Origin of the sequence: Brenneria sp. hezel4-2-4 (assembly GCF_013155275.1) — a bacterium.
Classification (GTDB): Bacteria; Pseudomonadota; Gammaproteobacteria; order Enterobacterales; family Enterobacteriaceae; genus Brenneria.
In genome coordinates, this window is record NZ_JABJXS010000008.1 from 57672 (window position 1) to 115342 (window position 57671).

Below are 57671 nucleotides of genomic sequence, written 5' to 3' on the forward strand. Positions count from 1 at the left end.
ACAAATGATGAAGCAGATGGTGATGTTTCGATGGCGAGATTGCTCTCACATAAAATATCAGTTTCTATTTTTTTCATTATATTCACCCTACCGGATAGTTGGTACAGAAACAGTCTGTATTTATCTTCAGAAAGTAAGAAAATTAGTTTTTTTGTTTTTTATCAACAAGTAACAAAAAAATAAAAATAGTGAAGTGTATTTAACCCTGTCTCAGGTTGGAGGGTAATTTAGCATGAGTAAATGTTAAAAATAATACGTCCTCCCGCAATTTATGGCATATTTGTGAACTTATCAGCAACTCCTTTTTAAATAACTTATCTTCTTTTTTTGTAATTAAAATAATTTATATGGCGGAGGTTGACGTATTTTGAGGTGGAATGTGAGTATGCGATAGAAAATATCACGTTATAGAAATAAGTAAATAGCAAGGATTGATGTTAATAAAAATATTTCCATAACTATAATTTTAATTTGTTTTTAGCGTAAATTAAAGGGATCGGCAGGTCATTTTTGTGTTTTATCGCCGGAAGCTATTTGTATGTTGCTTCTTGTTTTCCATGTTACCTAACCATGCCTTAACCCGGCATTCCTTTGCTCTGTCATCTTTACACACAAAACACATCCTGCATTGGTTCGAACCCGTTTGTCGTCAAGCGTCGGTATGCATCTATGCGAGTCATACTCCGGTTATAAAGTTTTTTTATGCAGCGTAGATAGTCAGTTGATGGCTTATGAAGTAGGTGGATATATCACTTTTACTTATTATCTGGCAGGATTTTCACCTGTTGTTAACGTCTTTTGCAAAAAATAGTGCTCATATTGTAGGCATGCCGCAGATCATTATTATAGTTTTTTTAACGGTGGTAATTTCTTTGATTGCACCACTTAATGGAGTATATAACTGGTTTTTATTATTTTAGTGAACAATAAAACTTAGTTTTTTTCTTATTGTTATATTTTAAACCTATGAGGAGGGCGGCGCGGGTTTGTAAATCCTTACAGCTTGTATTGACGTTAGGATGATCTGTTGACAGATTTAAGCTGTCATTGAGAAAGAAAACAGCGGATGCCTGAAGATTCCAGGTATTCATAGGGTGTTTCTTGCACTCTGTTACAGGGCTTCCTCCGTTATTTTAATTTCGCGCCTTCGGGCAAGGTACGGGCCATTGCAGTTAAAAATACCGGTCTGGCCGAATGAATACACAACATCATCCATAGTGGAGCACAAATAATGGGAAATTCCTTGGCTAAATCAAGGGTACTGACGCTGGGGCTTGGTCTGCTGGCCATGTCTGTCGCGGCCGGATTACAGGCTAAAACGCTCGTCTATTGTTCAGAAGGTTCCCCGGAAGGGTTTAACCCGCAGCTGTTTACTTCCGGCACCACCTTTGATGCCAGCTCTATTCCGATTTATAACCGCTTAATCGAGTTTAAAAGCGGGACAACGGATATCGAGCCGGGTCTGGCGGAGAAATGGGACATCAGTGAAGATGGCAAAACCTACACTTTTCACCTGCGTAAAGGGGTGAAGTGGCAGGACAGTAAAGACTTTAAACCGTCACGTGATTTCAATGCCGATGACGTGCTGTTCTCATTCCTGCGTCAGCAGGATGTGAACCACCCTTACCATAAAGTTTCCGGCGGCAGCTATGAGTACTATCAGGGCATGGGGATGCCGGATCTGATTAGCAAGATTGAAAAAGTGGACGATTACACCGTTCGCTTCGAACTGACCCGTTCGGAAGCCCCATTCCTGGCCGACCTGGCGATGGACTTCGCGTCCATTATGTCGGCGGAGTACGGCGACAACATGCTGAAAGCCGGTTCGCCGGAGAAAATCGACCTGAATCCGATCGGCACCGGGCCGTTCAAATTGCAGCAATACCAGAAAGATTCCCGCATTCTGTACACCGCGTTTGACGGCTTCTGGGGCAAAAAACCGGGCATCGACCGCCTGGTGTTCTCCATCACCCCGGATGCTTCCGTACGTTATGCCAAACTCCAGAAAAATGAATGTCAGATTATGCCGTACCCCAATCCGGCCGATCTGGCGCGTATGAAGCAGGATAAAAATATTACGCTGCTGGAAAAACCGGGGCTTAACGTCGGTTATCTGGCGTTCAATGTGCAGAAAAAGCCGCTGGATAATGTGAAAGTCCGTCAGGCGCTGACCTATGCGGTGAATAAGAGCGCGATTATTGATGCGGTCTATCAGGGCGCGGGGCAAGCGGCTAAAAACCTGATCCCGCCGACCATGTGGGGCTATAACGATGACGTTCAGGACTACAGCTACGATCCGGAAAAAGCCAAAGCGTTGCTGAAAGAAGCGGGGGGGGCGGACGGTTTCACGATTGACCTGTGGGCGATGCCGGTACAGCGTCCTTATAACCCGAATGCGCGCCGGATGGCCGAAATGATTCAGTCGGATTGGGCTAAAGTCGGGGTGCAGGCCAAGATTGTCACCTATGAATGGGGCGAGTATCTCAAACGCGCCAAAGACGGCGAGCATCAGACGGTGCTGATGGGATGGACCGGCGACAACGGCGATCCGGATAACTTCTTCGCCACGCTGTTCAGCTGCGACGCATCGGAAAAAGGTTCGAACTACTCCAAATGGTGCTATAAGCCGTTTGAAGATCTGATCCAGCCGGCGCGTACCACCTCCGATCATGAAAAACGTATCGAACTGTACAAACAGTCGCAGGTGGTGATGCACGATCAGGCGCCGGCATTGATTGTGGCGCACTCCACCGTGTATGAGCCGATCCGCAACAACGTGAAAGGCTATGTTATCGAGCCGCGCGGCGTACACAGTTTCAACAACGTGTCGCTGGATTAATTCAACCCGTTATTTTATGGGTAAACGCTAAGCCCTGCCTCCGTCGCGTCGTCGCCGATGCGGTGGAGGCAGGGCTTTAAGCCTATCCATTTTATCACGGGTGTCCTTGCCCGTTACCCTACGGGCCGTCGCACGCGACGTTTAAGATCGCTCCCGGCGATTTTTTGTTGTGAGCATACATAAGTCCGGTCGCCGATGAGCGCTCGGACAGGTAAATTTAAGAGAATTCGGGATATGTTGCAGTTCATACTCCGGCGTTTGGGGCTGGTTATCCCAACGTTTATTGGCATTACGCTACTGACTTTTGCTTTCGTGCATATGATCCCTGGCGACCCGGTGATGATCATGGCCGGGGAACGCGGAATTTCCGCCGAGCGCCACGCGCAGCTGATGGCTGAAATGGGGTTGGATAAGCCGCTGTGGCAGCAATACGTCAACTACATTGGCGGCGTATTACATGGCGATTTGGGCATTTCCCTTAAGAGCCGCATCCCCGTCTGGGACGAATTCGTTCCGCGTTTTAAGGCCACGCTGGAATTAGGCGTCTGCGCGATGATATTCGCCATCAGCGTAGGTATTCCCGTCGGCGTACTGGCCGCGGTAAAACGCGGTTCCATCTTCGATCACGCTTCCATCAGCCTGGCGTTAACGGGTTACTCCATGCCCATTTTCTGGTGGGGCATGATGCTGATCATGCTGGTGTCGGTTCACCTTAACCTGACGCCGGTATCCGGCCGCATCGGCGATACGGTTTTTCTCGATGAAAGCTTGCCGCTTACCGGGTTTATGCTGATCGATACCTTTTTCTGGGGCGAGTCCGGCGACTTCATCGATGCGGTGGAGCACATGATCTTGCCCGCCGTGGTGCTGGGCACCATCCCGCTGGCGGTGATTGTGCGTATGACGCGCTCCGCCATGCTGGAAGTATTGGGCGAGGACTATATCCGCACCGCCCGCGCCAAAGGATTGAGCCGGCTGCGGGTGATTGTGGTGCATGCGTTGCGCAACGCCATGCTGCCGGTGGTGACGGTTATCGGGTTGCAGGTCGGGACGATGCTGGCCGGCGCCATCCTGACGGAAACCATCTTCTCCTGGCCGGGGCTGGGACGCTGGCTGATCGACGCCTTGCAGCGCCGTGATTATCCGGTGGTGCAGGGGGGCGTTCTGCTGGTGGCGACCATGATTATTCTGGTTAACCTGCTGGTGGATGTGCTCTACGGCGTCGTCAATCCACGCATCCGACATAAGAAATAAGGGGGAGGCTGAGATGACACAAATTATTGAGCCTGTTGTAAACAGCGCGCCTAAGCCGATGACCCCGCTACAGGAATTCTGGCATTACTTCAAACGTAATAAAGGGGCTGTGGTCGGCATGATCTATGTCGTGCTGATGCTGCTTATTGCGGTCGGCGCTAACATACTGGCCCCTCATGCGCCGGCCGAGCAGTTTCGCGATGCGCTGCTTCATCCGCCGGTCTGGCAGGAGGGGGGAAGCTGGAAGTTTATTCTGGGCACCGACGATGTCGGCCGCGACGTGCTGTCCCGGCTGATGTATGGTGCGCGTTTGTCGCTGCTGGTGGGATGTCTGGTGGTGGCGCTGTCGCTGGTTCTGGGGGTGATTTTCGGCCTGCTGGCGGGCTACTTCGGCGGCGTGGCGGATGCCATTATCATGCGTGTCGTCGACATTATGCTGGCGTTGCCCAGTCTGCTATTGGCGCTGGTGCTGGTGGCGGTCTTCGGGCCGTCGATTGTCAACGCCTCGCTGGCGCTGACGTTCGTGGCGCTGCCGCACTATGTCCGTTTAACCCGCGCCGCCGTGCTGGTGGAAGTGAACCGTGACTATGTGACGGCTTCGCGGGTGGCGGGCGCGGGCGCGCTGCGCCAAATGTTCGTCAATATTTTGCCCAACTGTCTGGCGCCGTTGATCGTGCAGGCTTCGCTGGGTTTTTCTAACGCCATTCTTGATATGGCTGCTTTGGGTTTCCTCGGTATGGGCGCTCAGCCGCCAACGCCGGAGTGGGGCACCATGCTTTCCGACGTTTTGCAGTTTGCGCAGAGCGCCTGGTGGGTGGTGACGTTCCCCGGCGTGGCGATTTTACTGACGGTGTTGGCATTTAACCTGATGGGGGACGGCTTGCGTGATGCTCTCGACCCCAAACTCAAGCAGTAACCGAGGTAGAGAGATGGCGTTACTTAATATAGATAAACTGTCGGTTCACTTTGGCGATGAGGACGTACCGTTTCGCGCGGTCGACCGTATCAGTTACCGGGTGGAACAAGGGCAGGTCGTGGGGATCGTGGGTGAGTCCGGTTCCGGCAAATCGGTCAGTTCGTTGGCGATCATGGGATTGATTGATTATCCCGGTAAAGTGATGGCCGACAAGCTGGAGTTCGACCAGCGTGATTTGACGCGTATCTCGGAGAAAGAACGGCGTCAGTTGGTCGGGGCGGAAGTGGCGATGATTTTTCAGGATCCGATGACCAGCCTCAACCCCTGCTATACCGTGGGGTTCCAGATTATGGAAGCCATTAAGGTGCATCAAGGCGGCAACCGCAGAACCCGCCGCCAGCGGGCGGTTGATTTGCTGACGCTGGTGGGCATTCCCGATCCGGATTCACGGCTGGATGTGTATCCGCATCAGCTTTCGGGCGGGATGAGCCAGCGCGTGATGATCGCCATGGCTATCGCCTGTCGGCCGAAGCTGCTGATTGCCGATGAGCCGACGACCGCGCTGGATGTGACGATTCAGGCGCAGATTATCGAACTGCTGCTTGAATTACAGCAGCGCGAGAACATGGCATTGATTCTGATCACCCACGATCTGGCGCTGGTGGCGGAAGCGGCGCATCAGATCATCGTGATGTACGCCGGGCAGGTGGTGGAGTCGGGCAAGGCGACGGATATTTTTCGTGCGCCCCGCCATCCCTATACGCAGGCGCTGCTGCGCGCCCTGCCGGAATTTGCGGCGGATAAGGCGCGTCTGGCGTCGCTGCCGGGCGTGGTGCCGGGTAAATATGACCGTCCTGACGGTTGCCTGCTGAATCCGCGCTGTCCCTATGCGCATGACCGTTGCCGCCGGGAAGAGCCGGCACTGCGGGAGATACCCGGTCGTCAGGTTAAATGTCACACGCCGCTGGATGACGCGGGGAGGCCGACCCTATGAACCAAACTAACCTTACATCGCCGGCGCATTTGCTGCATGCGATTGATTTGAAAAAGCATTATCCGGTAAAAACCGGCTTCTTCGCGCCGGAGAGAATGGTCAAGGCGCTGGACGGCGTCTCTTTCACCCTGGAACGGGGAAAAACGCTGGCGGTGGTCGGCGAGTCCGGCTGCGGCAAGTCGACGCTCGGCCGCCTGCTGACGATGATCGAAATCCCCTCCGGCGGCGAACTTTACTATCAGGGACAGGATCTGCTGAAGCCGGATCAAACGGCGGAGAAGCTGCGTCGTCAGAAGATCCAGATCGTGTTTCAGAATCCTTACGGATCGCTCAACCCGCGTAAAAAGGTCGGCCAGATCCTAGAAGAGCCGCTGCTGATCAATACTCAACTGTCAAAAGCCGAGCGTCGTGAAAAGGCGTTGGCGATGATGGCGAAGGTGGGGCTGAAGACTGAGCATTACGACCGCTATCCGCATATGTTTTCCGGGGGGCAGCGTCAGCGTATCGCCATTGCCCGCGGTCTGATGCTGGATCCGGACGTGGTGATTGCCGATGAGCCGGTGTCTGCGCTGGATGTTTCGGTGCGGGCGCAGGTGCTGAACCTGATGATGGACTTACAGCAGGATATGGGGCTGTCCTACGTGTTCATCTCCCATGACCTGTCGGTGGTCGAGCATATCGCCGACGAGGTGATGGTGATGTATCTGGGGCGCTGCGTGGAGAAAGGCAGCAAAGAGGCCATCTTCAATAATCCGCGTCATCCGTACACGCAGGCGCTGTTGTCGGCGACGCCCCGGCTTAACCCGGATTTACGCCGTGAGCGCATTAAACTGGTCGGCGAACTGCCCAGCCCGTTGAATCCGCCGCCGGGCTGCGCGTTCAACGCCCGCTGCCAGCGCTGTTTCAGCACCTGTACTCAGCTTCAGCCGCAGTTGAAAACCTACGGCGATCAAAGGGTGGCGTGCTTTGCCGTCGATCAGGACGAAGCGGGGGACAAGCCGCTCCACCTTGATTGATTCGCTTCCTCTCACGCACGTCTCGCTTTTGCCGGAGAGGCGTGCGCTTGTCGGCAAAATCGCCGATCGCTACCGACCGAACGGGCTTGTCATTTGATACCGTCTTAACCAGACGGTATCGTTTTCAGATTGATTGGGCCGACACGCCGGCATCAAGGCAGGGCTTCCAGGCGGCTCAAGCCATAGGCGATCGCGAACATGGCGATGGCCACAACGAAATCAAGCCCTCTTACCATAAGCGGATTGGCGAAAAAGCGTGAAACGCGGTAGGCCGCGTATCCCGTCGCGTAAAACCAGATATAAGAGGCGGCGCTGGCGCCGATAATAAAGCTCAGCCTGGCATCATCAGGTTGCCGGGAGCCGATATTGCCGAGAATAAAAAAGGTGTCGAGATAAACGTGCGGGTTTAAAAGCGAAAACGCCAGCGCCGGGATCACCACGCTGCGTTGTTTCAGATAGCGCGCTTTCTCTGAGTTGTTGACATCGGACAGCACGGCTTCCCAACCTTTGGGATGCCGGGAGAAAGCATTCATCAAAGAGAGTAAACCGTAATAGACCAAAAACAAGACGCCAATCCATTTTGCGATAATGATCAGGCCAGGCACGATGGTCATCAGCGCCGACATGGAAAAGGTTCCCAAAATAATGAGTGCGCAGTCACAGCTTGCCGCTATCGTCGCGGCAAGAAAAACATTTTTATTTTGCAAACCCGTTTTAATGATGTAGATATTTTGCGCGCCAATCGCGACGATCAAACTGAGTCCGAGCGCAAACGCCCTGGCAATATGTAGTAGGTCTATCACTTAACTGTCCTTGGCCGGTATCGTATAGACGGTGAACTCGCCGCCGCAATTTCTCACAATACGCTGACACAATGCGTTAAGCGCATGAGTGCGGTACGCGATGGATGTTGCCGCGTTTCCCTGAACCACGATGAGAACACTTTTCGTGGCCGGAGAAACTTTTGCCAGATCGCTGTCTCTTGAATCAAGCCAGGCCAGCACCTTTTCGGTATCGGCATATACGTAATCATCTTTCGCCGTCGCCTTGTTTCCGCCGCCGATCGGGATAAACGCTTCCCCGCCGGCGGAGAAGCGAAACCAGATATCACCTTTGATCAAATCTCTGTCATGTACGCCGAAAGAGAGAAAGTGCTCCAGTGCGGCAAGGTTGTAGATATCGACAAGCGTATTGATAGAGGGAAATTTCCCTTTTCGTTTGACGATGCCGATCAGGGCTTCCGCGCTGGGAGGGAATTTTTTATTGCTTCTCCCTCGCCTGTGGATCATGTCCCGGTAGCCTTGAAGAATCGTATTGTCCCGGATAACGTCATCCGGCATGTTGCAGACGCTGCGCGCCGCGGCTTCGCAACTTAGTGCGATATCGGGGAGCAGCGGCTGCGTATTGTCAATGTCATACAGTTCGGCGACCACCACCGCGTCGATGCCAATGGCACCGAACGCGGTAGGAAGGTGGATGTCGTTGCGCCGATCTGCCGATGGGGTTGTTTTAGACGTCGGCATATTTTCGGGCATGGTTCAATGTTTCCTGTTCCGCCTGTTTAATTTGTTCCTCTGTTTTCGCCAGGGCTTGTTCATGCGTAATAAGCTCGGTACGCAGGTGGTCGATCATCTGACGCACTTTGTTCGGCCCGGTTGAGCCGTCGCTGCGCTGCCGCCTGATAACATGCGCGGGTGAGACGTATTCAAGAATTTCTTGCTTATCGACCCGGATGCCTTGCGTTTCGAAGAAATGGCAGACCATTTCCGTGTTGCGTAGGTCGGTTTGCGCGTTGATCAGCGCCTTGGTCAACATACCGGTGATTCGATGGGCTTCGCGGAAAGGGATGCCTTTTTGACTGACCAGAAAATTGGCCAGTTCGGTCACGGTGGAAAAGTTTTGCCAACAGAGTTCCTCTGCTCTGGCTGAGTTATATTCGCAGTTTTCAATGTGGTGATGAAGGATGGTGGTGGTGTCCTTAATCGCATCGATCGCCCCCCACATCATGGGCTTATCTTCTTGAAGATCGCAGTTGTAGCCGAGCGTGACCCCTTTTACCATGGTCAGTAATTGCATCAGCGTGCCATAGACGCGGCCGACTTTGCCTTTCACCAGTTCGGCGACAACCGGATTTTTTTTCTGCGGCATAATGGAACTGCCGGTAGCGAATGAGTCGTCGACGCTGAGTAAACGGAATTCGTGGCTGCTCCAAATGACGATTTCCTCCGCCAGACGTGAATAGTTGCCCATCAGCAAGGCGAATGCCGAGGCTGACTGAAGCACGAAATCACGGCTGCTGGTGGCGTCAAGACTATGCAACAGAGGACGATCAAAGCCGAGCATCGCGGTCGTCATATAGCGATCGATGGGGAATGAGGTGCCGGATAAAGCACAAGCGCCGAGCGGGTTTAAATTCGTGACGTTCAGCGCCTGGCTTAACCGCTCCAGATCGCGTAGGAACATGCTGGCGTAGCAACTGTACCAGAACCCCAGGCTGATAGGCTGCGCCGGCTGGAGATGGGTATACCCCAACGCGGATTTGTCCGCGTTTTTTTCTGACAGATCGAGTAACGATGCGACAAACGCGCATAATGTTTTTTGTATCTGCAACAACTCCGCGCGCAAATACATTCTCGTATCAAGGACGACCTGGTCGTTGCGCGAACGGGCGCTGTGCATCTGGCCGCCATGATCCAGTCCTATTTTTTGTATCACCAGTTGTTCAATATTCAGGTGAACGTCTTCATATTCGGGATTCAATTTCAGTTCACCGCGCTGGTGCTGTTCGTATAAACTCACCAGCGCGCCGAGGATTTTCCCTGCGGTTTCCGAAGAGACAATCTGACATTCCTTCAGCATCGCCACATGCGCCATGCTGCCGAGGATATCGAAAGGCAGCAGTCGCTCGTCGATGACCGTGGTATAAGTGTATTGCAGCACTTCGCCGGTGATATCTTTGCTGAAACATCCGCCCCAAAGTTTTTTGCTCATTACTTTGCTCCTGTTTTGACGTTCATCGTCGGCTTCCGGGATTGCGTAAGGTAGTTTTCGAGTTCCCGGTGAGTAAACAACCGGTCGCCCCAGCGTATTGCGGAACGGGGCAGGGGTTCGTCGTGATAAATTTTTATACAAACGTCATAGAGCAGCGTCAGGCAATACGCCGCGGTTCGGCTGCGCAGCATTTCAGGGGTTTCCGTGGGGGAAAGCCGAAATTCCGATGTCTGGATGATCTGCCCGTGATCGATATGCTTGTCCATGTAATGGCAGGTCGCGCCAAAGCGGGCGTCATGATTGTCGACAGCGTAGTGATATCCGCCGAGTCCGCGATATTTAGGCGAGGATGGGTGGAAGTTGATGGCGCCTTTAGCGGCATGATCCAGAATAGGTTCCGGCAGAACAAGGTCTGACTTGAAAGAGATAATCCAGTCACCCCGCCAGGTAGAAACCATCGGGTTTTTTTTCATACCGTTTTCCCAAAATACAGGCGTGACCCGGTTGAAAAGCGAAGAAACGAATTCGCAGGCGGTTTCCGACCAGAAAGAACAATCACCGATAAAAAGCACGCCGTCGTTTTTCTTTTTGTTCATGATGCACCTCTATTCCTTAATCTGTCCGGCCAGAGCGCTTATCCGGGTATTCAGCGTCAGGATATTCAGCAAACCCTCGGAATCCCGATGGTCGAAACTGCCCTCGTTTTCCATTGAGCCGTCTTTGCTGTAGAGGCTGTGTTTTACGTTATGGGTAGATAGATAAGACAGATTGCCTTTATAGAGGGAGAAGGTCACTTCGCCGCTGACCAGGGCGGTGACTTGCTGAATTGCGTGGCGCGCCATGCGGGAGCCGAGATCGATCCAATAGCCCTGATAGAGTTGCGTACCGAGATAGTCGGCGGTGTTGCGGTAAAAACTGAGGGCGCGTTTATCAAGGATCTGCTGTAGCAACTGCTGATAGGCGTAAGCGAGAATGGTCATCGCGGGAGATTCATACACGCCGCGCGATTTCACGCCGACGAAGCGGTTTTCCACCAGATTTTCGGCAATGCCGACACCGTGTTTGCCGCCGATGGCGTTAAGCGTTTCGAATATATCCACTAAGGCGAGGGTTTGACCGTTTAATTTCACCGGCCTGCCCTCCAGAAAGGTCAGACGGAGTTCCTCTGGCTGCGCGGCGGCGTTGATCGGCCAGCAGCCCAAGCCTGGATCCACGAAGTCCATACGGTTGGCAAGACTTTCCAGCGCGCCGCCCTCATGGGTCAAACCGAGTAGGTTGGCGTCCGTGGAATAGGGTTTGTCCGCCGTGGCCTTGATAGGGATCGCATGCTGTTGGCAGTAGTCGATCATTTCCCGCCGTCCTTTAAAGGCATCGAGAAAGGCGGCGTCACGCCAGGCGGCATAAAACTGCATGGTTGGGTCAAGCAGGGAGGCGATAACCTGGAATCTGACCTGATCGTTGCCGCGGCCTGTAGCGCCGTGGCTGAATATCGTAATGTTGCGCTCTTTAAGCTTCGGCAAAAGTCCCTTGATAATGACCTGCCGCCCGGCGCCGGTGAGATTCCAGTAATTTCCTTCGTATTTCGCGCCGGTTTGAATGACTTCCAGTCCCATTTCCGCCATTTTTTGTCTGAGATCAACGGCGATGAACTCCTTAGCGCCGGAAGCGAGCATCCTTTCTCCGATTTGGCCGAAATCATCTTCATCCGGTTGCCCCAAATCCGCCGTCAGGCACACGACGTTTACCCCCTGGTTGGCAAGCCAATGCGTGATCGTACAGCTATCCAATCCACCAGAAGCGGCAAAGGCCACTGTTTTACCCTTAAGTTCACCTATATTCATGTTTCTACCTAATCTCCGTATTGTGTCAGTTCATTATCTGAACGTGCTTTTCCCTGTGAGCAATAAAAAATAAAGTTTTATTATTCAGTTAGTTGTCTAATTACCTTTTCCTTTAAACTGACGCCGTGAGAGAGATTAATTAACTTGTTTTACACTAGCAAGTCTGTTAAGAAACATTACGGTATGTTTAATTTTTCTTAAGCTGAAGGGCGCTTGTGAACATTGATATTCGCAAAATGGAAGCCTTAATGGCGGTGATTGAAACCGGGAGCTTTGAACTTGCGGCGAAGAGGCTGAACCTGACCACCTCGGCGATATCGCAACGTATCAAAGCGTTGGAAAGCGCTATCGGCAAACCTTTGGTCATTCGAGGCAAGCCTTGCGCTTCTACTGAAGGAGGGAGGAAGCTGGTTCAATATTTGCGCAGGCAGAAATTTCTTTATCAGGAATTTGAATCCGAATTTTTGGGTAAAGAAAACACCAAGGTCAAAATACGCATCGCCATTAATCAGGATTCGTTGGACACATGGTTTTTACCCGCCGTTCAGCCGGTTGTTCAAAAGAAAAGTATTTTATTGGATATCATCGTGGACGATCAGGACTATACGCTGAAATCGCTGGCGGAGGGCAATGTGATTGCGGCTATCTCTTCTATCGCCAAGCCGATGCGCGGTTGCGACGTGGTGCCGCTTGGTGCGATCCGCTATCGTTTTCTGTGCAACCCCGATTTTTATCAACGCTGGTTCGCGCACGGCGTTACCCGCGAGGCGCTACAGAAGGCGCCGCTGATGATTGTCGGCAATAAGGACAAGCTACAGTCGGATTTCCTGAATCGGGTGTTTTCCGTTAATCAGGAAGCGTGTCGATATCACTGCGTGCCGTCTGCCGCCGCATTTTATATCGCGGTGCAACAGGGGTTCGGCTACGGTATGATTTCGGAATTGCAGTATGCCGACAATCTGGCGACCGGCGCGCTGGTGGATATTTCGCCGGGCGCTTATAGCGATATTGACCTCTATTGGCATCACTGGAAAGTGCAATCGCCGTGCATCGATTGGCTCACGCGTTGCCTGACGGCTGAAGCCTGCCGTTATCTGGCAAGATCCCCTTTGCCTGATGAGGGCCTATCGTCAGCGGTCGGGATATAAACCCATCGGTTTTCAGCGGGGATCGACATTGCGCAGCGTTACTGCCCGTTCTCCTGCAAGGCTTTTACGACTTCCTCCGCCAGAATGGCGATGCCGCGCTCAATGCTCTCCGGGTCCGGCACGTAGTTCATGCGTAGACACTGGTGCGCATGCGGCCATGTTTGCTCTTGTCCCGGGAAGAAGTAATGGCCGGGCACCATCAGCACCCCCCGTTTCTTTAATCGCTGGTACAGCACCTCGGTGGTGATGGGCAAATCCTTAAACCATAACCACAGAAAAATCGCCCCCTCCGGCTTATGGATAAGACACTGTTCCGGCGACAGATAGCGACGGATCGTGGCGATGGTTTCCGCCACACGCTGTTGATAAAACGGGCGTACGACCTCATTGGACAACCGCAGCAAATCGCCGCGCTGGATCATTTCATGCGCCATCGCCGGACCAATCGCTCCCGGCGACAGGCTGATGATGCCGTTCATATTGCCAATGGCGGAAATGACCTTTTCGTCCGCGATAACGATGCCGCAGCGTGAGCCGGGCAGCCCCAGCTTGGACAGGCTCATGCACAGAATAATGTTCGGGTTCCACAGCGGCGTGGCCTCACTGAAAATAATACCGGGGAAAGGGACGCCGTAGGCATTGTCAATCAGTAACGGAATATCGTGCTGCTGGGCCAGAATATCCAGACGCATCAGCTCGTCATCGGTCAGCACATTGCCGGTCGGGTTGGTCGGTCGGGAAACGCAGATCAGCCCGATATCGTCGGTAATCGACAGATGATCGAAGTCGACATGGTATTTAAACTGTCCCTCCGGCAGCAGTTCAATCTGCGGACGAACCGAGGTAAACATGTTTTCATCCAGTCCGGCATCCGTGTAACCGATGTATTCCGGCGCCAGCGGGAATAGCACCTTGCGTAGGCTGCCGTCGGCATGTCGGCCGGCAAACAGATTGAATAAGTAGAAAAATGCACTCTGACTGCCATTTGTCAGTGCAATATTCTGTGGTCCAATCTGCCAACCTAATTCATCGCGCAGCAGATCGGCGAGTGAACCGAGCAGAATGTCTTTACCCTGCGGGCCATCGTAATTACATAAGGCGTCGGTTAATTTCCCCTGTTCCAGCATGTCCTGACAGAGCTGTTGAAAATAGCTATCCATCGCCGGAATATGCGCCGGATTACCGCCCCCCAACATGATTGCCCCTGGCGTACGGAGTCCCTCGTTCAAATCATCCATTAACTGGGTGATGCCTGCATGACGGGTGAATTTGTTGCCGAAAAGAGAAAAGTTCATAGTTTGTTAATCAACGGTAATACATGGGTGGACGGCAACCATAACGCTTGCGTTACCGTGGTGCAATGCGGCGGAAAATCAAACGGTTGTTGTATTGTTCTGATCTGGCTTTATTTTTCAGCATAAAGTACTGATAACCTAAAGCGTATTACCATCAAGCGACGGGTTGTTTTTTGATTCAGGCTGAATCGATATCAGCTTTAACCGATCTGTACGCTATTATTTTGTAATAAGCATTAATGTTTCTAACGTTATTGTGATCTCCATAGAAGAAATTCACTGGTAAAACGCTATTTATTGAACTGGTGATAAGTATCACATTCTGAAATTCAGCTGATTTGTAGTCTTGGCAGCGTATTGGGCTAAATCAATTCAGCAAAAAGGAAAAATGAAATGAAAAAATTACTGGTAATGGGAATTTCATTAGCGCTGGCTTCATGGCAATTATCGGCTCAGACATTTGTGCTGACGGATGCTGAAGGCAGCGTGGAGAAAGGGAATTGGCAGATTAGCAGCGACGCGATGAAGATTAAGGATCAGCACTTCAGCATTGAGCAAAGCGTGCTGCGCGGCGGGCGTCAGGAAGGCAGTAAAATCATCACCATCAACAGTCAGAATGGGCTGAAAATTGTGCTTAGTCCGACCCGCGGCATGGATTTGCTGCACGTCACGGGCAAAAACATCCGTTTAGGGTGGGATTCTCCGGTTAATGAGGTGGTGAATCCGAATACGATCAACCTGGAAAGCCGTAATGGGGTGGGGTGGCTGGAAGGTTTCAATGAAATGATGGTGCGCTGTGGTTTTGAGTGGACCGGGCACCCGGTGGTCAGCGACGGAATGCTGTATACCCTGCATGGGCGCGCCGGGAACACGCCAGCCTCGAAAGTGGTGGTCGACGTCAGCGAGAAAGCGCCTTATCAGATCACCGTCCGCGGTCTGCTGAAAGAGAACAGCTTCAAGAAATCGAATCTGGAAACCTGGACGGAACTGCGTTACATCCCCGGCAGCGAATCCTTTACCGTTCATGATGTGCTGACCAACAAAGCCGATTATGCCCGTGATTATCAGATTATTTATCACAGCAACTTCGGTACGCCGATCCTGGAACAGGGCGCGCGTTTTATTGCGCCGGTAAAGGATATTTCACCGTTTAACGACTATGCCAAAGCCGGTCTGAAAGAGTGGCAAACCTATCAAGGCCCCACCAAAGACTTTGACGAAATGGTCTTCAACCTGACGCCGTATGCGGATCAACAGGGGAAAACGTTGGCGGCGTTGGTCAATCGCGCCGGTGATAAAGGGGTATCGATTGAATTTGATACTCATCAACTGCCGTTGCTGACGTTATGGAAAAACACCGATACGGAAAAACAGGGCTACGTTACCGGTATTGAACCCGGCACCAGTTATGCGTATCCGGTTACCATTGAGCGCGAACAGGGGCGGGTAAAACAGCTGCAACCGGGTCAGAGCACTGTCTTTGAACTGACATACAGTTTGCTGAGCAGCGCGGATGCGGTACAGAAAACGGAGCAACGGGTGAAAGCGATTCAGGGCGAAAATAAAACCACGCTGACGGAGAAACCGATCGCGGTTGAGTGATCGCTACGATAGCGGCTTCTTGAACAAGGCGGCGTCAGCCGCCTTGTTCGCGGTGGGCTGAACCTATTTCAGCACCTGCGGGTTAACGCAGTTCTCTTTTACCCGGCCGCTCAGTGCGGCGATCAGGTTATCCACGGCGCAGGCTGCCATGGCATAACGGGTTTCATGCGTTGCCGAACCGATGTGGGGTAGCGCCACCACGTTTGGCAGGCTTAGCAGCGGAGAGTCAACAGGCAGAGGTTCTTTAACGAAAACATCCAGGCCGGCCGCGTGGATGGCGCCGTTGGCAAGGGCGTCGATCAGCGCGTCTTCGTCCACCACCGCTCCGCGACCAATATTAATCAGGATGGCGCTGGGCTTCATTTTTGCCAATTGTTCACGACCGATAAGATGGTGCGTTTCGGCGGTCAGCGGAAGGGTGATACACAGAAAATCCGCTTCAGCCAGCAGCGTATCCAGCTCGCAATAGCGCGCGTCAAAGCGCTCTTCGGCTTCCGTATGGCGGCGGCGCGCGTTGTACAGCACCGGCATGCTGAATCCAAAGTGAGCGCGTTGCGCCACCGCCAGCCCGATGCGGCCCATACCGAGAATGCCGATGGTTTTATGATGGACGTCCGTACCGAACCAGTCGCTGCCGATGCCGCTCTGCCACTCACCCGCTTTTACCCGTTCGGCCACTTCAACAACCCGGCGGGCGCTGGTCAGCATCAGCGCCAGCACGGTATCCGCCACGGTTTCAGTTAACACCGTTGGGGTGTGCATGAGAATAACGCCTTTTTCGTTGAGGGCATCCACATCAAAGGTGTCATAACCGACGGAAATGGTGGAAGCGGCGCGCAGGCGCGGCGTGTGTTGCAGAAATGCTTTATCTACGTTGCCGCCGGCGCCGAGGAGGCCTTCGGCCTGCGCCAGCGCCGGATGGTTCTCGGGCGGCAAGTCGTCAAATTCAGTGACGGTGAAGTGTTGATCTAAACGGGCACGCAAATCGTCAGGGATCTTTTTATACAGAATAACGCTAGGTTTCATCGCAAACTCCGGCAATTGAGAGAGGTTAACGCAGAAATAGCTGTTGGAATCATCGCCAAGCCACATCACACAGTATGCATGATGAAAAAGATTAGCAGGAAAAGTATTGCAGGATCACGCCGGCAATCGCCGGGAGACCTGTTCCCACAGAATGCGCAATCGCAGAAGTTCGCGTCCGTAGTAGTCAATATCGAGCCTGTTTACCTCATCCAGCTGTTGTTTAAAGTGAGGCGCGATACTGGTTACGCCATTCAGCGCCCCGCAGATTGCCGTCGCCATTGCCCCGATGGCAGCGGTATCGCCTCCCAGGTTGGCGCACAGAATGGCGCAGCGGTTGGGGTCGGTTTGCGCCAGTTCAACCATGGCAATCGTCGCCGGCACCGATTCAATCATGTCCGTACCGGCGCCAATCAGATTATAAATCTGCGTCATCGCGCGTTCTGCGCCGCCGGCGCGTTTGACGGTCTCTAAAGCCAGTTCGATACGGCAGGCCAGGGATGCGCTGTAGGTGGTAATCCTTCTGTTCTGCGCCGCCTGGGCGACAGCCGGCAGTTCATTGCAGATCCCGTTCCAGGTGGACGTACCTTCAATCGCTCTGGATATGGCCCAGGCGATCGCCACGGCGCCGGCGACGGCAATATCGGATTTATGCGTTACGCTGGAAGCGAGCGCGACGTTATTGATGAAATCATTCAGTGAACGGGGAGGCAGCAGGCAACCTAACGGGGAAATTCGCATCGCCGCGCCATTGGTGATGCCGTTGTTTTCCAACTCGTGAATGTCGACTCCCTGCCGTAGCGCGGTTAACGCCGCTTTTGATGCGGGGCCGAGGATATTTTTCTCAAATGCGCCGAACGACAACGCCCACTTCAGAAGATGCTCGCCTATCGCCGTTGGGTCGATGCGGCCTTCACATTCGATAAGGGCATCCGCCAGCGCGATAGCCATTGCCGTGTCGTCGGTATATTGCGCGGCCTGAAAATAACGGGCGGCGCTATTATTCGCCGGGCCGGGCAGGAAACGATCAATCCAGCCAAAATGGTTTTTAATCCGTGTACGCGGCCACAATTCCGACGGCATTCCCATCGCATCGCCCAACATCTGACCATATAACGCGCCATTAATACGGTTCTGCTTATTTGATGGCATGGTACATCCTTAACGAACTTGGATAATCCCCTGTCCATGATGGTTATTAAGAGAGGCCGTCCGACTGGCTTTTTCGTGGTTAATGATTGATTTCGGCAATGAATTTCCTCTGATCAATGTTCACGCCGTGATTAAACAAGAAAGCAGGAAAACGTTACTGCACAGCGTAACACCAGATAGAATTAAGATAGTACCTTTACAGTAGATTAGTTGGGCGGAATGTGAGGGTTTATTTAATCTGGCGACAGCCGCGGGGCCGGATCCTGCGGCTGATGCGCGCGGATCACGTTTCCGTTTCCTGACGACGGAAACAGTCGATGGTATGGTCGTTCACCAACCCGCCGGCCTGCATAAAGGCGTAACAGATGGTCGAGCCGATAAACTTGAAGCCGCGCTTTTTCAACGCCTTTGACATGGCGTCCGAAATAGCCGTTTTAGCCGGCACATCGGCAAGCGACGTCGGACGGTTAAGCTGCGGCTGATGGTCGACGAATGACCAGATGAAACGGGAAAAACTTTCGCCCTGATTTTCCATCTCCAGCCAGGCGCGGGCGTTGGTGATAATGGCGGTTATTTTTCCACGATGGCGGATGATGCCGCTGTCCTGCATCAGTTTATCCACATCCTCCTGGGTCATTTGCGCAATCTGCCCGGGATCAAACTGACGGAAGCAACGGCGATAGTTTTCACGTTTTTTCAGTACGGTAATCCATGACAGCCCGGCCTGCTGGCCTTCAAGGCAAAGCAGCTCAAACAGTTTTTGACTATCCGTACAGGGTTTTCCCCATTCATTATCGTGATACGCCTGATAGAGCGCATCCTGGGTCACCCAGCCACAACGATTCATTTTATTTTCCTGTCATGAAATGGTCTGTCGGCAGGTTGTTATTCGATACGGTTGTTGGTATTGATAGCAATGCCGCTGACAATATAATGCGATCATTGCATTTCAAGTACTGTATATGCAACCAGCTTTTTGTGTCATGGCTCACAGATATCATGATGCTGACCATTAAGCTGTCTGAATAAAAAACGATAACGAGTGACTGATTGGGGAACGGGAATGGCGGTTGAGTGGATTCTGGCCTATCTGGCGTTAGGCGCGGTAGTGGGTTTTATGGCGGGGCTATTGGGGATCGGCGGCGGCGGCATTATGGTGCCGATTCTGACCGCATTGTTTGCCGCACAGGGCGTGCAGAATGAGCATTTGGTGCATGTGGCGCTGGGAACGTCAATGGCGGCGATTGTGATTACGGCGATCTCCAGCCTGCGCACGCACCATCAGCATCAGGCGGTTTTATGGCCGGTCGTATGGCGGATTACCCCGGCGATACTGATTGGCACGTTTGCCGCCACCTGGCTGGCGACGCTGCTGCCGACGCGAACGCTGGCGATCTTCTTTTCCTGTTTTATGGCTTATGTCGCGCTGCAAATGGTGCTGAATATCAAGCCTAAACCGCAGCGTCAATTACCCGGCACGGCGGGCATTTCGCTGGCGGGACTGGTGATTGGCGGTATTTCCGCCCTGGTGGCGATTGGCGGCGGATCGCTGACGGTGCCGTTTCTCACCTGGTGTAACGTGCGTATTCAGCAGGCGATCGGCACATCGGCGGCGGTCGGGTTGCCTATCGCGCTGGCCGGGGCGCTGGGATACATGATCAACGGCTGGTCGGCGAGCGGTTTGCCGGACTATACCCTGGGTTATGTTTCGCTCCCGGCGGTGTTGTTAATCTCCGTGGTGAGCTACTTCACCGCGCCGGTCGGAGCGCGTCTGGCGCACCGTCTGCCGGTGGCGACATTGAAGAAGGCGTTTGCCGCGCTGCTGCTGTTGCTCAGTCTGAAGATGCTGCAAACGGTGTTTACCGGCTAATTCTCTGCCGGCGAAGGGATGCGGGCAGACGCCGCCCGCATGAAAAATCGCCGCCGATATGCACTTGTTGCCGCATTCTGGCTGTATATCTTGCACTCAGAGGGTATACTGGCGCATTCATTGTAAATCCACTTGTATCGCTGCGAATCCAACATGCAAAAGTTTGATACCAAGACCTTTCAGGGCCTGATCCTGACGTTACAGGATTATTGGGCGCGTCAGGGCTGCACCATTGTTCAACCGTTGGACATGGAAGTCGGCGCCGGCACCTCACATCCGATGACCTGTCTGCGGGCGCTCGGCCCGGAGCCGATGGCGACCGCCTATGTGCAGCCGTCCCGCCGTCCGACAGACGGCCGCTACGGCGAAAATCCTAACCGCCTGCAACACTACTACCAGTTTCAGGTGGTGATTAAACCCTCACCCGATAACATTCAGGAACTTTACCTCGGTTCATTGCAAGAGCTGGGTATGGATCCGACTATCCACGATATCCGTTTCGTGGAAGACAACTGGGAAAACCCGACGCTGGGCGCCTGGGGCTTGGGTTGGGAAGTGTGGCTGAACGGTATGGAAGTCACCCAGTTCACCTACTTCCAGCAGGTCGGCGGACTGGAGTGCAAACCGGTTACCGGTGAGATTACCTACGGCCTGGAACGTCTGGCGATGTACATCCAGGGCGTGGACAGCGTTTACGATCTGGTCTGGAGCGACGGCCCGTTGGGTAAAACCACCTACGGCGATGTGTTCCATCAGAATGAAGTCGAGCAATCGACCTATAACTTCGAACACGCCGATGTCGATTTCCTGTTCAGCTGCTTTGAGCAGTATGAAAAAGAAGCGCAGCACCTGCTGGCGCTGGAAAAACCGCTGCCCTTACCGGCTTACGAACGCATTTTGAAAGCGGCGCACAGTTTTAACCTGCTGGATGCGCGCAAAGCGATTTCTGTTACCGAGCGTCAGCGCTATATCCTGCGCATTCGTACGCTGACCAAAGCGGTAGCGGAAGCCTATTATGCCTCCCGCGAGGCGTTGGGCTTCCCTATGTGTAACAAGAACATGTGCAATAAGAAAGAGAGCTAAGAGGCAGCCATGACTGACAAGACTTTTCTGGTGGAAATCGGCACGGAAGAGCTGCCGCCGAAGGCTCTCCGCAATCTGGCGGAATCTTTTGCCGCAAACTTTACCGCCGAGCTGGATGCCGCCGGTCTGGCGCACGGCGAAGTAAGCTGGTTCGCCGCGCCGCGTCGTCTGGCGCTGAAAGTCGCCCGCTTGAGCGCCGCGCAGCCGGATCGTGAAATAGAAAAACGCGGCCCGGCGATCGCCCAGGCATTCGGCGCCGACGGCAAGCCGACCAAAGCGGCCGAAGGCTGGGCGCGCGGCTGCGGCATCACCGTCGATCAGGCGGAGCGCCTGACGACCGACAAAGGCGAGTGGTTGTTATACCGCGCGCAGGTTAAAGGCGAGCAGGCTCAGGCGCTGCTGGCGGGGATGGTGAGCGCGGCGCTGGCTAAACTGCCGATCCCGAAATTGATGCGCTGGGGCGATAAAGACACCCAGTTTGTGCGTCCGGTGCATACCGTGACGCTGCTGCTGGACGATGAACTGATCCCGGCGACCGTGCTGGGTATCGACGCCGCACGCACCCTGCGTGGCCACCGTTTTATGGGTGAAGCGGAATTCACCATCGATAATGCCGATCAGTACCCTAAAATCCTGCTGGATCGCGGTAAGGTCATGGCGGATTACGACCAACGTAAAGCCAAAATCAAAGCCGATGCCGAAGACGCGGCGCGTAAAATTGGCGGTAACGCCGATCTGAGCGACAGCCTGTTGGAAGAGGTCGCTTCGCTGGTGGAATGGCCGGTGGTGCTGACGGCGAAGTTTGAAGAGAAATTCCTCGCGGTGCCGTCCGAAGCGCTGGTTTACACCATGAAGGGCGACCAGAAATACTTCCCGGTGTACGACAACGACGGCAAGCTGCTGCCGAACTTTATTTTTGTCGCCAACATCGAATCCAAAGATCCGCAGCAGATTATTTCCGGTAATGAAAAAGTGGTGCGTCCGCGTCTGGCTGACGCCGAATTCTTTTTCAACACCGACCGTAAAAAACGGCTGGAAGATCATCTGCCGCGTCTGGAAACCGTGCTGTTCCAGCAACAGCTGGGTTCGCTGCGTGACAAAACCGATCGCATTCAGGCGCTGGCGGGCTGGGTTGCCGCTCAGATCGGCGCGGACGTGAACCACGCGACCCGCGCCGGTCTGCTGTCCAAGTGCGACCTGATGACCAACATGGTGTTTGAATTCACCGACACGCAGGGCGTGATGGGAATGCACTATGCGCGCCACGATGGCGAGGCGGAAGATGTGGCCGTCGCGCTGAACGAACAGTATCAGCCGCGTTTTGCCGGCGACGATCTGCCGTCTTCCCCGGTTGCCTGTGCGTTGGCGATTGCCGATAAAATGGATACGCTGGCCGGGATTTTTGGCATCGGTCAGCATCCGAAAGGGGATAAAGACCCGTTTGCGCTGCGTCGTGCGGCGCTGGGCGTGCTGCGTATTATCGTCGAGAAGCATTTGCCGCTCGATTTGCAGACCCTGACGGAAGAGGCGGTGCGCCTGTACGGCGACAAGCTGACCAATGCCAAGGCGGTGGATGAGGTGATTGAGTTTATGCTCGGTCGTTTCCGCGCCTGGTATCAGGAAGAAGGCCACAGCGTGGATACCATTCAGGCCGTGCTGGCGCGTCGCCCGACGCGTCCGGCCGATTTCGATGCCCGGGTGAAAGCGGTCACTCATTTCCGTACGCTGGAGGCCGCCGCCGCGCTGGCCGCGGCAAACAAGCGCGTATCCAACATCCTGGCGAAATCCAGCGATACGCTAAAAGCGAATGTTGATGCGTCGGTATTGAAAGACGCGGCGGAAATCACGCTGGCGACGCATGTCGTGGTGCTGTCTGACAAGCTGGAGCCGCTGTTTGCCGCAGGTCGTTATCAGGAAGCGTTGGCGGAACTGGCTTCGCTGCGCGAACCTGTCGATGCGTTCTTCGAGCAGGTAATGGTGATGACGGATGATGAACCGGTGCGTATCAATCGTCTGACGCTGCTCAACAAGCTGCGTGAACTGTTCCTGCAAGTCGCCGATATTTCGCTGTTGCAGTAGCGTGCTTTGTGCTCCCTCTTCATGCTGAGGGGGAGCATCATGTTTAACCCAGGGCTGGTTAATAACGTTTTGACCACCTTGGGAATATTTTATTTGGTATCTGGATAGTCTATTTCCTTCCCCGCAATAATGGCGTATTCATTACTGATGTAAATTAAATATCATTCTATTAACGTAGAATATTAATTAATATTTCATTTTTACAACATAATAATAATTATTTTTATTCCTCTCCATTATATTGTTAACGTTAAGTTTTTCCTCGATTTTATTGTGGTTTTCATATTATTTCATTTTTTGTGAAATAGAATAAAGATCACAATTCTTACCCAGTGTCGCGCCTATACTGGGAAAAATTTCTGATCGCAATCATTACGCGATGAAGTATCGTTGAAATAAATAACACCGTGTTTTTTATTAATTTCAAGGCAGAATGGATGGTCTTGTTATTGGTCGGAATTGGGTAGAAACAACAAATAATATACCGGGGTATTCTGAACTGCCGATAACGTCGTTGCTCTCAGTCTGCTGTAACACTATTTCTATAGTTTATTATTAATTGCAGGAGATTATTATGAGTGCGCTTAATTTTTCTATTCCACGGGATATCACCTATGGTGAAAATGCGATGGATCGGCTGGCAACCCTGCGGGGTCGCCGAGCGGCTATCGTGACCGGCGGCAATTCCATGAAAAGGCATGGCTTTCTGGCAAAAACCGAGCAACTGCTCAGGCAGGCGGGAATGGATTGCCTGCTGATCGATAATGTCGAACCTAATCCCTCGGTGGAGACGGTACAGCGCGGCGCGAAAGCGATGCTTGAATTCGAGCCGGACTGGATTGTGGCGATTGGCGGCGGGTCTGCGATTGATGCGGCGAAAGTCATGTGGTGCTTCTACGAGCACCCGCATCTTACGCTGGAGGACATTCTGCCCGTTGGCGCGATGCCGTCGCTGCGCAACAAGGCAAAGTTCGTCGCCATTCCTTCCACCAGCGGTTCCGCCTCGGAAATTACCGCCTTTTCGGTGATCACCGATACCGCAAGCCATATTAAATATCCTATCGTTGCGGCGGATATGGTGCCGGATATCGCCATCCTCGATCCGGCCATTCCGGCTACCTGTCCGCCACACATTACCGCCTATTCGGGGATGGATGTGTTGACCCACGCGCTGGAAGCGTATGTGTCCACCGCCGCGACCTCATTCACCGACCCCTACGCGCTGGAGGCCATTCGGCTGGTGTTTGAGAATCTGGAAACGGCTTACCTTTCGCCGGACAACATGCAGGCGCGTTATCACATGCACAATGCCTCTGCGCTGGCGGGAATTGCTTTTACCAATGCATCGCTGGGGATTATCCATTCGCTGGCGCATAAGCTCGGCGGTGAGTTCGGCGTGACGCATGGGTTGGCTAATGCGATTCTGCTGCCTTACGTGATCCAGTATAACCGCCACTGGACTAATAAATATCAGCTGGTTGAAAAGCGTTTCGGCATTATCGATCTGGCGAGCGCCATTCGGGATCTGAACCATCGGTTGAATATTCCCGATACGCTGAATACGTGCGATGAAGTGGATTTCGCTGAAGAGAAATTCGTGAAGGTACTCGATCGCATGAGTCACAACGCGCTGGCCGATCCCTGTACGCTGACCAACCCCGGCAACCCAAAAGTGGAAGACATGAAAGAGCTGTACACCGTGGCGTATTACGGGCATTAATCCTTTTCAGCGGTAAAATTTTAACGTCCGGGACCGGCTTGCCGATCCCGGACGTTATCTTTTGTCACCGCGCTATTTTGCCCGTTGCATCAGGCTGATTCGACTATGCTTACTGTAATCTGAAACACGCCGTCGACGTATTGTATACGTGAAAATCACTGACTGACCGAGAAGCATGTAAAACAGGGGTATGGAATGAAAATATTGATGGGATATCGCTCACGCTGGTTACTGCCGATACTGATGTTTTTTATGGGATTACAGTTGGTTGCCTGCGGTGATTCCGAAGCCGACCAGCGCAAAGCGTTTACTGATTTTCTGCAAAATGTTCAACAGCAACAGGATGGAAAACTGCCTGCGTTGACGGAGGAACAAAAGAAGACGTTCGGGCCTTTTGTCAACGATTACGCGATTTTGACCACATTTTCCCAGCAGGTGAATCAAGCGGTGGCGGGGAGCCTGACGCCGATGCTGGAGCAAGTTTCCCACATTCGCGTACCTCAGGATTATCTGTCTCAACGCGATAACCTGCGGCAATCCATTGGCGCGCTGAATTTGTTAGGCCAGCAGGTTCAGGCCGCCAAAGCACAGGCCGACAACGCTCACCGGGCGCTCAAACAGCCGGAGGAGCTACAGGTCGCCTATGAGCGGTTGTACGCGCGGGTTGTGACGCAGCCGACAAATGTATTACTGCCGGTTATTCCAAGCGCTATCGCGTTCGCTCAAAGTCTGATTCAGGTGGGGGATTACCTTCAAGCGCAGGGCGATCAGGTGGTGTTCAACGGCGCCTCGGTTCAGTTCCCTACGCCACAGCAGGTGGCGCAGTACAATGGCATGGTGTCGGAATTGCCTGCGCAACAGCAGAATCTGTTGAATGCGCTAAAGGCGTTGGGCGTCACCGCGACACCGTAGGAGAGGCGGCCTGACGAGAAGATGTTGGGCGGGATGAAAATAAATTGTGATTGTCATCACATAAGTGAAACAAAAGCTTGGTTAAAAAATGTGATTAAAGTCACATAAAAAGCCTGTAATGATGCGCCGATAGCGCCGGATTTTGGCTTTTTAAGCGTTTTTTGTGAAATGGATCACTTATTTGTGGCAGTGATGTAGGGTGAATGTGTGATTTTTGTCACGTTTATGCCACTGAGTTGCGGTATGAAAACAGCGTGCTAGAGTCCTCGCTGCATACAGTAATACTGACGGGGACGTTCATAGGACGACTCGTTCGCATAGCGTCTCACGATAATTATCACGCGCTCTTATTGGCAGCGCGTCTCAATAGGGGTGTGTTTTATGCTTTCACCAGACATCAAGATCAAAGTTCAGAACTTTGGTCGCTTTCTAAGCAACATGGTGATGCCCAATATCGGCGCATTTATCGCCTGGGGTATTATTACCGCACTGTTTATTCCTACGGGTTGGATCCCCAACGAGACGTTGGCGAAACTTGTCGGCCCGATGATCACCTATCTGCTGCCGTTGCTGATCGGTTATACCGGCGGTCGCCTGGTGTTCGGCGAACGCGGCGGCGTGGTCGGCGCCATCACCACCATGGGGGTTATCGCGGGTACGGACATCCCCATGTTCATGGGGGCGATGATTGTCGGCCCGTTGGGCGGCTGGGCCATTAAACGTTTCGACGGTATGGTTGACGGCAAAATCAAAAGCGGTTTTGAAATGCTGGTCAACAACTTCTCTGCCGGTATTATCGGCATGTTGCTGGCGATCCTGGCGTTTTTGGCGATTGGCCCGCTGGTCGAAGTCTTTTCCCAGGTGCTGGCTGCCGGCGTCAACATTATGGTGCAGAATAACCTGTTGCCGCTGACCTCGATTTTCGTTGAACCGGCAAAAATCCTGTTCCTGAACAATGCGATTAACCACGGCATCTTCTCGCCGTTGGGTATTCAGCAGGCGACGGAAACCGGGAAATCCATTTTCTTCCTGATTGAAGCCAACCCAGGCCCCGGTATGGGCGTGCTGATGGCCTATATGTTCTTTGGCCGCGGCAATGCGAAAGAGTCTGCGCCGGGCGCGGCGATCATCCATTTCCTCGGCGGGATCCACGAAATTTACTTCCCTTATGTGCTGATGAATCCGCGTCTGATCATCGCGGTGATCCTGGGCGGTATGACCGGCGTGTTTACCCTGACCCTGCTGAGCGGCGGCCTGATTTCTCCGGCGTCTCCCGGCTCTATTCTGGCGGTATTGGCGATGACGCCGAAAGGCGCCTATTTCGCCAACGTGGCGGCGATTGCGGCGGCTTTTGCGGTGTCTTTCGTTGTTTCCGCCATTCTGCTGAAAAGCACGAAGAACAAAGGCGAGGAAGATCTTGGTGATGCCACTCGCCGCATGCAGGATATGAAATCGGCCTCTAAGGGCGTGGATCGCGCCAATACCGGCGTCAGCGGCGATATGAGCACCGTGCGTAAAATCATCGTGGCCTGCGATGCGGGTATGGGTTCCAGCGCGATGGGGGCCGGCGTGCTGCGCAAGAAAGTACAGGATGCCGGGCTGAAAAATATTTCCGTGACCAACAGCGCCATCAACAACCTGCCGGACGATGTCGATCTGGTCATTACCCACCGTGATCTGACCGAGCGCGCGCTGCGCCATGCGCCGCAGGCGCAGCATATCTCGCTGACCAATTTCCTCGACAGCCAACTGTACGGCGATGTGGTGGCGCGTCTCGTCGCCGCGCAGGGCGAGGGCGGCGCTGCCCAGACGCCCGCGATGGCCGCTCAACCGGCTGCCGTCAGCGACGCGCCAAATCTGTTCCAACTCGGCGCTGAGAATATTTTCCTCGATCAGCATGCGACGGATAAAGAGCAGGCCATCCGTTTTGCCGGCGAGCAACTGGTTAAAGGCGGCTTCGTTAAGCCGGAATACGTCGATGCCATGCTGGAGCGTGAAAAACTGACGTCAACCTATCTGGGCGAGTCCATCGCGGTGCCGCACGGAACGATTGAAGCGAAAGATCAGGTACTGAAAACCGGCGTGGTTTTCTGCCAGTATCCCGACGGCGTGCGCTTCGGTGAGAATGACGATGACGTCGCGCGTTTGGTTATCGGTATCGCCGCCCGTAATAACGAACACATTCAGGTGATTACCAGCCTGACCAATGCGCTGGACGATGCCACGGTGATTGAACGTCTGACGCATACCCGGGACGTGCAGGAGGTGCTCGATCTGCTGTCGGGTAAAAAGAGCGCCTAAGTTCACGGCTGTGCCGCCTGCGGGCGGCCTCTTTTTATATTTTCGTTTTAAAAGGTTAAAGCATAATGAAAGCATTACATTTTGGCGCCGGAAATATCGGCCGGGGATTCATTGGTAAACTGTTGGCCGATGCCAACATCGAACTGACGTTTGCCGACGTCAGCCAGCCGCTGCTGGATGCGCTGAACAGCCGCAAAAGCTATCAGGTGCGTATTGTGGGAGAGCAAACGCGGCTTGAAACCGTCAGTAACGTTAGTGCGGTTCACAGCGGCGGCCCGGAGGCTGTTGCGCTGATTGCCGACGTCGATCTGGTCACGACGGCCGTCGGGCCGCAAATCCTGGAAAAGATTGCCGGAACCATCGCCCAGGGGCTGCTGAAGCGTCACGATAACGGTAATTTGCAGCCGTTAAACATCATTGCCTGTGAAAATATGGTGCGCGGCACCAGCCAGCTTAAGCAGCATGTACTCAAACTGCTGCCGGAAGATAAGCTGGAGTGGGTGGTTGAGCATGTGGGATTCGTCGATTCCGCGGTTGACCGTATTGTGCCGCCTTCCGAAGCCGGCAGCAGCGATGTGCTGGCGGTAACGGTAGAAACGTTCAGCGAATGGATCGTCGACCAGACGCAGTTCAACGGCGAGCCGCCGGCGATCCCCGGTATGGAACTGACCGATAATCTGATGGCGTTTGTCGAGCGTAAACTGTTTACGCTCAACACCGGTCACGCCATTACCGCTTATCTGGGCCAACAGTCCAGACACCAGACCATCCGTGATGCCATCCTTGATCCAGAGGTTCGCGCCGTGGTCAGAGGGGCGATGGAAGAGAGCGGCGCCGTGCTGATTAAACGCTACGGTTTCGATGCCAATAAACACGCCGCCTACATCAATAAAATTCTCAGCCGCTTTGAAAATCCCTATCTGCACGACGATGTCGAACGTGTGGGCCGCCAGCCGCTGCGTAAGCTGAGCGCCGGCGACCGGCTGATCAAGCCGCTGCTGGGTACGCTGGAATATAACCTGCCGTACGATAACCTGATTATCGGTATTGCGGCGGCGATGCACTACCGTAGCGAGCAGGATCCGCAGGCGCAGGAACTGGCCGCGCTGCTGCAAAAACTGGGGCCACAGGCGGCATTGGCGCAGATTTCCGGGTTGGATGCCGACAGCAAGGTTGTCGCGCAAGCAGTGAGTGTGTATAACGCCATGCAGTAATCGGCGCGTCTCGGCACAAGGCGGGTTTGCCTTTGCCTGATTACCTGGGTGCGTTCGGAACCGTTGAGATATAGAACAGGTGATGTTACATACCGACATCGCCGCACTCGCTGGTAAAACCCTATTATCGGGTAAGGCAAATCTGCATGTGGGTTAAAGGTACGAGAAGTGACGATGGAAGAAACACAGGCGTTTGAAAATCGGGTTCTTGAATCGCTGAATTCAGCAACGACGGTGCGCGGTTTTATGCTGCAAGCCGTCGAGCTGCTGGCTGAGGCGGCCAGTATTCTGATGTTGCAGGTGTTTCGCAAGGATGACTATGCGGTTAAATATGCGGTGGAGCCGCTGATGACGGGAACCGGTCCGCTGGGCGATCTGTCTGTGCGTCTCAAATTGATTTACGGATTAGGGATGATCAGTCGTAAAGAGTATGAGGATGCAGAACTGCTGATGGCGCTGGGTGAAGAGCTCACGCACGACGCCCATGACTACCGTTTTACCGATGATGAAATTCTCGGTCCGATTGGCGAATTGCACTGCGTCAGCGCTCTGCCGCCAGCGCCGCCATTGCCCGCTGGCGGCGACCCCGCCGACCAATTACTGATTGGTATGCAACAGCAGCGTTATCAGCAGATGGTGCGCTCGACGCTGCTGCTGTCACTCACCGAACTGATTTCCCGGATTAGTTTGAAAAAGGCTTTTTAATCCCTATTTCTTCTTCCCTTCGCCCACTGCACCGACAGGCGGTTTGGTGTATGCTTGTGCCCCGCACGATTCTCCGGTTAGATAGGTTTATAGGTTATGAAAGAGCAGGAAAAAGCAGAAATTAAACGCCTCAGCGATCAGCTGGATAAGTTGAACCGGAAGCAAGACACCCTGCTGGCACAGGGGGATGCGGAGGCGATTGCGCTTAATCTGGAAGCCTGCGGGAAACTGGCGGCGGAAATTGAACGTCTGCGCAGCGTAAAAGAACAGAAACTCAGCCAGGAAGCGCAGAAGCTGGCCCGCTTGCCGTTTAGCCGCGCCATCACCAAAAAAGAGCAGGCCAATATGGGCGCGTTGAAGAAAAGCGTGCGCGGCCTGGTGGTGGTACACCCCATGACGGCGCTGGGCCGTGAAATGGGGCTAAAAGAGATGACGGGTTACGCCCCTAAACCCTTTTAAGCCGCGCTGTTTCCTGCCCTTCTCCTCCGTCATGCCCGCGAAAGCGGGCATCTCAGCAACACCAAGCCGCCGGTGGTATTCGCGGATGACTATGGCGGAGTGGGTTTGTCGGCAACGTCCATATTGCTTACCGCGATCACTTTTTATGGCCTAGCTGGGGCGATGATTGGGAAAAGGCGATGCCGGCTGGCGTTGCGTCATCTTGTGAGTTTGCCAGACGGAAGACGGAAACGGCCTGTTTGAGCAACGCGGCCTGCTCTTCAAGCGAATCCGCCGCCGCCGAGGATTGTTCAACCAGTGCCGCGTTCTGCTGGGTGGTGCTGTCCATTTCCACAATAGCCTGATTGACCTGGGTAATTCCCCGGCTCTGTTCATCTGAGGCCGTTGCTATTTCGCCCATAATGTCGTGTACCTGAGTCACGGAGACGACGACGTCATTGATGGTTTTACCCGCATTGCTGACCAGAACGGCGCCGCTGCCGATCTGACTGACCGTCTCGGCGATCAGCCCCTCAATCTCTTTGGCCGCCTGTGAGCTGCGCTGCGCCAGATTGCGGACTTCGCCGGCCACCACGGCGAAACCGCGGCCTTGTTCGCCAGCGCGGGCGGCTTCAACCGCCGCGTTCAGCGCCAGAATATTGGTCTGGAAAGCAATGCCGTTAATCACCGAGGTGATTTCCGCAATACGCCTGGAGCTGTGTTCAATATCGTTCATGGTTTTCACCACATTGTTCACCTGCTCCCCGCCTTGCTTCGCCGTTTGCGACGCGCTGATCACCAGCGTGTTGGCGTGGTGGGCATTGTCCGCGTTTTGTTTCACCGTTGCGGTTAACTGCTCCATGCTGGCGGCGGTCTGCTCAACGGCGGCGGCTTGTTGCTCGGTACGTGAGGACAGGTCGGTGTTGCCGGCGACAATCTCCCCTGACGCGGTGAAAATCTGGCTGACGCCGATGCGGATCTCATCGATCATGTTATGCAGATTGGCATTCATTTTCGCCATCGCCCTGATGAGCTGCCCCAGTTCATCGCGGCGGTCGGTGTTGACGGTCATGGTCAGATCGCCGGTTGCGATGCGCTCGGCCATATCCAGCGTCGTATTCAGCGGGTTGGTGATTTGGCGTGAGATAAACCAGGAAATCAGCAACCCGAGAACCAGCGTAATCAGCATGGTTACGCCCATCTGTATCTCGGAGGAACGAATATCCTGCTGAGCAAGCTGTAGCTGATTGTTAAGCAGGGACTGGATGGTGGCGTTGAGATCGTCCGCACTGGCGGCCATTTGTTTAGCCTGAGTCAGCTCTTCCTGATAGGCGGGCATATAAGCCATGGCGCGCTCTTCATAGGTATTCATGGTGCTCAGAACGGGCGCGAGTATCGCCTGTTGTTCGGCGGGCAGGTTCTGGTACAGCGTAGTCAGCGCGCTTTGCGCATCGTCAATGGCGCCGGCAAGTTCTTCTTCCGATTCCTTATCCCGGGATAACAGCATACCGCGTACATGGTAGCGAACGGCCGTCAGCTTCTGGTTCAGATCGGAAAGCAGCAACTGAAGCCGGATGTTATCCCCGTCGGCTTTTAATTGTTCGTCCAGTTGTTTTAGCGGTGCGCCTGTTTCGGAAATATTCCAGCTTTTCCTGACGTCATCTTTCTTTTGGATGGCGTCAATATAGCTTTGCTGTCTTTGCCGATATTCGGCAATCACGTTTTCGATGTGGGAAAATTGCGTTCTGGCCTGCTCAGGCCAGTTCCAGCCTTTAGCCTGAGATACGTACTGATTAATATTCTCAATGTGTACGATATTTTGTTTTATATCGTCCGGCGAGTAGGTTGCGCTATAGCGCACCCGGTAATATTTGGCCTGATTAATTTCATTATTGATATTGTTGCTTAAATTGACTTTATCAATGCTTTTTTTTAATTCTTCAATGTGCATGACGCCCGCGCCAGCGATGATGACCGTCATCAATAAAATAAAGAAGAAACCTAATCCTAATTTTTTACCGACGTTAATATCTTCAAATTTTATAGCCATGTTGTTTCTTCCACTATCTTATGAACTGAATACTGGCTCAGGCGCGGTTTTGTCATCCATCGCGTTGATTATGAAAGATCGCGCCATGAGATTGTCGTGTGAGGCACAACATATCGGTTAAAAATAATACGATAGAGTCACATAGGGATCATCGGCAGGAGAGGGGAAAACTTTAATACCCTTGCTGGTGATTAATAAGCCAATAAAGTGGGGGAAAACGGGAAATATTCCGTTCATTGTCATTGAAAATAAAAAACCGGAATAACAGGGATTACCGTTACTCCGGTTTGTTCAGTCACCGCCGGGGCTGACCCGGGGCGGTAAGAAGACGGCTTATTTTTTCGCCTCGGTGAAACGTTTGGCGGCTTCGTCCCAGTTTACGACGCTCCAGAACGCTTTGATGTAGTCAGGACGACGGTTCTGATATTTCAGATAGTAAGCATGTTCCCATACGTCCAGCCCGACGATTGGGTAGCCGGATGCGCCGGAAATGGCTTCGCCCATCAGCGGGCTATCCTGGTTGGCGGTGGATACAACCGCCAGTTTGCCGTCATCTTTCAGCACCAGCCAGGCCCAGCCGGAACCAAAGCGGGTTGCCGCAGCTTGTTCAAATTTTTCTTTGAACGTATCGACGCTGCCGAAATCACGCTCAATGGCGGCTTTCAGATCGCCGGCCAGCGTGGTGCCCAGTTTCAAACCTTTCCAGAACAGGCTGTGGTTGGCATGGCCGCCCGCGTTGTTACGTAAAGCGGTTTTTTTCTCTGCCGGTACTTTGTCCAACTGTGCGATCAGTTCTTCCGCAGACAGTTTGGCGAACTCAGGCAGGGATTCCAGCGCTGCATTAGCGTTATTGACGTAGGTCTGGTGGTGTTTGGTGTGATGGATTTCCATCGTTTGCTTATCGAAATGAGGTTCCAGCGCGTCATAAGCATAAGGCAGGGATGGCAGTGAATAACTCATGTTTAGCATCTCCATGGTTGTCGTACTGAAGTGTTGTAGTACTGAAAAGAGGTATCGTACACAATTATTCTAGTACACAAAGTGTTGCGGCACTGCTTTTGTTAGCACCGCGTAAGAATTAGGTTCATTATAGTTAATTAAATGATATTGAAAATGATTATTCTCGTCTGAAAGCGATGCGTTTCATCGGCTTAACCCCCGATAACAAGCGCTTATGTGGTAATGCGCTGAGGTAACAACAAATCGGTCTAAGTCTTCGCGCTCTGGCGCTATTCGCACAGTCGCTGCGGATGGGTGTAAATGGTTGAACGGCCCGGACGACAGAAACCCACCAGCGTCAGATTGCATCGCTCGGCCACCTCGACGGCCAGCGAGGTGGCTGCGGAAACCGCAAACAGGATCTCCACGCCGCACATGGCGGACTTTTGTACCATCTCGTAGCTGGCGCGGCTGGAAACCAGCACGGCGCCCTGCCGCCACGGTTGTTTGGCCCGCATACCGAGCAGCTTATCCAGCGCGACGTGGCGACCGACGTCTTCACAGCCGCCGCTTAGCGAACCATCCGGCAGAATCCAGGCCGCGGCATGGGTGCAACCTGTTAATTGACCTGCCTGCTGCACATCTTTCAACTGCGTCAGCGCGGATTCGAGGCGGCTTAGCGAAAAGGTTTGGCTAAAGGGCAAGGGCGCAATGGGTTTACCGATCTCCGATAGCTGCTCAACCCCGCAGACGCCGCACCCGGTGCGGCCGTCCATCGCCCGACGCCGTGCCTTTAATCCGGCAAAGCGGCGGCTGGAAAGCTCGATTTGAACTTCGATGCCGTTGCATACCGGTTGAACATCGATGCCATAGATATCCTGCGGCGACTGAATGATGCCTTCCGACAGCGAAAACCCCAAAGCAAACAGCGGCAGGTCTTTGGGCGACGCCATCATAACGACGTGCGAAATACCGTTATACACCAGCGCCACCGGTACTTCTTCCGCCAGCCAGTCGGCCTGCGGCTGCGCCAATGAACCTTGATGACGAACCGTTCGCTGACATGCCCCTGTCGGGGGCGTTACCGTCTGTGGATTAACGCCTTTCACCTGAAACACCTGCAAGTTAATAACCGGAAACTGATGAAAGCATTATTTCACTGCCTCCCGACGGATGCGAATTTTTCTCCGAAAACGGTGAACATGCCCGCGCGCCGCCGACCGTTTTGTTAATGGATGTACCATAAATTGTGCGTTAACTCGAAGAGTTGTCATTCTCTTTCGGCTGCGGCTGTCGAAAATGCGCACCACTGTATACGCTTTAGTCATGCTCTTTATTTAGCGAAACTTTTCATATTGCCTCTATTTTCACTGCGGTTTTGCCGCGAATCCAGACAGCGAAAAGGAGACAGAAATGGCACATGTCACATCTGAAGGCCGGATTACTTCCGACGAGTATGGCGCGCTTAATCTGAAAAAACGTTATGACAACTTTATCGGCGGAGCCTGGGTTCCGCCCGACGGCGGGCAGTATTTTGTTAATCTGACGCCGATTACCGGCCAGCCTTTATGTGAAGTCGCCAGTTCCACCTCACGGGATGTCGATCATGCGCTGGATGCCGCCCATAAAGCGAAAGCCGATTGGGGGGGGATGTCGGTGCAGGAACGGTCGTTGATCCTTACCCGCGTCGCCGACCGAATGGAGCAGAATATTGAACTGCTGGCGAATGTGGAAACCTGGGATAACGGCAAGCCCATCCGCGAAACCAGCGGCGCCGATGTCCCGTTGGCGATAGACCATTTCCGCTATTTCGCCGCCTGTATGCGTTCGCAGGAGGGCGCCATTAGCGAGATTGACGGCGACACGGTGGCCTATCACTTCCATGAGCCGCTGGGCGTGGTCGGCCAGATTATTCCGTGGAACTTCCCGCTGTTGATGGCCTGTTGGAAGATGGCGCCGGCGCTGGCGGCAGGGAACTGTATCGTATTGAAGCCCGCCAAGCTGACGCCGATGTCGGTGCTGATCCTGATGGAACTGATCCAGGATCTGCTGCCGCCAGGGGTGATTAACGTCGTGAACGGTTCGGGCAGCGAGATTGGCGAATATCTGGCAACCTCAAAGCGCGTCGCCAAAGTGGCGTTCACCGGTTCAACAGAGGTCGGCCAGCAAATCATGGGCTATGCCGCGCAGAACGTCACGCCGGTGACGCTGGAGCTGGGAGGGAAATCGCCGAATATCTTCTTTGCGGACGTGATGGACAAGGAAGACAGCTTCTTTGACAAGGTGCTGGAAGGGTTTACGCTGTTCGCCTTTAATCAGGGCGAGGTCTGCACCTGCCCGAGCCGGGCGCTGATTCAGGAATCGATCTACGATCGTTTTATGGAGCGGGCGATTAAACGCGTGGAGTCCATTCGCATCGGCAACCCGCTGGACAGCAAAACCATGATGGGGGCGCAGGTGTCCGCCGGGCAGATGGAGACCATCCTCAACTACATCGACATCGGTAAGAAAGAGGGGGCGCGGGTGCTGACGGGCGGTCATCGCAAAGCGATGCCGGGCGATCTGGCTCAAGGCTATTATCTGGAACCGACCATCCTGTTTGGTAAAAACAGCATGCGCGTTTTCCAGGAAGAGATTTTCGGGCCGGTGCTGGCGGTGACGACCTTTAAAACCATGGAGGATGCGCTGGAAATCGCCAACGAAACGGAATATGGTCTGGGCGCCGGCGTATGGAGCCGTAACGGCAATGTCGCCTACCGGATGGGGCGCGGCATTCAGGCCGGGCGCGTGTGGACCAACTGCTATCATGCCTATCCGGCGCACGCGGCCTTTGGCGGTTACAAGCAGTCGGGCATTGGGCGCGAGAACCACAAAATGATGCTGGAACACTACCAGCAAACCAAATGCCTGTTAGTGAGCTACTCGGATAAACCGTTGGGCTTGTTCTAATGTAAGCATGGGGCCGCTAAACGTTAGCGACCTGAGGTTGCTGACAAAGTCGTTTGTAAGCCTGAGATACCCGGGCCTAGCGTACCGAGGGGCGCTCCGGCGGCTTACGCCGCTACGGCCCCTCGCCACGCTCTCCCTAATAACGGGCTTTGTCAACGGTCTGGGGCCGCTAAACGTTAGCGGCCTTTTCCCTTCTCGTGTTCATCGCGTTCTTAGGATTACCCCGATTGTTGATTGTATCAAGGGTAAACAGGCACTACTCTGTTGAATAGGCATTATATTTTAAGAGGTTGTGCATGACCGACAAGATCGGCTGGATTGATAATTTGCGGGCACTGGCCTGCATGATGGTCGTTCTGATTCACAGCACAACCTACTCCATTACCGCCGGCGGGACACCCGATGACGCCCATTGGAATGTGGCGAATATCCTTAATTCCGCGTCTCGCGTCTGTGTACCGCTGTTCTTCATGATTTCCGGCTATTTGTTTTTTGGCGAACGCAGCGCGCAGAAGAAGCATTTTCTGCGGATAGGTTTATGTATTCTGTTTTATAGCGCCATCGCGTTGATTTATATCGCCACGCTGACGCCGATAAATGGACTGAATGCGCTTCGCCATGCTTTGCAGAAACCGATTTTTTATCACTTATGGTTTTTCTACGCCATTGTGGTGATTTATCTGTTCTCTCCGCTGATAAATATCAAGCCTGTTTCCGGAAAGTATTTGCTGGTGTTCATTGCGCTGCTGGCGATTATTGCCAATCCCAATACCGGGCGCGTTGAATTCGCCGGATTCAGGTTACTGCCGGTCAACCTCTATATTTACGGCGATACCTTTTATTACCTGCTGTACGCCATGCTCGGCCGTGCGCTGGGGATGTTGGCTATCCCGCGGAAAATGGTGCTTGCCGCGATGCCGTTATTTATTTTCTGTGTGCTGATGGTGGCGCTGGGAACCAAATATCACACGCTGCGAAACGATAATTTTACCCAGACTTTTTATATTTACTGCGGGCCGCTGGTGTTTCTGGCCGCGGTCAGTCTGTTGATGATAGTTAAATATTACCTGAATCAACGGGTGCTGCCGGGGTTTGCCTTGATATCACGTCACTCGCTGGCGATTTACGGCATTCATGCGCTGATTATCCATTATCTGCGTACTCATGGCATGAATATTCCGTCCCGGCCGGTGCTGGATATTTTTTACGTATTCACCCTTGCGTTGCTGGGCAGCCTGCTGTTGTCGATGGTGTTGCAGAAAATCGATACCCGGCGTCTGATCAGTTAAGATGACGAGGTGCATGGTATAAGTCTTACCGGAATAGTGCGGCAAAACGCGGAGCAGACATGTTGAAGATATTGGGTAAGTTATTCGCTATCACCTTGTTAGTCGCCGGATTAAGCGCCTGCGATAATCCATCGGATAACAATAAGCCTGACCCGCAGCCCGCGCCGCCGCCGATGCAGGCGCCGGAAAGCAACGCCGCCGCGCCGGTGGAGCCGCCCGCCGCGCCTGAAGCATCGGCACACAAGGTGATGCTGCAACAAGGTAAAATCAGTTTTATGCTGCCGGATGCGTTTTCCGACCAAACGCCGCCCGATGATGTTAACAATGGCGAACTGGGTAAAACGCATCTGTTTATTAACAGCGACTCGCGTCAGCAAGTGGTGTTCTCCGTGGTGCCGCCGCCGGCAGGACAGGTATTGCGAACGAATCAGGCGGGGCTGGAGAGCCTGGGAAACGACATTTTCGCCAGTATGCAGGGTCAGTATCAGCATATAAAAAAGATCCGGCAACAGGCCGTCGCCATTGGCAAGACACCCTTGCAGCGTATGGACAACGAGCTACAGGTTGGCGGACAGCAGATCAACTCGACGCTGTTCTATACCGTGTGGCGGAAGAAAATACTGACGTTGCAAATTAACACGCCGGCCAGCCGTGGTGACGTCCATCAGGCGCTGATTGAACAAGTGCTGGCATCGCTGGACTTTAAATAGTCCACGGGCGTGGACAGATAAAGCGCGGCCGACAACACCGCGCTGGGAACCCTATCTGCTACGCCGGCACACGCCAGTAATCGTAATCGATGTGTTCAACCTGAAAATTGGCATCTTCTTTATCACCCGTCAGACGGCAGGCGATAGTGAAGGCAAAATCAAAGGTGACGCCCAGCCCTTTACCGCAGATCAGGTTACCATCTTCGACGACTTTCTGGTTGACGTATACGCCGTCGGTAACATCCCGCCATAGCTCGCCGGAGCAGACATAACGTCGGCCTTTCAGCAGGTTATTGCCGCCCAGTACGCGTGCGGCGGCGGAACACAGCGGGCAAATCAGCTTGTTGGCCTCATCGTGGCGACGAATGAATTCAACGACGAGCGGGTTCGCCGCCAGATTGACCGTTCCCTGCGGACCTCCGGGAATGATCACGGCATCAAACAGGACGTCCATGTTTCTTTCCAATAAAGCATCGGCAAACATACGAATATTGTGATAACTGCGCAGCTCCAGCCTGTCGTGACATGACAGCATGGTGACCTCTATTTTCATGCGGTGCAGTACATCGATCACCATAATCGCTTCGGCTTCTTCAAAACCAGGCGCCAGCAGAATGGCGATTTTCTTAGACATAACATCTCCAGCAACGTGCAGGGGGAAATAAAGAATAGCAAAGAAAGCGCATTTAAATGAAACGATGTTTTATTATTGTTATTGGCATCGCGTAACCCGTTTTTACTGCTTAGCTTGTCGCACAAATAGCGTTATACTCGCTCACTTGGGCGCGAATCAGGCGCGAATTTTTTTGCCTAAAACTCGACTCTTCTCTTCCTGTGCCGGCAAAAAGATGTTTAAATTATCACTCACTTATTTTGCATAAATATGCATTTTTGAGCGCGTTGGTTTTGACAATCAACCCAGTCTGACCAATTCCCTATCCGGGAAGGCATAACCTCTCATCAATGTATTGCGTAACATAATGGTGTAGCTGCTAAGCTTCTATCCATCGATCTTCGAGCAGGGATTTATTTATGACAACGATTCTCAAACATCTTCCGGTTGGTCAGCGCATTGGTATTGCGTTTTCTGGTGGGCTGGATACCAGCGCCGCGCTGCTTTGGATGCGTCAAAAAGGCGCGGTTCCTTATGCCTACACCGCGAATCTGGGTCAGCCGGATGAAGATGATTACGATGAAATCCCACGCCGCGCCATGGAATACGGCGCTGAAAATGCCCGCCTGATCGACTGCCGTAAGCAACTGGTTGCGGAAGGCATTGCGGCGATCCAGTGCGGCGCTTTTCATAATACTACCGCTGGCGTCACGTATTTTAATACTACTCCGCTGGGGCGGGCGGTAACCGGTACGATGCTGGTGGCGGCGATGAAAGAAGACGGCGTCAATATCTGGGGCGATGGCAGCACTTATAAAGGTAACGATATTGAACGTTTTTATCGCTACGGTTTGCTGACCAATGCCGAACTGAAAATCTATAAACCGTGGCTGGACACCGACTTTATTGATGAGCTGGGCGGCCGTCAGGAAATGTCCGAGTTTATGGCTCAGGCGGGTTTCGGCTACAAAATGTCGGCGGAAAAAGCCTATTCCACCGACTCCAATATTCTGGGTGCGACCCATGAAGCCAAAGATCTGGAATACCTGAACTCCAGCGTCAAAATCGTTAACCCGATCATGGGCGTTAAGTTCTGGGATGAGAACGTCAAAGTCACGGCGGAAGAAGTGACGATCCGTTTTGAACGGGGTCATCCGGTTGCGCTGAATGGCAAAACCTTTGCCGACGATGTGGAACTGATGCTGGAAGCCAACCGTATTGGCGGACGTCACGGTTTAGGCATGAGCGATCAGATTGAGAACCGCATCATTGAAGCGAAAAGCCGTGGCATCTATGAAGCGCCGGGCATGGCGTTGCTGCATATCGCTTATGAGCGTCTGCTTACCGGTATCCACAATGAAGATACCATCGAACAGTATCACGCCAATGGCCGCCAGCTAGGCCGCTTCCTCTATCAGGGGCGCTGGTTCGACTCGCAGGCGCTGATGCTGCGTGACTCTTCACAGCGCTGGATCGCCAGCGCCATCACCGGCGAAGTGACGCTGGAACTGCGCCGTGGCAACGATTATTCCATCATGAACACCGTGTCCGATAATCTGACCTACAAGCCAGAACGTCTGACGATGGAAAAAGGCGATTCGGTGTTCTCGCCGGATGACCGTATCGGCCAACTGACGATGCGCAATCTGGATATCACCGATACCCGCGAAAAGCTGTTCAACTATGTTGAAACCGGACTGTTGTCTTCATCTGCCAACGCCGGCCTGCCGCAGGTTGAGCAGTTGCAGGACAAAACCAAAAAGTAATTCACCGCAGTTTGGTATTTAATGCATAAAAATCCGGAGACGAAAAACGTTTCCGGATTTTTTTATGCGTCTGCGTCGGTGGTATTTCTATGCTTATTCTTTTTTTGTATTAATAAAAAAATAAAATTACCGATATCTTTTACAGAACAGTCTTTTTTCAATGCTGATATCAACCGTCTTTATCACATGAGGTAAGTTCGCGACAAGATTGGCGGAAGTGCGTTTATTTCTCTGTCGGTCATCGCCTTTAATAGCATCAATAATCGCTGTTTGGATGACAGCGTTTGATATCTGTTTCAACATATTGGTTTGGGTTATCACTATAACTTCTAGCCTGGACCGGTATTAAAACAATAAGAAGGAGCGGCGTTGTGACTATATCTGGTATCGACACACACAGTCAGAATATAAAACCTATTTATCCCCTTATCGCATCCGATCGCGTTGTGGATAACACCAACTCATCAACGGCGGGTACAGACGGTTATTCGCCGGGGAATAGCCCGCCGGGCGCCAGTACCCAGGTAACGCTGTCGACGGACGGAGAAAAACAGTCCGGAATGGCGCAGTCACGTGACAGCCTGCAAGATCTGGAGAAGCAACTGGTGTCCCGCGAAGCGCAACAGGCGAAAGAGGAGCGGGAAGAGCAAGCGCGGCAGCAGGCCGATTCTTCGCAACGTTCGCTGGAAATGATCAACGGTATTCCCCTTTACGGCGGTACGTTGGTATCCATGATTAATTACCCTGACGGCAGTTGGGAGGCATTTGATGCCTTTACCGGTAAGCCGGTGACGGCCGAGGATGCCGGGGTGATAGGGCGGGAAACCGCCGATGATAATAGGGACATGTTCAGCTTTTACAGTAAAGGAATATATAACGGTATGACCGCCGCTGAAATTTACGAAAAAATACAGCAGATGATGGGCGTCGAATCGGCCGATTTGGCCTGGAGCCGATATTTGAATGCTGAATAATGACTGCTGATGTTATTATGAATCAACCATGAATAACCGGTTGAAAAATATAGACTCGCTGTTTTTACCATAAGTATATTCAATATCTATTGACCGTGGCTTTACTGCGGCCATAAAGCGTTATGCTTATATTCCATAAGTTGAATATATTCCCCTCTCTGGGATGAGGGGCTAAAAAATTCCGATTATTCGTAGTATCTAAAACCTATCCAGCAAAAAATCGATAGCACTTTTTATCATTTCACGGTGCTCCTGAACGCTTGCCACTTCCGGACCCATTTGGGTCTGACGAATATGTTGCTCTGCACATCAAGCAGGTAAGGGTAAGCATCGCTATTACCATTATTACGGTAAACGGTGTACCACATAGATTAAAATACCCGGTGATCGTCCGATAACAAACCATGCTTATCCGTAATACGGTTAAGCTCCTGGAGTGCCTTATGGTTTTTTTTCCAGCGTTCGGATTCTGACGCTCGAATCTCGTGTTTCAGGGCTTCGGTGAGTACAGCAGACAAATTTATGCCCGCATTACGTGCTTGCTGAAATAGCGCGGGCTCTGGTGTCACACTTACCGTCTTCTTGCGGCGGATGCTCGCGCTACCCTTTGTTAAAACACGTGTAATTGACCCTTGCAAATGGTGTTGGTCATTTTATTACGAGCGGAGGCGGTTTTTTTCAATGCTCTTTGCACCAGCGTTATCGTGGTATAAGTGTTATGGCATTCTTGTAAATATTGGCATGATCACATTTATCCTACAAAAACGCCCTGAAAACAGGGCGTTGTGGCAGTCGGTGGAACAGGGTGGAAATTATTCGATATTTTGGATCTGCTCCCGCATCTGCTCAATCAGTACCTTGAGTTCGATGGCTGAGGCGGTGACATCGGCGTTAATGGATTTAGATGCCAGCGTGTTGGATTCGCGGTTGAATTCCTGCATCATAAAGTCCAGACGTCGGCCGACGGCTTCTTCTTTTTTCAGAATTTTATAGGTTTCCGCCACGTGGGCTTCCAGGCGATCGAGCTCTTCCGCCACGTCCACGCGCTGCGCCATGATAACCAGTTCCTGTTCCAGGCGGTTATTTTCCAACTGAACCTGTGCCTCTTCCAGTTTGCTGAGCAGCCGTTCACGCTGCCATTGCAGGATATTCGGCATATGCGCCCGCACTTTGGCGACTTCGCCGCTGACGCCCGCCAGGCGCTGTTCAATCAGTCCTTTCAGGGCGTGGCCTTCGCTTTCCCGCGCGCTGATGAAATCATCCAGCGTACGATCCAACGCTTGCAACAACTCGGCGCTGATGGCGTCCAGATCCTGCTCTTCGGCGGCCATGACGCCGGGCCAGCGCAGAATATCGACCGGGTTGATCTCCCCTTCGTCGCTCTGCATTTTTACCCAGTTGGCTGCGCTGACTAATTGTTTAGCCAGGTTTTCATTGAGGATCAGCGAGCTTTGCGCCCGTGGGTCCAGATCAAAACGCAGGTTGCATTCAATTTTACCGCGGGTCAAACGAGTGCGGATGCGATCGCGGATAACAGGCTCCAGACTGCGGAACTGTTCTGGTAAACGGATGTAGGTTTCCAGATAACGTTGGTTGACAGAACGCAGTTCCCAGGCTGCGCTTCCCCAGTCACCCTTGACTTCTCGCCGGGCGTAAGCGGTCATGCTGCGAATCATTGGTGCATACCTGTAGAGCAAATGATGAAAGGATTATAACGTTGTGTCTCTGGGCTGGGTAGAACAAAATCGGCAAGCTGGCAGTCAGGTCTCCTGGAACGGCTGTTGACAGGGAGTGCGTCATACTGTTTTTGTGATGCCGCTTGCCTGTTTATACGGTTTTATGCGGCATGAAGCAGCGCTTCATTCTGTCGGGCGATTTCCTGGCATTTATTTTTCATCATCTGTTTTAGCTGTAATGTCGCCCGTGACTGAGGGTTATCCCGGCGGCTAATCAGCGTCACTTCAAACGGTAACGGCTGGTCGATGGAGACGATTTTAAGCTGGTTGGCGTAGCGACAGGCGGTAAAGAGATCGACCACGCCGACCCCCCCTCCGGCCAGTACCATATCGGCAATCACCGAGTAGGTTTTGATATACAGCGCCGCCGCCGGCTTCAGGGATTTATCGCGTAATGCCCGATGTAATACCTGTCCGAGCGGATCCTGAAGCTGCATCATCAGCAGATTGTTCGAGCACAGCCATTCCAGCGAAACGGGGCCGTTCACCGGGCTGTCTTTGGGCAGCAATGCCACCATGGAAGACTGAAACAGCGGTTCCGCCAGCAAGGCCGCCGGCACCTGCTGACCAAACACCAGCGCGAAATCAAGCTGATCTTGCAGGATATTCAGGCAAAGCGTACTAAAATGTTCCGTCACCAGCTCCACGTTGACCAGCATCTCCTGCTTATGAAATTCCACCAGCGCGGGGGCCACAATCATCTGTCCAAACGCATGCGCCGCGCCAAGGCGAACGGACTGTTCTTTGCCGGTTTTGATCTGTTCTGTCAACGAGCTGATGGTTTGCAGGTTTCTGAATAGCGCCTGTACGTCGGGGATCAGGCGGCGGCCTTCCTTGGTGACGATCATGCCTTGCGTACGTCGTTCAAACAGGGCGAAGCCAAGCTGTTGTTCCGCGTGATTAAGCACCCGGCTGACATTAGGCTGGGAAACGTTCAGCAGGCGGGCGGCGCCGCTAATGGTGCCCGCCTGAATAATCGCCTGGAAAATTTCGATGTGTCGTAAACGCATGGGAGCATGCTCCGTGTCTCTTTGGTGGTCGCTGTACCGTTAAGAAATCCTTGCAATATTCATGCCATTCATGAAGGCTCGCCTGTTATCGCTTTTGGCTGTTTAAATCGGGCGTCCCGGGTGGTTTATCGTGGTTATCCCAAGGCCATGGATGCAGAGGACATCGATAGCGGTCAAAGATCGGAAAAGTTCAGGGTTGGAAGAGAGGTTGGCAGGCACAGTCAAAAGCATCGGCGCAGGATGCAAAGGAATGGGCGTTAATTGCGCATTTATGGCGTGTTTGCACCAAAATGGACAAAAAACCCCCGCTTTGTATTTTCAACCTGCCGACGCCGGTTACTCAATCGATGCCGCGCTCGCGGTATCGCATCCGTCACCGATAAATATTCGCGACCGGATCTTCACCGACATAGCCGTAACCGCGGTACATGCCTTCACTGTTGAACGGTAGCGCAATGTTGCCATGGCGATCGACGGCAATCAGGCCGCCGCTGCCGTTCAGCCGCACCAGTTTTTCCATTACGACGCGTTCAGCGGCCTGCGGCAGGGAAAGTCCGGCATATTCCATCAGCGCGGAAACGTCATAGGCGGCTACGGTACGCATAAAGATTTCGCCGGTGCCGGTGCAGGAGACCGCGACGGTCTGGTTATTGGCATAACATCCCGCGCCGATGATGGGGCTGTCTCCTACCCGGCCGGCCTGTTTATTGGTCATGCCGCCGGTGGAGGTCGCCGCGGCAAGATTTCCGGCGCTATCCAGCGCCACGGCGCCGACGGTGCCGTATTTGCGGTCGGGATCGATAGGGTCGGCGCCTGTAAGCTGGGTCTGACCATCGTGATCCAGCACCACTTTGCCTGAGCCTGACTGTGCGTTATACAACTGTTGCCTGCGTTCTTCGGTGGAGAAAAAGGCGGGTTCCACCATCGCCAGGCGGTGCCGGCGGGCGAAATCTTCCGCGCCGTCGGCAGTGAACATCACATGCTGGCTGTGCTCCAGTACGGCGCGGGCGGCCAACACCGGGTTGCGGATATGGCTGACGCAACTGACAGCCCCGGCATCCAACGTGCGGCCGTCCATGATGCTGGCATCCAGTTCGTGAGTTTCATTATGGGTAAACACCGAGCCATGTCCGGCATTAAACAGCGGACACTCTTCCAGTAGCCGAACGGCCTCCGTCACCGCATCCAGCGCGCTGCCGTCCTGTGCCAGAATTTGCTGTCCGCTGGCGACAATATCGGCCAGCGCGGCCAGATAACGCTGTTCTTTTTCCGCGCTCATGGCCGATCGTGTCAGTGCGCCGGCGCCGCCGTGGATGACAATCACGGGTTTTATCATGTTACAGATTCTCTTTTTAGTCGTTCAATAACGCCGCAAGGAGCGGTTCCAGCCTCAATTCTGCGTTGTCGCCAGATAGGAAAAAGCACTCAACAGGCTAACCAATTCCGTCATGGTTTGCGCAGTATAACCGACGGTAATGGCATCCTGACGTTTTACGCCGGGGAGCAAACAGAACAGATCGGCCAGTACCGGCTTCGCCACCATCAGCTCAAGATGATAGGGTGACTGAATACGCGACGTAACGGTTTTGTGGGCTTTGCTGACGGCATTCATCGCCGCCTGTCGAATGACCTGACGGGCCGCTTCCGGACTTAATGATTCCGCGGCATGTTGGGAAATCGCCCGTTTGACGCAGGCATAACCGGCGGCCGGATAATAGCGGGCGATCCATTGTTGCAGCGTATCGTCGCCGCTGACCAGCCAGAGCGGGGTGTTTTGCTCGGCGCCGGCAGCCGCGTAGATATCGCTTTCGCCCATGACTTCACCATTAATATGAACCCGGTAAAAAGCCCGGCCGTTGATGGTATGCGCCAGCACGCCGAACTCCCCGGCGGCGCTGTGATAACCAATAAACATCATGCCGTCATAGCGTTGTTGTTCCAGCCCTTCAACCATTGATAAGCCACGCGGTTTGCCTTGCACCAGCCGGGCGCGGGCATCCATATTCTCCGCCCGCAGATTTACCATGGCGGCATGACTGTCAGCCACGACGACCTCGGTGGCGCCGCCGGCGAACGCCCCTTCAATGGCGGCATTGACTTCCTGCTCCATCAGACCGCGAGCGAGCTGATACTCCGCCGTGCCGGGGCTGCACTGTTCCGGGCGCATCACGCCTGCGATCCCCTCAATGTCTGCCGAAATGAAAATTTTCATGACCCATTCCTTAATCAAGTAAGTCCTGTACCAGACGATCCAGTACCTGACGTAATGCCGGACGATGATGCCCGCGAAAACCCGTCACCGACTCTGCGTTGAGCAGGGCGTCCAGCACCGCGTGTTCGGTGGCGTCCGCGGCGGCGCTCAACATGGGTTCGAGTTTGTCGTCGGCGGGCGGTTGCGGAGCCGGGCAGGTGGAAAACGCGACGGCAATATCGCCGGACCCATGGCCCCAGTAGCTGCCCAGACGGCCTAATCCCGCTCCCGCGCGTTTGGCGATGCGTCCGAGCTGGCGCGCATCCAGCGGCGCGTCCGTCGCCATAATAATGATGATTGAGCCGGCGTCCTGCTGCGGCGCCAGTTCAGGCAATAAAGGGGCAATGGCTTCGCCCATCCGCACGCCGTCAAGCGTCAGCGCGGAGAGCGTGCCGAAATTCGCCAGCACCAGCACGCCCAGCGTGGCGTTCAATTCCGGGATGAGGCGTGAAGCGGTGCCGATACCGCCTTTCAGCCCAAAGCAACTCATGCCGCGCCCCGCGCCGACGCTGCCGCGCGTAAAGGTTTCTTCGGCGCATTCCATCGCCCGACGCGCCATCTGTTCGGTAACGGCCAGCGTCTGAATATCATTCAGCCAGCCGTCATTGCACTCCAGCACCAGCGGGTTGACGGTGGGAAGGGTGCGGCCCAGTTCAGGATTACGTGCAATGGCGTTGCGTACCAGCGCGGTAAACAGCGTCCCCACGGCCAGCGTGTTGCTGAGCAGAATGGGCGTCTGCAACAGACCGAGCTCCTCAATCTGTATCAGCCCCACGGGTTTGGCGAAACCGTTTAATACCGCTGCGCCACAGGGCAGAGGGTGGGTGAACAGATTCTCGTCAGAGGGCAGGATCGCCGTTACGCCAGTTTGGGTCGCTCCCTCAGCCAGCGTACAGTGCCCGACGCGAACGCCGGCTACGTCGCTGATGTTGTTGCGCGGCCCGCTGGCTGAGCGGGGCGTGCCCAACTGCCGGTGTTGCCGCCAGCGGCGTAACAACAAAATCATCTGTTGCTGTTGATAGGAAGCCATGTCCGCTCCTTAGCTTTTCAGTTTCGGATCGAGCGTATCACGCAGCGCATCGCCCAGCAGGTTGAAAGCCAGTACGGTAAAAAATATCGCCAGTCCGGGGAATACGCTGACATGCCAGAAGCCGGCCATCATCAGGCTACGGCTCATCGCCAGAATATTGCCCCATTCAGGTACGTCCGGCTCCGGGCCCAAACCAATAAAGCTGAGACTGGCGGCGGTCAGGATGCTGGTGCCGATACGCATGGTGAAATAAACGATCACGCTGGGCAGGGTGCCCGGCAGAATGTGGCGTAGCAGCACAATGCGGTCCGGCGCGCCCGCGCAGCGCACGGCTTCGACGTAGGCGGCTTGCTTCAGCGACAGCGTGGAGGCGCGCACAATACGGGCGAATACCGGTACGCTGAAGACGGCGACGGCAATAATCACGTTGTTCAGCCCCGGCCCGAGGATCGCCACCACGGCAATCGCCAGCAGCATCCCGGGGAAGGCGAACAGCACATCGGAGCCGCGCATAATCAGCATATCGATCCAGCGGCCGTAATATCCCGCCAGCAGGCCTAACACAATGCCTGCCAGCATTCCCAACGTAACGGAAAAAATACCGATATACAGCGAGATGCGGGAACCGTAAATAATGCGGCTCAAGATGTCGCGCCCGAGGTCGTCGGTTCCCATCCAGTGGGCCGCTGACGGCGGTGAGGAGATCGCCATCCAGTCGGGTTCCATCGGATCCCACGGCGCCAGCCAGGGGGCAAAGACCGCCACCAGTAGCAGCAGCAAAATGAATCCGCTGGAAATCAGCGCCATCGGATTATGGATAAACACCTGGGCGAAATCACGCCAGGGGGAACGGATGGTGTTTTCGCCGAGCGTAACAGCGGCCACGGCGGGCTCGGAAGGCAGGCTCATCATATCTCCTAACGTAAGCGAATCGCCGGATTGACCACCGCGTACAGCAGGTCCACCAACAGGTTAATAACAATAAATTCAAACACAAACAGCATAACCAGCGCCTGAATGACCGGCTGGTCCTGCGTTTTGATCGATTCGATCAAAAGCCAGCCCAGGCCCGGCCAACTGAATACGCTTTCCACCACGATTGAGCCGCCGAGTAGAAAGCCGAACTGCAATCCCAGCATGGTGATCACCGGGATAAGCGCGTTGCGCATTACGTGTTTCCACGTTACCAACCGGTTACGCAGCCCTTTGGAACGGGCGGTGCGCACATAGTCTTCCTGCGCCACTTCCAAGAAGGCGGAGCGGGTAAAACGCGCCATCACCGCGGCCACCGATGCGCCCAGGGTGAGCGCGGGCAGAATAATATCGCTGGGCTGATTAAAGCCGCTGACGGAAAAGACGCCGAACGGCATCGCCACGAACTGGATCAGCAGTAATCCCAGCCAGAACGGCGGCATGGAAATGCCCCCGACGGCAAAGCTCATCAGCGTCCAGTCCTGCCATTTCCCCCGTTTTAGCGCGGAAATCACTCCAATCAGCAGCCCCAGCGCCACCGACCAGGCGAACCCCGCCAGCGCCAGCCACATGGTGGGCATAAAACTTTTACCGATTACCTCGGTAACGGGTTGCTGGGTGCGATAAGTGACGCCCAGCTCCCCTTTGAACAAACCGCCGAGCCAGTTGACGTACTGTTGCGGCAGCGGATCGTTCAGCCCCAGTTGCTGGCGCGCCGCTTCAACGGCTTCAATGGTGGCATCCGGCCCGGCGTAAATGCGTGCCGGATCGCCCGGCAGCAGTTTGATAAAACCGAACACTAACAGGGAGACCACCAGCAGAACCGGGATCATTTCCAGCAAACGTCGGACGATATAGGCAAACATGGCGTGCTCCCCGGGTCTGTTACTTAAATTCCGCCTGATCAAAGATCAGCGAGCCGTCGGCCAGCATATAAACGCCGGAAAGATTTTTCGCTTTACCCACCAGGTTGTCCGGCGCGCCGAGGAAAGCGACGGCCGAATCCTGCCAAATCAGTTTCTGCGCGTCGGCATAGGCTGCGGCGCGTTTGGCCGGGTCGGCGGTTTGCAGGCCGGCCATAATGGCCTTGTCCACCGCCGGGTTGCTGTAGTAAGAAACGTTATAGGCGGTCGGCACCCAGGATTCGGTGGCGAACAGCGGACGCAGCGCCCAATCGGCATCCCCGGTGGAGGTCGACCAGCCGCCGTAGTAAAGGTCAAACTCCGCCTGTTTCGGGTCCTTCACGCCCCACAGCTTGGCGTTACGTGCGCCGGAGTCCATTGGCGTGACGGTGGCGCGGATGCCAACCTGAGACAACTGCTGTTTGAGGAATTGCGCGCTACGAACGGCTACCGTCGCGTTGGTGGTCCACAGCTTCAGATCCAGCCCGTTGGCGTAACCGGCTTCTTTCAGCAGCGCCTTGGCTTTTTCCGGATTGTAACTGTAGTCCGGGGTGGCTTGTTTCTGGTAGAACTGAACGTTAGGCGGCATGGCTGAGGTGGCCGGTGTTCCCATGCCGGCAAAACCGACTTTCAACCACATATCGCGGTTGATGGCATAGTTGATCGCCTGACGCACGCGCACATCCTGCAACGGTTTGTGCTGCGCGTTGAGCGCGATGTAGTAGAAATAAATACTTTCATCACGCTGTACCGCCAGCTTGCTGTCGCTTTGCACCGCGTTCAGCAGGTCGGAGGGCAGGGGGTAGATGGCATCGACCTGGCCGGATTTCAACGATGCCACACGGGTGGAGTCTTCCGGCGCCGGGAAGAAGGTTACGCTATCGACTTTCGGCCAGCCTTTCTGCCAGTAATTGTCATATTTCACCAGCTTCACGTCTTTACCCTGCTGCCACGTATCGAATTTGAACGGGCCGGTTCCCACCGGGTTGACGCGCAGCTGTGCTTCATCAGGATATTTTTTCAACGCCTCCGGGCTGTGCATCACCGCAGACGGGTGGGCCAGGGTGTTGACGAAGGCGCCGAACGATTGATTAAGATCGATTTTCACCTGGGTGGGCGAGATCACCGTAACCGTTTTTATCATTTTAAACAGGCTATTACGTTTCAGACCTTTGGTCTGATCGGCGAGTCTGTCGAGGTTGGCTTTAACGGCATCGGCGTTGAACGGCGTACCATCCTGAAAGGTGATCCCCTCACGTAGCGTGATGACGAATTCGGTGGCGTCTTCATTACTGGTGTAGTCAGCGGCCAGTCTGGGCTCCAGTTTCATTTTGTTATCGAACTGGAACAGGCGCTCAAAAATACCGCTCTGAATGGAGTAGCTCAGCGTATCGGAGGTGTCGTGCGGGTCTAATCCGGTGATATCGGCGTAGATGGAAATGCGAAGATCCTGTGCCTGGGCAATAGCTGCCAGACACAATGAAAGCCCGAGGGCAACAGCGGATCGGCGAACGAATGGCTTCATGGTGTTTCTCCTGGTTAGCGATATAAAAATACGATCAAAGAACATCATTACCCGGGGACGAGTCGGCGATCTCACCGTCCGCCACCCAATGATGGGGCGCGACCTGTCGATAGCGCGTTTTTGTCACGCTCTCACCTGCCTTACGCAGCGGAGAGGGTATTTCACTGTCATCAAGCTGGCGAACGCCGCGCTGAGTGGGATCGGCAATCGGGACTGATGCCAGCAGGCGGCGGGTGTAGGGATGCTGCGGCGAATTGAACACCGACTGGCGCGGCCCGATTTCCACAATCTGACCGAGATACATTACCGCTACCCGGTTGGCGATACGCTCGACGACGGCCATATCGTGAGAAATGAAAATCCACGACACGCCGGTATTCTTTTGCAAATCCATCATCAGGTTCACAACCTGTGCCTGAATGGAGACATCCAGTGCGGAAACCGCCTCATCGGCAATAATGATCTGCGGTTGCAGCGCCATGGCGCGGGCGATGGCGATGCGCTGACGCTGACCGCCGGAGAATTCGTGAGGATAACGGCGGGCGTGTTCCGGCAATAGGCCGACGCTTTTCAATAACGCCTGTACCTGCGGCGTGGCCTCTTGCAGGGATTTCACCAGTCCGTGCAGCAGCAGGGGTTCGGCGATGGTAAAGCCCACCGTGAGACGCGGGTTCAGGGACGCATACGGATCCTGAAACACCATCTGGATTTCACGGCGCAGCGGCTGAAAATCGCCGTCTTTCATTTGGGAAATCTCTTTCCCCTGAAAATGGATGCTTTCCGCCTCGCTCTGTACCAGACGCAGCAAGGCCCGACCGGTGGTGGATTTGCCGCAGCCGCTTTCTCCCACGATAGCCAGGGTTTCACCCGGCCAGACGTTGAAATCAATCTGTTCCACGGCGTGTACATTGTGGGTGACGGACGACAAGATCCCGCTGCGCACCGGGTAATAGACGCGCAGGCCGCAGATATCCAGCAACGGCGCCTCATCGTAGCGGGCAGTGACCTGATCGCCTTCATCGTTGCCGGATTGCTGACCGAGCAGCGGAAAGCGTTTCGGCCAGATGTTTTCGCGCATATCGCCCAGTTTGGGCACGGCGGCCAGCAACGACTGGGTATAAGGGTGTTGAGGATGCGCGAAAATCTGGGTCACGCTGCCTTGTTCCACCACTTCGCCCTGATACATCACCACCACGCGATCGGCGATTTCGGCCACCACGCCCATATCGTGAGTAATGAACAGTACGGCCATATCGCTCTGCTGTTGCAGGTCGCGCAGGATTTGCAGAATACGCGCCTGCACGGTGACATCCAGCGCGGTAGTCGGCTCATCGGCAATCAGCAATTGCGGGTCGCAGGCCAGCGCCTGGGCGATCATCACCCGTTGGCGCATGCCGCCGGACAGTGAATGCGGATAACTTTTCATTACCCGGTCGACGTCGGCGATGCGCACCTTGTGTAACAATTCGCGGGCTTTTTTCTCGGCGCTGGCCGCATCGCAAATCTGATGATCTCGCAGGGCTTCCGTCAGTTGATCGCCGACTTTCAGCACCGGGTTCAGTGATGTCATCGGTTCCTGAAAGATCATCGCCATTTCACGGCCGCGTAGCTGACGGCGTTGTTCGGCTTTCATGTCCAGCAGCGTATGCTGTCGCCCGTCACGGCCGGTAAAACGGACACTGCCGCGTTCAATGCGGGCGGCGTCAGCCAGTAAACCCATTACCGCCAGCGAAGTAACGGATTTACCTGAACCGCTCTCGCCCACTACGGCAACCACCTCTCCCTTGTTCAGGGTGAAAGAGATGCCTTTCAGCGCCAGATGCTTGCCGGAGCGTCCGCTAAAGCTGACGCTCAAATCGTTGATTTCCAGCACGGGCCTGGGTGTTTTACCCGGTGCTGCGGCGGTTACCGCACCCGTTTGCGTGATAGCCGTCATTGTCACTCCGGTTGCTTGGGTCATAGCCAGATACGGCCGAGGTTATAGGTCAGGTAAGGGGAACTGTCGGCGGCCAGCCAGATGGGGCCATCGAGATCGACATGTTCTGCCGCCGTGGTGATGGGTAAAGCGGCTTCCATCGCCATTGACGAGCCGAGCATGCAGCCGACCATCACCTGTAGGCCGTGGAGCTTCGCCGCTTCCACCATCGCCAGCGCCTCGGTCAGCCCGCCGCATTTGTCCAGCTTGATGTTGATCATCTCATAGCGGCTGCGCAGTCCGGCGATATCGCCGCTGTGGTGGCAACTCTCATCCGCGCAAATCGGAATGGGGTGAGTAAAACGCTGTAAGTCATCATCTTTTCCGGCAGGTAGCGGTTGCTCCACCATGGCAATCTGATAGCGGGTCAGCGCACTGAGCAGGCTGCTGAGATCCAGACCGCCCCAGGCTTCATTGGCGTCGATAATCAGCGTGGCGTGCGGGGCCACGGCACGAATCGCGGCCACTTTCTCCAGAATCAGTTCGCGATCCAGTTTTATTTTCAGCAGCAGGACGCCGCGCGACACCGCATCGGCGGCGGCGGCGGCCATCTTTTCCACGCTGTCGAGAGACAGGGTTTCCGCGCAGATGACGGATGTCGGCGGCTGAATGCCGAGGCATTGCCACAGGGTTTGTTTCTCCAGCGCGGCTTTGAGCCGCCACAGCGCACAGTTCAGCGCGTTTCTGGCCGCTCCCGGCGGTAAACGAGTTTGCAGTTGCGCGATGCTGAGACCGCTTTCGATATCATCGGTTATCTGTTTTAACTGCCGACACACACTTTCTGCGGATTCGCCGTAGTGAGCGGTCGGCGTACATTCGCCCTGACCGATAAATCCCTGTTCTTCCAGCGTGACCCGCACCACGGCGACCGCGCTACGGGTGCCGCGAGAAATCGTGAATGGTCGCGCTAAAGGCAGGTTTACGGTTTCGATTTGCATATGACGCATGGTTAACCTCACTCCCCGCACTGTTTAACATGCATACCGATAGCCATGCGCCATGAAGCGCTCATGAAACGCCGGAGCCGTAATAGCGACGGACATCGGCAACGCCAGAGATTCGGTCTCATTACCGGACAGCGGCAGATAAGGTTGTGGGATCGACATGACGTTTTTCTCATCAATGGGCAAGTGGTTAAGAAAATATTCCATGATGCATCATCGCTGACGAATACTTGTTCATGGGTAGGGTATAGCCTGAGGTTATACCGGCGGGGGTATATGTTTTCACCGTTTAGCGATTTGCCGGGAAGACGGCCGCAGACCGAAAACGCCGGATTTTGGCCCTGCGCCGCAGGGCAAGATAGGCATTGCGCCGCTAAGGCCGTATAATGCGCGCCAGTTAACATTTACCCGCCGGAGATAAGCCATGCGCCCTACAGGCCGAAGTGCACAGCAAGTACGCCCCCTGAAATTAACCCGCCATTACACAAAACATGCTGAAGGATCGGTGTTGGTTGAGTTTGGCGACACCAAAGTTTTATGTAATGCCACGGTTGAAGAGGGTGTGCCGCGCTTTCTGAAAGGACAGGGCCAGGGCTGGGTCACCGCCGAATACGGCATGTTGCCGCGCGCGACGCACAGCCGTAATGCCCGTGAAGCCGCGAAAGGCAAGCAAGGGGGCCGGACGCTGGAAATTCAACGTCTGATCGCCCGCTCGCTGCGCGCCGCCATCGACCTTAAAGTGCTGGGCGAGTACACCATTACGCTGGATTGCGATGTCTTGCAGGCGGACGGCGGCACGCGTACGGCGTCGATTACCGGTGCCTGCGTGGCGCTGGCCGATGCGTTGAATACCATGGTTGCCGGCGGTAAGCTGAAGAAGAACCCGCTGAAAGGCATGGTCGCGGCGGTCTCTGTCGGCATCGTCAACGGCGAGGCGGTGTGCGATCTGGAATATGTCGAGGATTCCGCCGCAGAAACCGACATGAATGTGGTGATGACCGAAGATGGCCGCATGATTGAAGTGCAGGGAACCGCCGAAGGCGAACCGTTCACCCACGAAGAATTGCTGTCTTTGCTGGCGCTGGCGCGCGGCGGCATCGAAGATATCATTCAGGCGCAAAAAGCCGCGTTAGCCGATTGATTTTCCTTAAGCGACCGCATGGTCGCTTTTTTGTGGTCTGTCTTTGATGAAGATAGCCGTGACGAACAACAACGCGACCAAACCGTGAGACGAGGAGATGCAGTAATGAAAGCCTATCAGCGCCAGTTTATTGAATTTGCGCTCAGCAAACAGGTATTGAAGTTCGGGGAATTTACCCTGAAATCAGGGCGTATCAGCCCTTATTTCTTTAATGCCGGACTGTTTAATACCGGGCGCGATCTGGCATTGCTGGGGCGCTTTTACGCCGCGGCGTTAGTGGATTCAGGCATTGAGTTTGATTTGCTGTTCGGACCGGCTTACAAAGGGATCCCGATTGCGACCACCACGGCGGTGGCGCTGGCGGAACATCATCAACGCGATCTGCCTTACTGTTTTAACCGTAAAGAAGCTAAAGATCACGGCGAAGGCGGCAGTCTGGTCGGCAGCCCGCTACAGGGGCGCGTGATGCTGGTTGATGATGTGATCACCGCCGGCACGGCGATCCGCGAGTCGATGTCGATCATTGCCGCCCACGGCGCCACCCTGGCCGGCGTGACGATCGCGCTGGATCGTCAGGAGCGCGGACGGGCCGATATTTCCGCCATTCAGGAAGTCGAGCGTGATTATCAGTGCCGGGTGATCTCCATCATTACCCTGCAAGAGTTGATTACGTATCTGGCGGAAAAACCGGAAATGGCTGCGCATCTGGCGGCGGTTAAGGCATACCGCGAACAGTACGGCATTTAATTCGCGCCAACGGCGGGTTCCGCCAGAGGCGTCTGGCGGGAATGGCCGAAAGACAGAGCGGAAATCAGTGCAACTGCGCGGCCAGCAACGGCCAGCGCGTATCGAATTCCTGCGTCGGTCGGTAACGGAAGTCGGAGCGGATAAACCGTGAAAGCATGCCTTCACAAAATGCCAGCAGCTGGCTGGCCAGCAGCGTTTCATCGTGCTGAAAGCCCTTGCCGTCACGCAGTTTATGTTCACGTAATACCTGACGCAGCTGCGACTCGATACGTTCAAACAGCTGATTGATTCGGCCCTGCAACCGATCCTGTTCAAACATCAGCGCGTGGCCGGTCATAATCCGCGTCAGCCCTGGATTACGTTCGGCAAACCCCAGAATAAGCAATAAAATCAGGCGCAGACGGTTAAACGTTTCTTTTTCATCTTGCAGAATCAGGTTAATGCGGGTAGTCAGGCTATCCTCAATAAACTCGATCAGGCTGTCAAACATACGCGTTTTGCTGGGGAAGTGCCGATAAAGCGCGGCTTCGGATACCCCGACGTTTGCGGCCAGTTTTGCTGTGGTAATGCGTTGGCTGCCGTCGCTGGATTCCAGCATTTGCGCCAGCGCCTGCAAAATTTCCTCGCGCCGATTCCTTTTCTTGTTTTCTTTTTCTGCCATGCCTGAAAAGACCCTTGCTAAAAATTTGACTGACAAGCACCCGGTAGCGCCACAGTCACGCTATCGTGCTGTGGCTTATATGAGTTTTTACGATACCGGGTGGTAAAGGGCGTGTTAGTTACGACCGGAATGGCCGAAACCACCTTCTCCACGCTCGCTGCTAACGAAATCTTCGACCAGATTAAACTCGGCCTGAACGACGGGAACGAAAATCATCTGTGCGATGCGCTCGCCCGGCTCAATGGTGAATGTCTGCTGACCGCGGTTCCAGACGGAAACCATTAACTGCCCCTGATAGTCGGAGTCGATTAGCCCGACCAGATTACCGAGCACCACGCCATGTTTATGGCCCAGACCCGAACGCGGCAGCACCATGGCGGCCAGATTGGTATCGGCGATATGAATCGCCAGCCCGGTGGGGATCAGCGTGGTTTCGCCGGCTTTTAATTCAATCGCCTGATCCAGACAGGCGCGCAAATCCAGCCCGGCGGAACCCGGCGTGGCATAGGTCGGTAACGGGAATTGTTGACCAATACGCGGGTCAACTATTTTTACGTCGATTTTTTTCATCATAACGGCTGACAATCTCGTCGATTAAGTTTTGGCCAAGAAGAAGCTTGTCGCATTGTGGCAACTGCTTGTCTCCGTCTTGCCAGAAAAGATGTAATGCATTGGTTTCACTGTTAAAACCATGCCCGGAAAGGGAGACGTTGTTAGCGCAGATGAGATCCAGCTTTTTACGCGCCAGTTTTTGTCGCGCGTATTCTTCCACATTCTGGGTTTCGGCGGCAAACCCGACGACATAGGGACGGTTTTTATCCATCGCGGCGACATCAGCGATAATATCCGGATTTTTTATCATCGTGACAGTCATTTCATCACCCTGCTTTTTGATTTTTTCGTCAGCAACCAGCTTGGGGCGATAGTCCGCAACGGCCGCGCAGCCGATAACAATGTGCTGCCGGGCGGCTTCGGCCATCACGGCCTGTTGCATATCCAGCGCGCTGCCGACGTCAATGCGCTTCACGCCGCTCGGCGTCGCTAAAGCGACGGGGCCGGCAACCAGCGTGACGTTTGCCCCTCTGGCGGCGGCG

The 57671-nt window shown here is 54.1% G+C and carries 52 protein-coding genes (2 of these 52 cut by a window edge); 23 read left to right on the top strand and 29 right to left on the bottom strand.

The genetic code is table 11. The features are described from left to right. Window positions 1–77: the beginning of a 2-hydroxycarboxylate transporter family protein gene (locus HOY33_RS15340; RefSeq protein WP_172291010.1), read on the bottom strand. The gene continues 1276 nt to the left of window position 1, outside the view; only the first 77 of its 1353 coding nucleotides appear in the window; its start codon is at window positions 75–77; the stop codon falls past the left edge of the window. A 1154-nt stretch (window positions 78–1231) separates the two neighbouring features. Here HOY33_RS15340 and dppA point away from each other — a divergent pair. The 5 genes from dppA to dppF all read left to right on the top strand — a co-directional run bounded on the left by dppA (window position 1232) and on the right by dppF (window position 7019). Then, complete coding sequence (gene dppA, locus HOY33_RS15345; RefSeq protein ID WP_172291011.1) at window positions 1232–2839, top strand: dipeptide ABC transporter periplasmic-binding protein DppA; 1608 nt, start codon at window positions 1232–1234, stop codon at window positions 2837–2839. Window positions 2840–3073: 234 nt separating this feature from the next. After that, on the top strand, window positions 3074–4093 hold the full coding sequence (gene dppB, locus HOY33_RS15350; RefSeq protein WP_172291012.1) for a dipeptide ABC transporter permease DppB: 1020 nt from the start codon (window positions 3074–3076) through the stop codon (window positions 4091–4093). Between the two features lie 13 nt (window positions 4094–4106). Further along, complete coding sequence (gene dppC / locus HOY33_RS15355) at window positions 4107–5009, top strand: dipeptide ABC transporter permease DppC (RefSeq protein WP_172291013.1); 903 nt, start codon at window positions 4107–4109, stop codon at window positions 5007–5009. Window positions 5010–5022: 13 nt separating this feature from the next. Continuing rightward, on the top strand, window positions 5023–6003 hold the full coding sequence (dppD, locus tag HOY33_RS15360; protein ID WP_172291014.1) for a dipeptide ABC transporter ATP-binding protein: 981 nt from the start codon (window positions 5023–5025) through the stop codon (window positions 6001–6003). Further along, complete coding sequence (gene dppF / locus HOY33_RS15365; protein ID WP_172291015.1) at window positions 6000–7019, top strand: dipeptide ABC transporter ATP-binding subunit DppF; 1020 nt, start codon at window positions 6000–6002, stop codon at window positions 7017–7019. The genes dppD and dppF overlap by 4 nt, the downstream gene beginning before the upstream one ends. 152 nt (window positions 7020–7171) lie before the next feature. On the opposite strand, the gene HOY33_RS15370 is transcribed toward dppF, so the two are convergent. The 5 genes from HOY33_RS15370 to argG (HOY33_RS15390) are packed head-to-tail and all read right to left on the bottom strand — an operon-like array spanning window position 7172 to window position 11851. Then, window positions 7172–7822, bottom strand: coding sequence for a LysE/ArgO family amino acid transporter (locus HOY33_RS15370; RefSeq protein WP_172291016.1), 651 nt, complete (start codon window positions 7820–7822; stop codon window positions 7172–7174). Then, window positions 7823–8554: a B3/4 domain-containing protein gene (locus tag HOY33_RS15375; protein WP_172291017.1), complete on the bottom strand. Its 732-nt coding sequence runs from the start codon at window positions 8552–8554 to the stop codon at window positions 7823–7825. After that, window positions 8529–10010: an argininosuccinate lyase gene (argH, locus tag HOY33_RS15380; RefSeq protein ID WP_172291018.1), complete on the bottom strand. Its 1482-nt coding sequence runs from the start codon at window positions 10008–10010 to the stop codon at window positions 8529–8531. Before argH ends, HOY33_RS15375 begins: the two co-directional genes overlap by 26 nt. After that, window positions 10010–10606 carry a formyltransferase family protein gene (locus tag HOY33_RS15385; RefSeq protein WP_172291019.1) on the bottom strand — a complete coding sequence of 199 codons (597 nt, stop codon included), beginning with the start codon at window positions 10604–10606 and terminating at the stop codon, window positions 10010–10012. The genes argH and HOY33_RS15385 overlap by 1 nt, the downstream gene beginning before the upstream one ends. A 9-nt stretch (window positions 10607–10615) precedes the next feature. Beyond that, window positions 10616–11851 (bottom strand): argininosuccinate synthase, encoded by a 1236-nt coding sequence (argG, locus tag HOY33_RS15390; RefSeq protein ID WP_172291020.1) that lies wholly within the window; start codon window positions 11849–11851, stop codon window positions 10616–10618. A gap of 215 nt (window positions 11852–12066) precedes the next feature. On the opposite strand from argG (HOY33_RS15390), the gene HOY33_RS15395 reads away from it, so the two are divergent. Then, window positions 12067–12999, top strand: a complete 933-nt coding sequence (locus HOY33_RS15395) for a LysR family transcriptional regulator ArgP (protein WP_172291021.1) — start codon at window positions 12067–12069, stop codon at window positions 12997–12999. A 38-nt stretch (window positions 13000–13037) separates the two neighbouring features. Here HOY33_RS15395 and HOY33_RS15400 read toward each other — a convergent pair whose 3' ends face one another. Beyond that, window positions 13038–14294: a valine--pyruvate transaminase gene (locus HOY33_RS15400; RefSeq protein ID WP_172291022.1), complete on the bottom strand. Its 1257-nt coding sequence runs from the start codon at window positions 14292–14294 to the stop codon at window positions 13038–13040. A gap of 393 nt (window positions 14295–14687) precedes the next feature. Here HOY33_RS15400 and HOY33_RS15405 point away from each other — a divergent pair, with 393 nt between their 5' ends. Then, on the top strand, window positions 14688–15896 hold the full coding sequence (locus HOY33_RS15405; protein WP_172291023.1) for an aldose 1-epimerase family protein: 1209 nt from the start codon (window positions 14688–14690) through the stop codon (window positions 15894–15896). Window positions 15897–15959: 63 nt separating this feature from the next. Here the strand turns inward: HOY33_RS15405 and ghrB are convergent, their stop codons facing one another. From ghrB to HOY33_RS15420, 3 genes are all read right to left on the bottom strand, one after another. Continuing rightward, window positions 15960–16922, bottom strand: coding sequence for a glyoxylate/hydroxypyruvate reductase GhrB (gene ghrB, locus HOY33_RS15410; RefSeq protein ID WP_172291024.1), 963 nt, complete (start codon window positions 16920–16922; stop codon window positions 15960–15962). Window positions 16923–17036: 114 nt separating this feature from the next. Continuing rightward, the gene (locus HOY33_RS15415) at window positions 17037–18071 is read right to left on the bottom strand and encodes an ADP-ribosylglycohydrolase family protein (RefSeq protein WP_172291025.1); all 1035 of its coding nucleotides are present in this window, start codon (window positions 18069–18071) and stop codon (window positions 17037–17039) included. Window positions 18072–18354: 283 nt separating this feature from the next. Then, a complete protein-coding gene (locus tag HOY33_RS15420) occupies window positions 18355–18918 on the bottom strand; it encodes a DNA-3-methyladenine glycosylase I (protein ID WP_172291026.1) in 564 nt (187 codons plus the stop codon). 216 nt (window positions 18919–19134) lie between these two features. Here HOY33_RS15420 and HOY33_RS15425 point away from each other — a divergent pair, with 216 nt between their 5' ends. The 9 genes from HOY33_RS15425 to HOY33_RS15465 all read left to right on the top strand — a co-directional run bounded on the left by HOY33_RS15425 (window position 19135) and on the right by HOY33_RS15465 (window position 30414). Then, a complete protein-coding gene (locus HOY33_RS15425; RefSeq protein WP_172291027.1) occupies window positions 19135–19941 on the top strand; it encodes a sulfite exporter TauE/SafE family protein in 807 nt (268 codons plus the stop codon). A 153-nt stretch (window positions 19942–20094) separates the two neighbouring features. Next, window positions 20095–21024 carry a glycine--tRNA ligase subunit alpha gene (glyQ, locus tag HOY33_RS15430; protein WP_172291028.1) on the top strand — a complete coding sequence of 310 codons (930 nt, stop codon included), beginning with the start codon at window positions 20095–20097 and terminating at the stop codon, window positions 21022–21024. Between the two features lie 9 nt (window positions 21025–21033). Beyond that, on the top strand, window positions 21034–23103 hold the full coding sequence (gene glyS, locus HOY33_RS15435) for a glycine--tRNA ligase subunit beta (protein ID WP_172291029.1): 2070 nt from the start codon (window positions 21034–21036) through the stop codon (window positions 23101–23103). 574 nt (window positions 23104–23677) lie between these two features. Then, window positions 23678–24823: an iron-containing alcohol dehydrogenase gene (locus HOY33_RS15440; RefSeq protein ID WP_172291030.1), complete on the top strand. Its 1146-nt coding sequence runs from the start codon at window positions 23678–23680 to the stop codon at window positions 24821–24823. Window positions 24824–25018: 195 nt separating this feature from the next. Next, window positions 25019–25735, top strand: coding sequence for a DUF3053 domain-containing protein (locus HOY33_RS15445; RefSeq protein ID WP_233356451.1), 717 nt, complete (start codon window positions 25019–25021; stop codon window positions 25733–25735). A gap of 381 nt (window positions 25736–26116) precedes the next feature. Further along, entirely contained in the window at window positions 26117–28036 is a 1920-nt protein-coding gene (locus HOY33_RS15450; RefSeq protein ID WP_172291031.1) for a PTS mannitol transporter subunit IICBA, read from the top strand. 65 nt (window positions 28037–28101) lie between these two features. Next, window positions 28102–29250, top strand: a complete 1149-nt coding sequence (locus tag HOY33_RS15455; protein WP_172291032.1) for a mannitol-1-phosphate 5-dehydrogenase — start codon at window positions 28102–28104, stop codon at window positions 29248–29250. A 174-nt stretch (window positions 29251–29424) separates the two neighbouring features. Further along, window positions 29425–29955 (top strand): MltR family transcriptional regulator, encoded by a 531-nt coding sequence (locus tag HOY33_RS15460; RefSeq protein ID WP_172291033.1) that lies wholly within the window; start codon window positions 29425–29427, stop codon window positions 29953–29955. 96 nt (window positions 29956–30051) lie between these two features. Next, the gene (locus tag HOY33_RS15465) at window positions 30052–30414 is read left to right on the top strand and encodes a YibL family ribosome-associated protein (RefSeq protein ID WP_172291034.1); all 363 of its coding nucleotides are present in this window, start codon (window positions 30052–30054) and stop codon (window positions 30412–30414) included. 136 nt (window positions 30415–30550) lie between these two features. Here HOY33_RS15465 and HOY33_RS15470 read toward each other — a convergent pair whose 3' ends face one another. From HOY33_RS15470 to fdhD, 3 genes are all read right to left on the bottom strand, one after another. Then, complete coding sequence (locus tag HOY33_RS15470; protein ID WP_172291035.1) at window positions 30551–32443, bottom strand: methyl-accepting chemotaxis protein; 1893 nt, start codon at window positions 32441–32443, stop codon at window positions 30551–30553. 333 nt (window positions 32444–32776) lie between these two features. Continuing rightward, complete coding sequence (gene sodA / locus HOY33_RS15475) at window positions 32777–33403, bottom strand: superoxide dismutase [Mn] (protein WP_172291036.1); 627 nt, start codon at window positions 33401–33403, stop codon at window positions 32777–32779. Window positions 33404–33672: 269 nt separating this feature from the next. Then, window positions 33673–34506 (bottom strand): formate dehydrogenase accessory sulfurtransferase FdhD, encoded by an 834-nt coding sequence (fdhD, locus tag HOY33_RS15480; RefSeq protein ID WP_172291037.1) that lies wholly within the window; start codon window positions 34504–34506, stop codon window positions 33673–33675. Between the two features lie 289 nt (window positions 34507–34795). Here fdhD and HOY33_RS15485 point away from each other — a divergent pair, with 289 nt between their 5' ends. The 3 genes from HOY33_RS15485 (at window position 34796) to HOY33_RS15495 (ending at window position 38330) form a co-directional block, all read left to right on the top strand. Next, on the top strand, window positions 34796–36331 hold the full coding sequence (locus tag HOY33_RS15485) for an aldehyde dehydrogenase family protein (RefSeq protein ID WP_172291038.1): 1536 nt from the start codon (window positions 34796–34798) through the stop codon (window positions 36329–36331). Between the two features lie 296 nt (window positions 36332–36627). Next, entirely contained in the window at window positions 36628–37620 is a 993-nt protein-coding gene (locus HOY33_RS15490; protein ID WP_172291039.1) for an acyltransferase, read from the top strand. 59 nt (window positions 37621–37679) lie between these two features. After that, entirely contained in the window at window positions 37680–38330 is a 651-nt protein-coding gene (locus tag HOY33_RS15495) for a DcrB-related protein (protein ID WP_172291040.1), read from the top strand. A 58-nt stretch (window positions 38331–38388) separates the two neighbouring features. Here HOY33_RS15495 and HOY33_RS15500 read toward each other — a convergent pair whose 3' ends face one another. Beyond that, on the bottom strand, window positions 38389–38964 hold the full coding sequence (locus HOY33_RS15500; RefSeq protein WP_172291041.1) for a DJ-1/PfpI family protein: 576 nt from the start codon (window positions 38962–38964) through the stop codon (window positions 38389–38391). Window positions 38965–39362: 398 nt separating this feature from the next. Here HOY33_RS15500 and argG (HOY33_RS15505) point away from each other — a divergent pair, with 398 nt between their 5' ends. After that, window positions 39363–40709, top strand: coding sequence for an argininosuccinate synthase (argG, locus tag HOY33_RS15505; RefSeq protein WP_172291042.1), 1347 nt, complete (start codon window positions 39363–39365; stop codon window positions 40707–40709). 371 nt (window positions 40710–41080) lie between these two features. Beyond that, window positions 41081–41683 carry a hypothetical protein gene (locus HOY33_RS15510; RefSeq protein WP_172291043.1) on the top strand — a complete coding sequence of 201 codons (603 nt, stop codon included), beginning with the start codon at window positions 41081–41083 and terminating at the stop codon, window positions 41681–41683. Between the two features lie 371 nt (window positions 41684–42054). Here HOY33_RS15510 and HOY33_RS15515 read toward each other — a convergent pair whose 3' ends face one another. From HOY33_RS15515 to HOY33_RS15570, 12 genes are all read right to left on the bottom strand, one after another. Beyond that, window positions 42055–42309: a type II toxin-antitoxin system CcdA family antitoxin gene (locus HOY33_RS15515; protein ID WP_172291112.1), complete on the bottom strand. Its 255-nt coding sequence runs from the start codon at window positions 42307–42309 to the stop codon at window positions 42055–42057. A 186-nt stretch (window positions 42310–42495) separates the two neighbouring features. Further along, complete coding sequence (locus tag HOY33_RS15520; RefSeq protein ID WP_172291044.1) at window positions 42496–43359, bottom strand: YicC/YloC family endoribonuclease; 864 nt, start codon at window positions 43357–43359, stop codon at window positions 42496–42498. A 161-nt stretch (window positions 43360–43520) separates the two neighbouring features. After that, window positions 43521–44429, bottom strand: a complete 909-nt coding sequence (locus HOY33_RS15525; protein WP_172291045.1) for a LysR family transcriptional regulator — start codon at window positions 44427–44429, stop codon at window positions 43521–43523. A gap of 373 nt (window positions 44430–44802) precedes the next feature. Beyond that, entirely contained in the window at window positions 44803–45765 is a 963-nt protein-coding gene (locus HOY33_RS15530) for an isoaspartyl peptidase/L-asparaginase family protein (RefSeq protein WP_172291046.1), read from the bottom strand. Window positions 45766–45819: 54 nt separating this feature from the next. After that, entirely contained in the window at window positions 45820–46641 is an 822-nt protein-coding gene (locus HOY33_RS15535; protein ID WP_172291047.1) for a M55 family metallopeptidase, read from the bottom strand. 10 nt (window positions 46642–46651) lie between these two features. Further along, window positions 46652–47710: a P1 family peptidase gene (locus tag HOY33_RS15540; RefSeq protein WP_172291048.1), complete on the bottom strand. Its 1059-nt coding sequence runs from the start codon at window positions 47708–47710 to the stop codon at window positions 46652–46654. 9 nt (window positions 47711–47719) lie between these two features. After that, a complete protein-coding gene (locus HOY33_RS15545) occupies window positions 47720–48619 on the bottom strand; it encodes an ABC transporter permease subunit (RefSeq protein WP_172291049.1) in 900 nt (299 codons plus the stop codon). Between the two features lie 8 nt (window positions 48620–48627). Then, on the bottom strand, window positions 48628–49548 hold the full coding sequence (locus tag HOY33_RS15550; RefSeq protein WP_172291050.1) for an ABC transporter permease: 921 nt from the start codon (window positions 49546–49548) through the stop codon (window positions 48628–48630). 19 nt (window positions 49549–49567) lie between these two features. Continuing rightward, window positions 49568–51109, bottom strand: coding sequence for a glutathione ABC transporter substrate-binding protein (locus HOY33_RS15555; RefSeq protein WP_172291051.1), 1542 nt, complete (start codon window positions 51107–51109; stop codon window positions 49568–49570). A 34-nt stretch (window positions 51110–51143) separates the two neighbouring features. Beyond that, window positions 51144–53045, bottom strand: coding sequence for an ABC transporter ATP-binding protein (locus HOY33_RS15560; RefSeq protein WP_172291052.1), 1902 nt, complete (start codon window positions 53043–53045; stop codon window positions 51144–51146). Window positions 53046–53065: 20 nt separating this feature from the next. Continuing rightward, the gene (dgcA, locus tag HOY33_RS15565) at window positions 53066–54031 is read right to left on the bottom strand and encodes an N-acetyl-D-Glu racemase DgcA (RefSeq protein ID WP_172291053.1); all 966 of its coding nucleotides are present in this window, start codon (window positions 54029–54031) and stop codon (window positions 53066–53068) included. 24 nt (window positions 54032–54055) lie between these two features. Further along, window positions 54056–54235 (bottom strand): hypothetical protein, encoded by a 180-nt coding sequence (locus tag HOY33_RS15570; RefSeq protein WP_172291054.1) that lies wholly within the window; start codon window positions 54233–54235, stop codon window positions 54056–54058. A 217-nt stretch (window positions 54236–54452) separates the two neighbouring features. Between HOY33_RS15570 and rph the strand changes: the two genes are divergently transcribed. Continuing rightward, window positions 54453–55169, top strand: coding sequence for a ribonuclease PH (gene rph, locus HOY33_RS15575; protein ID WP_172291055.1), 717 nt, complete (start codon window positions 54453–54455; stop codon window positions 55167–55169). A 105-nt stretch (window positions 55170–55274) separates the two neighbouring features. Next, window positions 55275–55916, top strand: a complete 642-nt coding sequence (gene pyrE, locus HOY33_RS15580) for an orotate phosphoribosyltransferase (RefSeq protein WP_172291056.1) — start codon at window positions 55275–55277, stop codon at window positions 55914–55916. Window positions 55917–55980: 64 nt separating this feature from the next. Here the strand turns inward: pyrE and slmA are convergent, their stop codons facing one another. From slmA to coaBC, 3 genes are all read right to left on the bottom strand, one after another. Beyond that, window positions 55981–56577 carry a nucleoid occlusion factor SlmA gene (gene slmA, locus HOY33_RS15585; RefSeq protein ID WP_172291057.1) on the bottom strand — a complete coding sequence of 199 codons (597 nt, stop codon included), beginning with the start codon at window positions 56575–56577 and terminating at the stop codon, window positions 55981–55983. A gap of 114 nt (window positions 56578–56691) precedes the next feature. Beyond that, window positions 56692–57150, bottom strand: a complete 459-nt coding sequence (gene dut / locus HOY33_RS15590) for a dUTP diphosphatase (RefSeq protein WP_172291058.1) — start codon at window positions 57148–57150, stop codon at window positions 56692–56694. Then, window positions 57119–57671 carry the final stretch of a bifunctional phosphopantothenoylcysteine decarboxylase/phosphopantothenate--cysteine ligase CoaBC gene (gene coaBC / locus HOY33_RS15595; protein ID WP_172291113.1) on the bottom strand. It continues 704 nt past the right edge of the window, so only the last 553 of its 1257 coding nucleotides appear in the window; its start codon lies off the right edge, out of view; its stop codon occupies window positions 57119–57121. Before coaBC ends, dut begins: the two co-directional genes overlap by 32 nt.

Excerpts from the sequence above, each read along its gene's own strand:
- dppA (WP_172291011.1), top strand. The coding sequence starts at position 1,232 with ATGGGAAATTCCTTGGCTAAATCAAGGGTACTGACGCTGGGGCTTGGT.
- dppB (WP_172291012.1), top strand. The coding sequence starts at position 3,074 with ATGTTGCAGTTCATACTCCGGCGTTTGGGGCTGGTTATCCCAACGTTT.
- dppC (WP_172291013.1), top strand. The coding sequence starts at position 4,107 with ATGACACAAATTATTGAGCCTGTTGTAAACAGCGCGCCTAAGCCGATG.
- dppD (WP_172291014.1), top strand. The coding sequence starts at position 5,023 with ATGGCGTTACTTAATATAGATAAACTGTCGGTTCACTTTGGCGATGAG.
- dppF (WP_172291015.1), top strand. The coding sequence starts at position 6,000 with ATGAACCAAACTAACCTTACATCGCCGGCGCATTTGCTGCATGCGATT.
- HOY33_RS15375 (WP_172291017.1), bottom strand. The coding sequence starts at position 8,554 with ATGCCCGAAAATATGCCGACGTCTAAAACAACCCCATCGGCAGATCGG.
- argH (WP_172291018.1), bottom strand. The coding sequence starts at position 10,010 with ATGAGCAAAAAACTTTGGGGCGGATGTTTCAGCAAAGATATCACCGGC.
- HOY33_RS15385 (WP_172291019.1), bottom strand. The coding sequence starts at position 10,606 with ATGAACAAAAAGAAAAACGACGGCGTGCTTTTTATCGGTGATTGTTCT.
- argG (WP_172291020.1), bottom strand. The coding sequence starts at position 11,851 with ATGAATATAGGTGAACTTAAGGGTAAAACAGTGGCCTTTGCCGCTTCT.
- HOY33_RS15400 (WP_172291022.1), bottom strand. The coding sequence starts at position 14,294 with ATGAACTTTTCTCTTTTCGGCAACAAATTCACCCGTCATGCAGGCATC.
- HOY33_RS15405 (WP_172291023.1), top strand. The coding sequence starts at position 14,688 with ATGAAAAAATTACTGGTAATGGGAATTTCATTAGCGCTGGCTTCATGG.
- ghrB (WP_172291024.1), bottom strand. The coding sequence starts at position 16,922 with ATGAAACCTAGCGTTATTCTGTATAAAAAGATCCCTGACGATTTGCGT.
- HOY33_RS15415 (WP_172291025.1), bottom strand. The coding sequence starts at position 18,071 with ATGCCATCAAATAAGCAGAACCGTATTAATGGCGCGTTATATGGTCAG.
- HOY33_RS15420 (WP_172291026.1), bottom strand. The coding sequence starts at position 18,918 with ATGAATCGTTGTGGCTGGGTGACCCAGGATGCGCTCTATCAGGCGTAT.
- HOY33_RS15425 (WP_172291027.1), top strand. The coding sequence starts at position 19,135 with ATGGCGGTTGAGTGGATTCTGGCCTATCTGGCGTTAGGCGCGGTAGTG.
- glyQ (WP_172291028.1), top strand. The coding sequence starts at position 20,095 with ATGCAAAAGTTTGATACCAAGACCTTTCAGGGCCTGATCCTGACGTTA.
- glyS (WP_172291029.1), top strand. The coding sequence starts at position 21,034 with ATGACTGACAAGACTTTTCTGGTGGAAATCGGCACGGAAGAGCTGCCG.
- HOY33_RS15440 (WP_172291030.1), top strand. The coding sequence starts at position 23,678 with ATGAGTGCGCTTAATTTTTCTATTCCACGGGATATCACCTATGGTGAA.
- HOY33_RS15445 (WP_233356451.1), top strand. The coding sequence starts at position 25,019 with ATGAAAATATTGATGGGATATCGCTCACGCTGGTTACTGCCGATACTG.
- HOY33_RS15450 (WP_172291031.1), top strand. The coding sequence starts at position 26,117 with ATGCTTTCACCAGACATCAAGATCAAAGTTCAGAACTTTGGTCGCTTT.
- HOY33_RS15455 (WP_172291032.1), top strand. The coding sequence starts at position 28,102 with ATGAAAGCATTACATTTTGGCGCCGGAAATATCGGCCGGGGATTCATT.
- HOY33_RS15460 (WP_172291033.1), top strand. The coding sequence starts at position 29,425 with ATGGAAGAAACACAGGCGTTTGAAAATCGGGTTCTTGAATCGCTGAAT.
- HOY33_RS15465 (WP_172291034.1), top strand. The coding sequence starts at position 30,052 with ATGAAAGAGCAGGAAAAAGCAGAAATTAAACGCCTCAGCGATCAGCTG.
- HOY33_RS15470 (WP_172291035.1), bottom strand. The coding sequence starts at position 32,443 with ATGGCTATAAAATTTGAAGATATTAACGTCGGTAAAAAATTAGGATTA.
- sodA (WP_172291036.1), bottom strand. The coding sequence starts at position 33,403 with ATGAGTTATTCACTGCCATCCCTGCCTTATGCTTATGACGCGCTGGAA.
- HOY33_RS15485 (WP_172291038.1), top strand. The coding sequence starts at position 34,796 with ATGGCACATGTCACATCTGAAGGCCGGATTACTTCCGACGAGTATGGC.
- HOY33_RS15490 (WP_172291039.1), top strand. The coding sequence starts at position 36,628 with ATGACCGACAAGATCGGCTGGATTGATAATTTGCGGGCACTGGCCTGC.
- HOY33_RS15495 (WP_172291040.1), top strand. The coding sequence starts at position 37,680 with ATGTTGAAGATATTGGGTAAGTTATTCGCTATCACCTTGTTAGTCGCC.
- HOY33_RS15500 (WP_172291041.1), bottom strand. The coding sequence starts at position 38,964 with ATGTCTAAGAAAATCGCCATTCTGCTGGCGCCTGGTTTTGAAGAAGCC.
- argG (WP_172291042.1), top strand. The coding sequence starts at position 39,363 with ATGACAACGATTCTCAAACATCTTCCGGTTGGTCAGCGCATTGGTATT.
- HOY33_RS15520 (WP_172291044.1), bottom strand. The coding sequence starts at position 43,359 with ATGATTCGCAGCATGACCGCTTACGCCCGGCGAGAAGTCAAGGGTGAC.
- HOY33_RS15525 (WP_172291045.1), bottom strand. The coding sequence starts at position 44,429 with ATGCGTTTACGACACATCGAAATTTTCCAGGCGATTATTCAGGCGGGC.
- HOY33_RS15530 (WP_172291046.1), bottom strand. The coding sequence starts at position 45,765 with ATGATAAAACCCGTGATTGTCATCCACGGCGGCGCCGGCGCACTGACA.
- HOY33_RS15535 (WP_172291047.1), bottom strand. The coding sequence starts at position 46,641 with ATGAAAATTTTCATTTCGGCAGACATTGAGGGGATCGCAGGCGTGATG.
- HOY33_RS15540 (WP_172291048.1), bottom strand. The coding sequence starts at position 47,710 with ATGGCTTCCTATCAACAGCAACAGATGATTTTGTTGTTACGCCGCTGG.
- HOY33_RS15545 (WP_172291049.1), bottom strand. The coding sequence starts at position 48,619 with ATGAGCCTGCCTTCCGAGCCCGCCGTGGCCGCTGTTACGCTCGGCGAA.
- HOY33_RS15550 (WP_172291050.1), bottom strand. The coding sequence starts at position 49,548 with ATGTTTGCCTATATCGTCCGACGTTTGCTGGAAATGATCCCGGTTCTG.
- HOY33_RS15555 (WP_172291051.1), bottom strand. The coding sequence starts at position 51,109 with ATGAAGCCATTCGTTCGCCGATCCGCTGTTGCCCTCGGGCTTTCATTG.
- HOY33_RS15560 (WP_172291052.1), bottom strand. The coding sequence starts at position 53,045 with ATGACGGCTATCACGCAAACGGGTGCGGTAACCGCCGCAGCACCGGGT.
- dgcA (WP_172291053.1), bottom strand. The coding sequence starts at position 54,031 with ATGCGTCATATGCAAATCGAAACCGTAAACCTGCCTTTAGCGCGACCA.
- HOY33_RS15570 (WP_172291054.1), bottom strand. The coding sequence starts at position 54,235 with ATGGAATATTTTCTTAACCACTTGCCCATTGATGAGAAAAACGTCATG.
- rph (WP_172291055.1), top strand. The coding sequence starts at position 54,453 with ATGCGCCCTACAGGCCGAAGTGCACAGCAAGTACGCCCCCTGAAATTA.
- pyrE (WP_172291056.1), top strand. The coding sequence starts at position 55,275 with ATGAAAGCCTATCAGCGCCAGTTTATTGAATTTGCGCTCAGCAAACAG.
- slmA (WP_172291057.1), bottom strand. The coding sequence starts at position 56,577 with ATGGCAGAAAAAGAAAACAAGAAAAGGAATCGGCGCGAGGAAATTTTG.
- dut (WP_172291058.1), bottom strand. The coding sequence starts at position 57,150 with ATGATGAAAAAAATCGACGTAAAAATAGTTGACCCGCGTATTGGTCAA.